The 54,112-nt window shown below is 66.5% G+C and carries 60 protein-coding genes and 2 tRNA genes (2 of these 62 only partly in view); 33 read left to right on the forward strand and 29 right to left on the reverse strand.

Annotated features, from left to right (window positions below; genetic code table 11):
• The 6 genes from Q0316_RS05870 to Q0316_RS05895 all read left to right on the forward strand — a co-directional run.
• On the forward strand, positions 1–1,044 hold the 3' portion of the coding sequence (locus Q0316_RS05870; RefSeq protein WP_298670609.1) for a CocE/NonD family hydrolase. It extends 774 nt beyond the left edge of the window; 1,044 of the gene's 1,818 nt are visible here — the last part of the coding sequence; its start codon lies beyond the left edge, outside the window; its stop codon occupies positions 1,042–1,044.
• Positions 1,045–1,100: 56 nt separating this feature from the next.
• Positions 1,101–2,333 (forward strand): RidA family protein, encoded by a 1,233-nt coding sequence (locus Q0316_RS05875; protein WP_298670610.1) that lies wholly within the window; start codon positions 1,101–1,103, stop codon positions 2,331–2,333.
• Positions 2,334–2,355: 22 nt separating this feature from the next.
• Positions 2,356–2,661, forward strand: a complete 306-nt coding sequence (locus Q0316_RS05880) for a hypothetical protein (RefSeq protein ID WP_298670611.1) — start codon at positions 2,356–2,358, stop codon at positions 2,659–2,661.
• A gap of 6 nt (positions 2,662–2,667) precedes the next feature.
• A complete protein-coding gene (locus Q0316_RS05885; protein ID WP_298670612.1) occupies positions 2,668–3,201 on the forward strand; it encodes a 2,4'-dihydroxyacetophenone dioxygenase family protein in 534 nt (177 codons plus the stop codon).
• A gap of 203 nt (positions 3,202–3,404) precedes the next feature.
• Positions 3,405–3,491, forward strand: a tRNA-Leu gene (locus tag Q0316_RS05890).
• Positions 3,492–3,572: 81 nt separating this feature from the next.
• Positions 3,573–4,352 carry an SDR family oxidoreductase gene (locus tag Q0316_RS05895; protein ID WP_298670613.1) on the forward strand — a complete coding sequence of 260 codons (780 nt, stop codon included), beginning with the start codon at positions 3,573–3,575 and terminating at the stop codon, positions 4,350–4,352.
• 4 nt (positions 4,353–4,356) lie between these two features.
• Here Q0316_RS05895 and Q0316_RS05900 read toward each other — a convergent pair whose 3' ends face one another.
• From Q0316_RS05900 to Q0316_RS05910, 3 genes are read right to left on the reverse strand one after another with little or no spacing between them, the layout of a single operon-like run.
• Positions 4,357–4,818, reverse strand: a complete 462-nt coding sequence (locus Q0316_RS05900) for a cytidine deaminase (RefSeq protein WP_367179641.1) — start codon at positions 4,816–4,818, stop codon at positions 4,357–4,359.
• Positions 4,815–5,489, reverse strand: a complete 675-nt coding sequence (locus Q0316_RS05905) for a glycoside hydrolase family 25 protein (protein WP_367179642.1) — start codon at positions 5,487–5,489, stop codon at positions 4,815–4,817. Before Q0316_RS05905 ends, Q0316_RS05900 begins: the two co-directional genes overlap by 4 nt.
• Before the next feature lie 4 nt (positions 5,490–5,493).
• Entirely contained in the window at positions 5,494–5,976 is a 483-nt protein-coding gene (locus Q0316_RS05910; protein WP_298670615.1) for a UPF0262 family protein, read from the reverse strand.
• A 101-nt stretch (positions 5,977–6,077) separates the two neighbouring features.
• Between Q0316_RS05910 and Q0316_RS05915 the strand changes: the two genes are divergently transcribed.
• The 3 genes from Q0316_RS05915 to Q0316_RS05925 all read left to right on the forward strand — a co-directional run bounded on the left by Q0316_RS05915 (position 6,078) and on the right by Q0316_RS05925 (position 8,800).
• Positions 6,078–7,574, forward strand: coding sequence for a replicative DNA helicase (locus Q0316_RS05915; protein WP_298670616.1), 1,497 nt, complete (start codon positions 6,078–6,080; stop codon positions 7,572–7,574).
• 13 nt (positions 7,575–7,587) lie between these two features.
• Positions 7,588–8,034, forward strand: coding sequence for a cupin domain-containing protein (locus Q0316_RS05920; protein ID WP_298670617.1), 447 nt, complete (start codon positions 7,588–7,590; stop codon positions 8,032–8,034).
• Between the two features lie 121 nt (positions 8,035–8,155).
• Complete coding sequence (locus Q0316_RS05925) at positions 8,156–8,800, forward strand: hypothetical protein (RefSeq protein WP_298670618.1); 645 nt, start codon at positions 8,156–8,158, stop codon at positions 8,798–8,800.
• Between the two features lie 46 nt (positions 8,801–8,846).
• Here Q0316_RS05925 and Q0316_RS05930 read toward each other — a convergent pair whose 3' ends face one another.
• From Q0316_RS05930 to cobA, 6 genes are read right to left on the reverse strand one after another with little or no spacing between them, the layout of a single operon-like run.
• Positions 8,847–9,098, reverse strand: a complete 252-nt coding sequence (locus Q0316_RS05930) for a hypothetical protein (protein ID WP_298670619.1) — start codon at positions 9,096–9,098, stop codon at positions 8,847–8,849.
• 38 nt (positions 9,099–9,136) lie between these two features.
• Positions 9,137–9,895 carry a phosphoadenylyl-sulfate reductase gene (locus tag Q0316_RS05935; RefSeq protein ID WP_298670620.1) on the reverse strand — a complete coding sequence of 253 codons (759 nt, stop codon included), beginning with the start codon at positions 9,893–9,895 and terminating at the stop codon, positions 9,137–9,139.
• The gene (locus tag Q0316_RS05940) at positions 9,888–10,325 is read right to left on the reverse strand and encodes a DUF934 domain-containing protein (protein WP_298670621.1); all 438 of its coding nucleotides are present in this window, start codon (positions 10,323–10,325) and stop codon (positions 9,888–9,890) included. Before Q0316_RS05940 ends, Q0316_RS05935 begins: the two co-directional genes overlap by 8 nt.
• A complete protein-coding gene (locus Q0316_RS05945) occupies positions 10,318–11,952 on the reverse strand; it encodes a nitrite/sulfite reductase (protein ID WP_298670622.1) in 1,635 nt (544 codons plus the stop codon). Before Q0316_RS05945 ends, Q0316_RS05940 begins: the two co-directional genes overlap by 8 nt.
• Positions 11,952–12,248, reverse strand: a complete 297-nt coding sequence (locus Q0316_RS05950) for a DUF2849 domain-containing protein (protein ID WP_298670623.1) — start codon at positions 12,246–12,248, stop codon at positions 11,952–11,954. Before Q0316_RS05950 ends, Q0316_RS05945 begins: the two co-directional genes overlap by 1 nt.
• A complete protein-coding gene (cobA, locus tag Q0316_RS05955) occupies positions 12,245–13,159 on the reverse strand; it encodes a uroporphyrinogen-III C-methyltransferase (RefSeq protein ID WP_367179643.1) in 915 nt (304 codons plus the stop codon). The genes Q0316_RS05950 and cobA overlap by 4 nt, the downstream gene beginning before the upstream one ends.
• 117 nt (positions 13,160–13,276) lie before the next feature.
• Between cobA and Q0316_RS05960 the strand changes: the two genes are divergently transcribed.
• On the forward strand, positions 13,277–15,103 hold the full coding sequence (locus Q0316_RS05960) for a DUF885 family protein (protein WP_298670624.1): 1,827 nt from the start codon (positions 13,277–13,279) through the stop codon (positions 15,101–15,103).
• Between the two features lie 126 nt (positions 15,104–15,229).
• Here the strand turns inward: Q0316_RS05960 and astD are convergent, their stop codons facing one another.
• Both astD and Q0316_RS05970 read right to left on the reverse strand, forming a co-directional pair.
• The gene (gene astD / locus Q0316_RS05965) at positions 15,230–16,642 is read right to left on the reverse strand and encodes a succinylglutamate-semialdehyde dehydrogenase (RefSeq protein WP_298670625.1); all 1,413 of its coding nucleotides are present in this window, start codon (positions 16,640–16,642) and stop codon (positions 15,230–15,232) included.
• 57 nt (positions 16,643–16,699) lie between these two features.
• Positions 16,700–18,076 carry a protein adenylyltransferase SelO gene (locus Q0316_RS05970; RefSeq protein ID WP_298670626.1) on the reverse strand — a complete coding sequence of 459 codons (1,377 nt, stop codon included), beginning with the start codon at positions 18,074–18,076 and terminating at the stop codon, positions 16,700–16,702.
• A gap of 37 nt (positions 18,077–18,113) precedes the next feature.
• On the opposite strand from Q0316_RS05970, the gene Q0316_RS05975 reads away from it, so the two are divergent.
• From Q0316_RS05975 to Q0316_RS06000, 6 genes are all read left to right on the forward strand, one after another.
• Positions 18,114–18,989: an alpha/beta hydrolase gene (locus tag Q0316_RS05975; RefSeq protein WP_298670627.1), complete on the forward strand. Its 876-nt coding sequence runs from the start codon at positions 18,114–18,116 to the stop codon at positions 18,987–18,989.
• Positions 18,990–19,021: 32 nt separating this feature from the next.
• The gene (locus Q0316_RS05980; RefSeq protein ID WP_298670628.1) at positions 19,022–20,137 is read left to right on the forward strand and encodes a glycosidase; all 1,116 of its coding nucleotides are present in this window, start codon (positions 19,022–19,024) and stop codon (positions 20,135–20,137) included.
• Positions 20,138–20,303: 166 nt separating this feature from the next.
• Positions 20,304–21,443, forward strand: coding sequence for a glycosyltransferase family 4 protein (locus Q0316_RS05985; RefSeq protein ID WP_298670629.1), 1,140 nt, complete (start codon positions 20,304–20,306; stop codon positions 21,441–21,443).
• 79 nt (positions 21,444–21,522) lie between these two features.
• Entirely contained in the window at positions 21,523–22,926 is a 1,404-nt protein-coding gene (locus Q0316_RS05990) for a nitronate monooxygenase (RefSeq protein ID WP_298670630.1), read from the forward strand.
• 4 nt (positions 22,927–22,930) lie between these two features.
• Positions 22,931–23,623 (forward strand): glutamine amidotransferase, encoded by a 693-nt coding sequence (locus tag Q0316_RS05995; RefSeq protein WP_298670681.1) that lies wholly within the window; start codon positions 22,931–22,933, stop codon positions 23,621–23,623.
• A gap of 96 nt (positions 23,624–23,719) precedes the next feature.
• On the forward strand, positions 23,720–23,896 hold the full coding sequence (locus Q0316_RS06000) for a hypothetical protein (RefSeq protein WP_298670631.1): 177 nt from the start codon (positions 23,720–23,722) through the stop codon (positions 23,894–23,896).
• Between the two features lie 52 nt (positions 23,897–23,948).
• On the opposite strand, the gene Q0316_RS06005 is transcribed toward Q0316_RS06000, so the two are convergent.
• Positions 23,949–24,947, reverse strand: coding sequence for a D-glycerate dehydrogenase (locus tag Q0316_RS06005; protein WP_298670632.1), 999 nt, complete (start codon positions 24,945–24,947; stop codon positions 23,949–23,951).
• A 96-nt stretch (positions 24,948–25,043) separates the two neighbouring features.
• Between Q0316_RS06005 and Q0316_RS06010 the strand changes: the two genes are divergently transcribed.
• Genes Q0316_RS06010 through Q0316_RS06025 form a run of 4 tightly spaced genes read left to right on the forward strand, consistent with a single transcriptional unit; the run spans position 25,044 to position 27,602 of the window.
• On the forward strand, positions 25,044–25,562 hold the full coding sequence (locus Q0316_RS06010; RefSeq protein WP_298670633.1) for an SH3 domain-containing protein: 519 nt from the start codon (positions 25,044–25,046) through the stop codon (positions 25,560–25,562).
• Positions 25,562–26,404, forward strand: coding sequence for a carboxylating nicotinate-nucleotide diphosphorylase (gene nadC / locus Q0316_RS06015; protein ID WP_298670634.1), 843 nt, complete (start codon positions 25,562–25,564; stop codon positions 26,402–26,404). Before Q0316_RS06010 ends, nadC begins: the two co-directional genes overlap by 1 nt.
• Positions 26,405–26,460: 56 nt before the next feature.
• On the forward strand, positions 26,461–26,889 hold the full coding sequence (locus Q0316_RS06020; protein ID WP_298670635.1) for a hypothetical protein: 429 nt from the start codon (positions 26,461–26,463) through the stop codon (positions 26,887–26,889).
• Entirely contained in the window at positions 26,886–27,602 is a 717-nt protein-coding gene (locus Q0316_RS06025) for a ribonuclease T2 (protein ID WP_298670636.1), read from the forward strand. The genes Q0316_RS06020 and Q0316_RS06025 overlap by 4 nt, the downstream gene beginning before the upstream one ends.
• A 48-nt stretch (positions 27,603–27,650) precedes the next feature.
• Here the strand turns inward: Q0316_RS06025 and Q0316_RS06030 are convergent, their stop codons facing one another.
• The 8 genes from Q0316_RS06030 to Q0316_RS06065 all read right to left on the reverse strand — a co-directional run bounded on the left by Q0316_RS06030 (position 27,651) and on the right by Q0316_RS06065 (position 36,269).
• Complete coding sequence (locus Q0316_RS06030; protein WP_298670637.1) at positions 27,651–29,780, reverse strand: TonB-dependent receptor; 2,130 nt, start codon at positions 29,778–29,780, stop codon at positions 27,651–27,653.
• An 80-nt stretch (positions 29,781–29,860) separates the two neighbouring features.
• On the reverse strand, positions 29,861–30,073 hold the full coding sequence (locus tag Q0316_RS06035) for a hypothetical protein (RefSeq protein ID WP_298670638.1): 213 nt from the start codon (positions 30,071–30,073) through the stop codon (positions 29,861–29,863).
• Between the two features lie 66 nt (positions 30,074–30,139).
• Positions 30,140–31,390, reverse strand: a complete 1,251-nt coding sequence (locus Q0316_RS06040; RefSeq protein ID WP_298670639.1) for an N-succinylarginine dihydrolase — start codon at positions 31,388–31,390, stop codon at positions 30,140–30,142.
• Entirely contained in the window at positions 31,390–32,406 is a 1,017-nt protein-coding gene (locus tag Q0316_RS06045) for an arginine N-succinyltransferase (RefSeq protein WP_298670640.1), read from the reverse strand. Before Q0316_RS06045 ends, Q0316_RS06040 begins: the two co-directional genes overlap by 1 nt.
• A complete protein-coding gene (locus Q0316_RS06050; RefSeq protein WP_298670641.1) occupies positions 32,403–33,602 on the reverse strand; it encodes a hydrolase in 1,200 nt (399 codons plus the stop codon). Before Q0316_RS06050 ends, Q0316_RS06045 begins: the two co-directional genes overlap by 4 nt.
• Positions 33,603–33,691: 89 nt before the next feature.
• Positions 33,692–34,627: a YdiY family protein gene (locus tag Q0316_RS06055; protein ID WP_298670642.1), complete on the reverse strand. Its 936-nt coding sequence runs from the start codon at positions 34,625–34,627 to the stop codon at positions 33,692–33,694.
• A gap of 70 nt (positions 34,628–34,697) precedes the next feature.
• Positions 34,698–35,177, reverse strand: coding sequence for an RNA pyrophosphohydrolase (locus tag Q0316_RS06060; RefSeq protein WP_298670643.1), 480 nt, complete (start codon positions 35,175–35,177; stop codon positions 34,698–34,700).
• Positions 35,178–35,258: 81 nt separating this feature from the next.
• The gene (locus tag Q0316_RS06065) at positions 35,259–36,269 is read right to left on the reverse strand and encodes an alpha/beta hydrolase (protein ID WP_298670644.1); all 1,011 of its coding nucleotides are present in this window, start codon (positions 36,267–36,269) and stop codon (positions 35,259–35,261) included.
• 179 nt (positions 36,270–36,448) lie between these two features.
• Here Q0316_RS06065 and Q0316_RS06070 point away from each other — a divergent pair, with 179 nt between their 5' ends.
• The 5 genes from Q0316_RS06070 to Q0316_RS06090 all read left to right on the forward strand — a co-directional run bounded on the left by Q0316_RS06070 (position 36,449) and on the right by Q0316_RS06090 (position 42,645).
• Complete coding sequence (locus tag Q0316_RS06070; protein ID WP_298670645.1) at positions 36,449–38,317, forward strand: 2-oxoacid:acceptor oxidoreductase subunit alpha; 1,869 nt, start codon at positions 36,449–36,451, stop codon at positions 38,315–38,317.
• Between the two features lie 28 nt (positions 38,318–38,345).
• Positions 38,346–39,380: a 2-oxoacid:ferredoxin oxidoreductase subunit beta gene (locus Q0316_RS06075; RefSeq protein WP_298670646.1), complete on the forward strand. Its 1,035-nt coding sequence runs from the start codon at positions 38,346–38,348 to the stop codon at positions 39,378–39,380.
• Entirely contained in the window at positions 39,377–39,817 is a 441-nt protein-coding gene (locus Q0316_RS06080; RefSeq protein WP_298670647.1) for a hypothetical protein, read from the forward strand. The genes Q0316_RS06075 and Q0316_RS06080 overlap by 4 nt, the downstream gene beginning before the upstream one ends.
• Before the next feature lie 393 nt (positions 39,818–40,210).
• On the forward strand, positions 40,211–41,431 hold the full coding sequence (locus Q0316_RS06085; protein WP_298670682.1) for a cyclopropane-fatty-acyl-phospholipid synthase family protein: 1,221 nt from the start codon (positions 40,211–40,213) through the stop codon (positions 41,429–41,431).
• The gene (locus Q0316_RS06090) at positions 41,428–42,645 is read left to right on the forward strand and encodes a serine hydrolase (RefSeq protein ID WP_298670648.1); all 1,218 of its coding nucleotides are present in this window, start codon (positions 41,428–41,430) and stop codon (positions 42,643–42,645) included. The genes Q0316_RS06085 and Q0316_RS06090 overlap by 4 nt, the downstream gene beginning before the upstream one ends.
• 154 nt (positions 42,646–42,799) lie before the next feature.
• Here Q0316_RS06090 and obgE read toward each other — a convergent pair whose 3' ends face one another.
• The 6 genes from obgE to hspQ all read right to left on the reverse strand — a co-directional run bounded on the left by obgE (position 42,800) and on the right by hspQ (position 46,379).
• Positions 42,800–43,852 carry a GTPase ObgE gene (gene obgE / locus Q0316_RS06095; RefSeq protein ID WP_298670649.1) on the reverse strand — a complete coding sequence of 351 codons (1,053 nt, stop codon included), beginning with the start codon at positions 43,850–43,852 and terminating at the stop codon, positions 42,800–42,802.
• A gap of 1 nt (position 43,853) precedes the next feature.
• Positions 43,854–44,444, reverse strand: coding sequence for a TetR family transcriptional regulator (locus tag Q0316_RS06100; protein WP_298670650.1), 591 nt, complete (start codon positions 44,442–44,444; stop codon positions 43,854–43,856).
• A gap of 71 nt (positions 44,445–44,515) precedes the next feature.
• Positions 44,516–45,061, reverse strand: coding sequence for a GNAT family N-acetyltransferase (locus Q0316_RS06105; protein ID WP_298670651.1), 546 nt, complete (start codon positions 45,059–45,061; stop codon positions 44,516–44,518).
• 177 nt (positions 45,062–45,238) lie between these two features.
• Positions 45,239–45,508 carry a 50S ribosomal protein L27 gene (gene rpmA, locus Q0316_RS06110; protein ID WP_137787904.1) on the reverse strand — a complete coding sequence of 90 codons (270 nt, stop codon included), beginning with the start codon at positions 45,506–45,508 and terminating at the stop codon, positions 45,239–45,241.
• A gap of 13 nt (positions 45,509–45,521) precedes the next feature.
• The gene (gene rplU / locus Q0316_RS06115) at positions 45,522–45,890 is read right to left on the reverse strand and encodes a 50S ribosomal protein L21 (protein ID WP_298670652.1); all 369 of its coding nucleotides are present in this window, start codon (positions 45,888–45,890) and stop codon (positions 45,522–45,524) included.
• Between the two features lie 102 nt (positions 45,891–45,992).
• Positions 45,993–46,379: a heat shock protein HspQ gene (hspQ, locus tag Q0316_RS06120; protein ID WP_298670653.1), complete on the reverse strand. Its 387-nt coding sequence runs from the start codon at positions 46,377–46,379 to the stop codon at positions 45,993–45,995.
• A 131-nt stretch (positions 46,380–46,510) separates the two neighbouring features.
• On the opposite strand from hspQ, the gene Q0316_RS06125 reads away from it, so the two are divergent.
• A tRNA-Ser gene (locus Q0316_RS06125) sits at positions 46,511–46,600 on the forward strand.
• A gap of 61 nt (positions 46,601–46,661) precedes the next feature.
• Here the strand turns inward: Q0316_RS06125 and Q0316_RS06130 are convergent.
• Positions 46,662–47,357, reverse strand: a complete 696-nt coding sequence (locus Q0316_RS06130; RefSeq protein ID WP_298670654.1) for a 2OG-Fe(II) oxygenase — start codon at positions 47,355–47,357, stop codon at positions 46,662–46,664.
• A gap of 324 nt (positions 47,358–47,681) precedes the next feature.
• Between Q0316_RS06130 and Q0316_RS06135 the strand changes: the two genes are divergently transcribed.
• Positions 47,682–47,942: a hypothetical protein gene (locus tag Q0316_RS06135; RefSeq protein ID WP_298670655.1), complete on the forward strand. Its 261-nt coding sequence runs from the start codon at positions 47,682–47,684 to the stop codon at positions 47,940–47,942.
• 31 nt (positions 47,943–47,973) lie between these two features.
• Here the strand turns inward: Q0316_RS06135 and Q0316_RS06140 are convergent, their stop codons facing one another.
• Positions 47,974–48,441, reverse strand: coding sequence for a YaiI/YqxD family protein (locus Q0316_RS06140; protein WP_298670656.1), 468 nt, complete (start codon positions 48,439–48,441; stop codon positions 47,974–47,976).
• A 205-nt stretch (positions 48,442–48,646) separates the two neighbouring features.
• On the opposite strand from Q0316_RS06140, the gene Q0316_RS06145 reads away from it, so the two are divergent.
• The 6 genes from Q0316_RS06145 to Q0316_RS06170 all read left to right on the forward strand — a co-directional run bounded on the left by Q0316_RS06145 (position 48,647) and on the right by Q0316_RS06170 (position 54,018).
• Positions 48,647–49,357, forward strand: coding sequence for a response regulator transcription factor (locus Q0316_RS06145; RefSeq protein WP_298670657.1), 711 nt, complete (start codon positions 48,647–48,649; stop codon positions 49,355–49,357).
• Positions 49,354–50,667, forward strand: coding sequence for an ATP-binding protein (locus tag Q0316_RS06150; RefSeq protein ID WP_298670658.1), 1,314 nt, complete (start codon positions 49,354–49,356; stop codon positions 50,665–50,667). Before Q0316_RS06145 ends, Q0316_RS06150 begins: the two co-directional genes overlap by 4 nt.
• Positions 50,668–50,766: 99 nt before the next feature.
• Positions 50,767–51,462 (forward strand): carbonic anhydrase, encoded by a 696-nt coding sequence (locus tag Q0316_RS06155; protein WP_298670659.1) that lies wholly within the window; start codon positions 50,767–50,769, stop codon positions 51,460–51,462.
• Positions 51,462–52,979: a SulP family inorganic anion transporter gene (locus Q0316_RS06160; RefSeq protein ID WP_298670660.1), complete on the forward strand. Its 1,518-nt coding sequence runs from the start codon at positions 51,462–51,464 to the stop codon at positions 52,977–52,979. Before Q0316_RS06155 ends, Q0316_RS06160 begins: the two co-directional genes overlap by 1 nt.
• A gap of 131 nt (positions 52,980–53,110) precedes the next feature.
• On the forward strand, positions 53,111–53,653 hold the full coding sequence (locus Q0316_RS06165; RefSeq protein WP_298670661.1) for a pseudouridine synthase: 543 nt from the start codon (positions 53,111–53,113) through the stop codon (positions 53,651–53,653).
• Entirely contained in the window at positions 53,650–54,018 is a 369-nt protein-coding gene (locus Q0316_RS06170) for a reverse transcriptase-like protein (RefSeq protein WP_367179644.1), read from the forward strand. Before Q0316_RS06165 ends, Q0316_RS06170 begins: the two co-directional genes overlap by 4 nt.
• A gap of 6 nt (positions 54,019–54,024) precedes the next feature.
• Here Q0316_RS06170 and Q0316_RS06175 read toward each other — a convergent pair whose 3' ends face one another.
• Positions 54,025–54,112, reverse strand: partial view of an RNA methyltransferase gene (locus Q0316_RS06175; RefSeq protein WP_298670663.1) — the end only. 722 nt of this gene lie beyond the right edge of the window; the window shows 88 of its 810 coding nt (coding positions 723–810); its start codon lies beyond the right edge, outside the window — the gene reads right to left on this strand; the stop codon is at positions 54,025–54,027.

Raw genomic sequence — 54,112 nt, forward strand, 5'->3', positions numbered from 1 at the left:
GAAAAGGATGCCGCGAAGATCGGCATCCCGACGCTGGTGGTCAGCGGCTGGTACGACATCTTCCTGCGCGGTGCGCTTGGCGATCATGCCGCGATCAAGAATGGCGGCAGCACCGCGCTCGCCCGCACGCAGAAGCGGATCGTGATCGGCCCGTGGACGCATTTCAAGACGGTCGCGCCGCGCAAGGGCGGCTTCGGCGGCATGGCGACAGCCGATGACGTGGATTATGGCGCCGATGCCGATCTCAACGGCAATCTGCTTTATCTGCGCTGGCACGATCACTGGCTGAAAGGCGTGGATAACGGCGCCGACAAGGATCCGCCGGTGCGCATCTTCGTGATGGGCGAGAACAAGTGGCGCGCCGAAAACGAATGGCCGCTCAAGCGCACCCGCTACACGCCATATTATCTGGCGAGCGGCGGCAAGGCGAATACGGCGGACGGCGACGGAACGCTCTCCACCGTCAAGCCGACCGGCGCCGATGATGATCGTTATGACTATGATCCCGCCAATCCGGTGCCAACGCTGGGGGGCAACATCTGTTGCTCGTCGGTGCCGTCGGGCGCGCACGATCATCGCTCGATCGAGAAGCGGGGAGACGTGCTGGTGTTCACCGGGCCGGTGCTGGACAAGACCGTGGAGGTCAGCGGGCCGATCCGCGCGAAGCTTTACGCGGCAAGCTCCGCGCCGGACACCGATTGGGTGGTGCGGCTGATTGATGTCGATCCCGGCGGCTACGCGCGCAACATCCAGGATGGCATCATCCGCGCGCGTTATCGCAAGGGCAGGGAAACCCCCGCGTCGCCGATCGAGGCGGGCAAGGTTTATGAATATGATATCGACATGTGGGCGTCGAGCAACGCCTTCCTGCCGGGACACCGCATCCGCATCGAGGTGACGAGCAGCAATTTCCCGCGCTTCGATCGCAATCTCAACACCGGGGAAGACCCGGCGACCGGAACGCGGATGGCGATCGCGCACCAGCAGGTGCTCCATTCCGCGCGCTACCCAAGCCATGTGCTGCTGCCGATCATTCCACGCTGACGATGGCGCCGGAAATTATTTGACCTGGAACAATATCTGCAAGGGAACGAAGGACAATGCGCAAGACTTTCGCGTTCGGTATGCTGCTGGCCTGTGTCGCCGCCCCCGCGCTCGCCGCCCCCAAGCCGGCCAAGGCGCCCGCCGCCGTTGCGGCCCCCGATGTGGTCGCTGCCGGGGGGCTCGTCTTCCCGTCGGCGGCGGTCGGCACGCACGGCAGCGCGCTCGATCAGGTCGATGAGATCGTGAAGACGATGGACGCCCGGCTACGCAAGGCGGGGGCCGGCGGCATCGGCAATATGATGCAGCACACCATCTATTTGAAGGATGGCGCGGCCTCGCCGATGGACGTGCTTGGCCGTTTCCATGCCGATGCGCGCAAGCTCGCGCCAAGCCTGGTCGGGCTGCCCAGCGTGGGCACGATCGTCCGCGTGCCCGAATTCGCTGACAAGAACACGCTGGTCGCGGTCGATCTGTTCGCCGGGCCGGGCAAGACCGCCGATTTCAAGCGTATCCCCTTCACCTTCGGGCCGAAGGAAATTGTCGAGACGATCGGCACCGGGCCGGTGGTATTCACCGCCGGGCTGGAAGCGATGGATTTCCAGAACGGCAAGCTTGTTCCCGGCATCGACGAGCAGATCGACGTGATCGTCGCCAAGCTGGATGGCGCGATGAAGAAGGCCGGCCTTTCGGTCGGCAACATGATTTCACACAATCTCTACGTCACGCGCGGCACCGATCCGATCAACGTGATCGAGAAGTTTCACGCCGCCACGCGCAAATATTCGCCGGGGCTGAAGGAGCAGCCGAGCGTCGGCACGCTGGTGGTGGTTGATGGCATGGCGGTGCCGGGCTTCCTGCTGGAAATCGACGCCATCGCCAGCAAGGATGATCCCGCCACGCTGAAGCGCGTGCCGTTCACCGAAATGCCGATGGATATCGCCAAGACGGTGCAGGCCGGCTCGCTGGTGTTCGTCGCCGGCATGGAGGGCGTGGATTTCGACAAGGGCGGCAAGGTTTCGCCCGACGTGATGGAACAGGTGGACGCCTCCGCGCGCAAGATCGACGCTTCGTTGCGCGCAGCGGGCCTTTCCACCGCCGATCTCGTCAAATACAAGATGTACGTGAAGAAGGGCAACGATGCCAATGCGGTGCGCGCGCACTTCCGCAAGGCGCTGGCTAAGCTCGCCGGCGGCAAGCAGCCTCGCGCCGCCGAGACGCTGGTGGTGGTCGAAGGACTTGCCGGGCCGTCGCTGCAATTCGAGGTGACGGCTGTTGCCGCGCATCGCTGATTTTCAGAGGAGGAGAGGGTAGATGAAGAAGATTGTTGCACTGGCGTTGATGATGGCGTTCGCCGCGCCGGCGGTTGCCCAGACCGCTCCCGCCGCCGCGCCGGCGGCACAGGCCGGCTTCACGGTTGACGGCAGCTCGATCGAGACACTCGCGGGCGATCCGCGTAGCAAGGCGGTGATCGACAAGCTGATGCCGCAATTGCTCGGCCATCCGGCCTATGACCAGTTCAAGACGATGACGCTGAGCCAGCTCGCGCCGATGAGCCAGGGCAGCATCACCGATGATCTGCTCAAGCAGGTTCAGGCCGAACTGGCGAAGATAAAGTAACGCGTCATGTCCAGGGCCGCGACCAGCGAATTCTGGAAGGATATCCCGCCGATCGCGAGGGTATTCCGCACGGATGCGATGCCGGAAACCTATATTCCTGACGCGGCCACGGATGACGAGCGTTACTATTTTCCACTCAGCCCGACGGTCTTTTCCCGTCCGCTGTGGATATCGCCGCAGCGGAACATGTGGGCCGACATATTGATGGCGAAGGAGGCCGGCCTCGTGAACCGGCATTATCATCCGCATCAGGTGTTCGCTTATACGATCCAGGGCCAATGGGGCTATCTGGAGCATGACTGGACCGCCAGCGCCGGGGATTTCGTTTACGAGAGCCCCGGCGAGGGCCACACGCTCGTCGCATATGACACCGGCGTGCCGACCAAGATCATGTTCATCGTTACCGGGCCGCTGATCTGGCTCGATGAAAATGGCGAGAGCGTCGGCCATTATGACGTTCACGATTATATCGCCGATGCCCGCGCGCATTACGATCGCGTGGGGATCGGCGCCCAATATATCGACGGTTTGTTCCGCTGACCGGCGAACAGGGGAAACGCGATTTTCTTGGGGGCGGAATGCCAGTCGCGGCGACGGCGCGGGGACGAGCCGCGTTCCCGCCCGGCGCGAAATTATCGTTGATCGCGCCATGGCCGGGCATCACTTCTTGTCTGGAAATACCGGAAAAGCTCTCTTATAGGCTCGCCTCGTTCGATTGCAGGCGGCTGAACGCTGATCGACATGCGGGTGTGGCGGAACTGGTAGACGCAGCGGACTCAAAATCCGCCTCTGGCAACAGATTGTCGGTTCGAGTCCGACCACCCGTACCAACAGGCGCGACGCCGCCGGCTTGAAATCCCGCTCTCCTTTGTCCATCGGCGATCGCGAAAAGATCGTAGAGAGGATTAGGCATGACAAAGCGGTTCGCGGGCAAGCACGTATTCGTGGCGGGTGCCTCCAGCGGGATCAATCTCGGGATCGCGCACGGGTTCGCGGCGGAAGGCGCGAAGCTCACCGTGCTGAGCCGCAGCGAGGAGAAAATTCAGGCAGCGGCGCAGGAGTTGCGCGATGCGGGCGCCGAGGCGCTGGGGATCGCGTGCGACGTGCGCGATTATCCGGGGCTGGAGGCCGCCTATGCGCAGGCGGTGGCGGCGCACGGGCCGATCGACGTGCTGATCTCCGGCGCGGCGGGCAATTTCCTCGCGCCCGCGACGAAGCTGAGCGCCAATGCCTTCAAAACGGTGGTTGATATCGACCTGCTCGGCACGTTCAACGTGTTCCGCGCGAGTTGGGACCATATCGTGAAGCCGGGCGCGTCGCTGATCGCGATCACCGCCGGGCAGGCGATTCATCCGATGAGCTTCCAGATCCATGCCTGCGCGGCCAAGGCGGGCGTCAACATGGTGACCAAATGCCTCGCGCTCGAATGGGGGCCGGCGGGCGTGCGGGTCAACGCGATCTCGCCGGGGCCGATCGGCGATACCGAGGGGATGCGCCGGCTCGCCGATCCGGCGCGCGAGCAGCAGATCAAGGGGCGGCTGGCGCTGCGCGATTATGGCGCGAAGAAGGATATCGCCGATGCGGCGATCTTCCTCGCCAGCGCGGAGGCGAAATATATCACCGGCACGATCCTGAACGTCGATGGCGGCTCCGATCTGGGTGACGCCAGCGCCAACGCTCTGCCGGAATGACGGCTTAGCCGGCCGGTCGCGGCGCGATGCCGAGATCGGCCGGGCCGAACGCATCGGGGAGCAGTTCGGAGAGGCGGTAGGTGACCACCGCATCGCCCTCCGCCGCGCCGCAATGGACCATCAGGTCACGGCCGCCCATTTGCGCGGCCTCGTTGAGCACCTGACGACAGCGGCCGCACGGATTGACCGTGCCGGTGCCGGTTGGCGTGCCATGCGCGTCCATCATCCCGCCGATCACCGCGACTTCGACGATATCGTTCAGCCGGCCCGCAGCGCTGGCGCTCGCCACCGCGACCGTCTCGGCGCAGAGCGACAGGCCGTAGCTCGCATTCTCGAAGTTCGCGCCGGTCACCAACGATCCGTCGCGCATCAGCAGCGCGGCGCCGACCGCGAAGCGCGAATAGGGGGCGTGGGCGTGAAGTGCTGCGGCGCGGGCGGCGGCGATCAGCGCGTTGCGGTCAGTCATGGAGCGGCGACGTCCCAATTGGCGGGGCCGTCGATCCCGTCGACCCGGCGCATGTCGTTGGCGCGCCACATCCGCCACGGCCTGGCCGTATAGGAGGGCGCGATGAAATTGCCGCTCGCCCACAGATTGCGGGGCAAAGCGGCGCTGATATCATAATCCGATTCCACCGCGCGCGCGATGCGCAGCAGCACGGGCTTGCGCATATGCGCTTCGATCGTGGCGGCGAGCAGCCGCAAATCCGCGAGCAGAGCGTCGCGCTCGGGGCGGATCGCGCAGCCGGGATCGTAGCCGATGTCGATCGCCACCGGCAGCGCGCCCGCATCGGCGGGCACGAAGGTGTTGAACGCATTGGCCTGTTCGCGCGCCGGCTGGCAGAACGAATAGACGTGGATCGCGCCGCGCCGCATCCCTGCCGCCTCCACGCTGCGCCAGTTCGTTTCGAATGCCTGATCGCGCTCATTCGCGCCGCGCGTCGCCACCAGATAGGCGAAATCGGCACCCGCCGCGGATACCGCGTTCCACTCGATCTCCCCGTCGCTGGCGCTGACATCGACGCCCTGCACCGGATAGCGTTCCGTCGACGGATGCCAGTGCGTCGCATATTGCCACGCGGCGGCCCCCGCCAGCGCAAGCGCCGCCACGATCAGCACGAAACGCCCCAACCCCCACATTATATCAACCCTTGATGTGCAGCACGCAGATGAGCGTGAACAGGCGACGCGCCGTATCGAAATCGACCTCGATCTTGTCCGTCAGCCGCTCTTTCAGCAGCTCCGCCGCGTCATTATGAATCGCCCGGCGGGCCATATCGACCGTCTCGATCTGTTGCGGGGTCGATTGGCGGATCGCCTGAAAATAGCTGTCGCAGATCGCGAAATAATCACGGATCGGGCGGCGGAAACGCCCCATCGCGATGATATGCGTTTCCAGCGGTGTGCCGTTCTCGCGCCGGATCGCCATCGCCAGTCGGCCTTCTTCCACCGACAGCGCGAGGCGATAGGGGCCGGCATAACCATCGGGGTGAGCGCGTTGCGGCGCGAAATGATTGCCCTCGATCAGATCGAAGATCGCGATCCGCCGTTCCTGCTCGATATCGGCGGAGCGCCACAGGATCGTGCGCTCGTCCAGCTCGACATCAATGATCCGCGGATCGGCCATTGTCGTTGCGATAGAGGCGAACGGGCCGCGCGACAATCTATCCACATCATTCGTCGCAATCCGGTTTGAGCGCGGTGCGGCGGGAAGGTAGAAGCTGCCCGATGGCCACTCTCGCGTTTCAGAACCCGGCGGCGAACCCCGCCGAGCCGATCCATTTGCCGCGCAACGTGGAGGCGGAGGCGGCGTTGCTTGGCGCGATGATGATCGACAATCGCCTGGCGGACGACATCGCCGACCGGCTCGATCCCGCCCATTTCTACGAGCCGCTGCACGGTCGCATCTTCGCCGCGATCAAGACGCTGCGTGGCAACGACATGCTCGCCACCCCGGTGACGTTGCGCCCGATGTTCGAGGCGGACGAGGGGATGAAGGAACTGGGCGGCCCGGCCTATCTCGCCAGCCTCACCGGATCGGGCGCGGGCCTGATCGGCGCGCGGCAGTTCGCGCAGCAGATCTACGATCTTGCGATGCTCCGCGCGCTGGTGTCGGTCGGGCGTACATTGGTCGATCGTGCGATGGACACGTCGGAGGAGGTCAATCCGCGCGCGCAGATCGAGGCGGCGGAGGAGGAATTATTCAAGGTCGCCGGCGATGGCGGGGCGGAAAACAGCGTCAAGACGTTCGTTCAGGCCACCACCATGGCGGTGAAGATGGCGGAGCGCGCGCTCAATTCGGGCGGCAACCTGTCGGGCGTCACCACGGGTCTCGATTCGGTCAATTCCAAGATCGGCGGTATGCACCATTCGGATCTGATGATCCTCGCCGGGCGCCCCGGCATGGGCAAGACCTCGCTCGCCACCAATATCGCCTTCAATGCGGCGCGTCGCTGGATGCGCGACATGGAGGACGGCATTCCGCCATCGCAGTCGGTTGGCGCGAAGGTCGCTTTCTTCAGCCTCGAAATGTCCGCCGATCAGCTTGCGACGCGCATTCTCGCCGAACAATCGGGGATCAGTTCGGAAGCGCTGCGCATGGGCAAGATCAGCCGCGCGGAGTTTGAAAAGCTCGCGACGGCGGCGGCGGAACTCGAAAACCTGCCCTTGTTCATCGACGATACCGGCGGGCTTTCGATCAGTGCCCTGCACACCCGCGTGCGCCGGCTCCAGCGGCGGCACAATAATGAGCTGGGGCTGGTGGTGGTCGATTACCTCCAGTTGCTGACCGGAAGCGGCAAGACCGGCGACGGCAATCGCGTGCAGGAAATCTCGGAGATTTCGCGCGGGCTGAAGACGCTGGCGAAGGAAATGAACGTGCCGGTGCTGGCGCTTTCCCAGCTCAGCCGCGCGGTCGAGCAGCGCGAGGACAAGCGCCCGCAGCTTTCCGATCTTCGCGAATCCGGCTCGATCGAGCAGGATGCCGATATGGTGTGGTTCGTGTTCCGCGAGGATTATTACGTCGGGCAGAAGGAGCCGAAGCGCCCGATGGAGGGCGACGACACCCGCGTGTTCGAGGATCACGCCAAATGGGCAAGCGACATGGAGCGCGTGTTCGGTCTTGCCGAACTGATCGTCGCCAAGCAGCGCCACGGCTCCACTGGCAAGGTGGTGTTGCGTTTCGATCCGACGATCACCCGCTTCAGCGACTATGCCGGCTATTGAAGGGAGGGGCTGGATGCCACGGATCAATCTCGCAGCGATTCCAAGGGAGACCGGCAGCGGCTATCCGGCACCCTTCGATCGGGCCGCCGACGGGCGCGTCTATCGCCGGCTGGATGGCGCGGGCGGGATCACCGATTTCCACGTCAGCCATGTCGAGCTGGCGGAGGGGGCATGGTCCAGCCAGCGCCACTGGCATGAGGGGGAGGATGAGTTCCTCGTCATGCTGAGCGGCGCGGCGACACTGATCGACGATGCCGGTGAAACCGCGCTCGCGGCGGGCGATTGCGTTGCCTTTCCCAAGGGCGACGGCAATGGCCATCATCTGATCGGCGGCGCCGGCGGCTGCGTTTTCGTGGTGTGGAGCCGGCCCGAAACCACGACATGTCATTATCCGGATATTGATCTCGTGCTCGATGGCGCCAGCGGGCGATATATGCGCAAGGACGGGACGGCGTATTGATCGCGCACGCGCGGGGCTTTGCCCTTGCCACATGGGCGGCGGCGGGTGATCTTACGGCGGGTCAGGCAAAGGCATACAACGAGTCGCGTCGCCGGTTTGTGTCGAGCGTGGGAGGTGTCTGGTGAGCGTCAGTTATGATCGGCGGTCGCAATTGCCCCATGACGTGCCGGTCGTGCATGTCCTCCGCCGAACCACGATCAGTTTCGGCGCATTCCATATCGTCCGCGAGGAGCATCGCTATGGCGGGCAAGGGGGCGGCAAGCCGCTCGCGCGTCGCCGTCGCTTCGGGAACTGGTATCCGACTGGCCTGGCCGCACTGCTCTGCGTGGGGGCGGGCGGGATCGCGCTTGCCGCGACCGGGGTGCCGGTGAAGGGCGATTATGTCGTCAGCCTCCCCGTGCCCGATCGCGCGCCGATGACGACGATTCATCGCGCGAACAAGGCGCCCGCCCGACATGCGCATCGCGCAGCGCCCGCGCCCGAACCGGCGGCAACCGCGATCGCGGATAAGGCCGAGATCGCCGCCACGCCCGATCAGGGCGCGGCAAGGCTCAGCCGCGCGACCGCGATCGAGGCGGCGCTGCGTTCGGGCGAGATGCAGGAATGGAGCGCCGGAACGTCGGGCGAGGGCGGTTTCGTGGTTGCGGGGCCATCCGATCGCGTCGGCGCGCGGGCCTGCCGCGATCTGTCGATCCTCACGCGCGCGCCGGGCTTGCCCGACCGGGTCGATCAGCGCCGCGAGTGTCGCACGCATATTCCGGGTTGATGGCGGCGAGACACCGGCAACGGTTATCGAGCGGGAAGGGTGGGAATCAGCGCCGTTTCCGGTCGCGCGCGTCGCGCTGCCGCAGATATGCCACCAGCGTCGCGACGCTGAGGTTCAGGGCCAGCGCGGCGGCGATGATCCACAGCAATGTCGTCATGCGCTCGTCCCCGGTGGGGCAGGCGTCGCCCGACGCCGGGAGGCAGCCGCCGACGAACGTGCTCAGCACCATCAGCCCGGCGAGCAGCCAGATCGTGGCGGTAAGCGCCCATCCCAGGCCCGTGATGCTTTCGCGTGGCATTGTGCCTTCCCCTGAAATTGGGCCGCAACCCGCGTTCGTCAGAACACCGGCTCCTCGCCGGGCTTGGTCGGCAGATGGATGCCGCATTCCACCTTGTCCCAACCGCGCCAGCGGCCCGCGCGCGGGTCTTCGCCGGGCAGCACTTTCGAGGTGCATGGCTTGCACCCGATCGAGGGATAGCCGTCCGCCTCCAGCGGATGATGCGGCAGATCATATTGTTCGAAATAGGCCTCGATCCGCGCGCGATCCCAATCCGCGAGCGGATTGAGCTTGAGCCGCCCTTCGTCGATCTCGAACCGGGGGATTCCGGCGCGCGTTTTCGACTGGAAGCCCTTGCGCCCCGAAATCCACGCGTCGAACGGCACGAGCGCGCGGCGCAGCGGCTCCACCTTGCGGATCTCGCAGCAGCCATCGGGATCATAGGACCAGCGCAGACCGTTGGCATCCTTCGCCGCGAGCAGGCGCGGATCGGGACGATAGACGCGCAGATCGGTGAGGCCGAGCCGCTCGGAAAGCTCGTCGCGATACTCCAGCGTTTCGCCGAACATCTTCTGCGTATTGGTGAAGATCACCGGCACATCGCGATCGACCTGCGCGATCATGTGCAGCAGCACCGCGGATTCGGTGCCGAACGAGGATACCGCCGCGATCCGCCCCTTCAGTTCGCCCGCCAGCAGCTCCGCCAGCATGTCCTGCGTCGACACGCCCGCGAACCGCGCCTCATAGGCCGTCGCGTCGGCGGCGGCGAAGGGGGGCGTTACGTCGATCGTGTCGAGCACGCGGGCGGCTTCACCCATGGCGCAGCTTCCACACCGGCACCGCGGCATCGGCGGCGGACTGGTAGCGGAAGGCATAACGATCGAGCGTCGCCTGCAACACCTCCGGGTCGATCGGCGCGTTGGGGGCGAAGCTGTCGAACCCGCAGCGGCGCATGTGATCCATCTGATCGACCAGCACGTCGCCCGCCGCGCGCAGCTCGCCCTTATAGCCCGCCTCGCGCAGGATGCGCGCCGAGGAATAGCCACGCCCGTCGCGGAAGCGCGGGAAATCCACCTCGATCAGCGAGATGTGGTGGAGATGCGGCAGCAGCGCGCGCGCATCCTCCCCCGCCTCCAGCCGGACAGCCGAGGAATCGGCCTGATCGAGGAACGCGTCGAGCGTCACCGCCGGTTCCTCGGTCGGCTCGTCGTCGCGGAAGCGCAGATCGGCGGGGAAGGGATCAGCCATAGATTGCTTCCTTGAACGGTTCGAAGCCGACGCGGCGATAGGTGTCGAGGAAGCGTTCGCCTTCCTCGCGCATGGCGAGATATTTGTCGGTGACGCGCTCGACCGCGTCGACGATCCCGTCCTCGTTGAAGCCAGGGCCGGTGATCTTGCCGAGGCTGGCGTCCTCCGCGCCCGATCCGCCGAGCAGGAGCTGGTAATTCTCCGTGCCTTTGCGATCGACGCCGAGGATGCCGATGTGCCCGGCGTGATGATGGCCGCAGGCGTTGATGCAGCCCGATATCTTGAGCTTCAGCTCGCCCAGTTCGCGCTGGCGACCCAGATCGGCGAAACGCGTCGCGATCTTCTGCGCCACGGGAATCGAGCGGGCGTTGGCGAGGCTGCAATAATCAAGGCCGGGGCAGGCGATAATGTCGCTGATGAGATCGAGGTTGGCGGTTGCCAGCCCGGCGGCGTCGAGCGTCCGCCACAAAGCATGGAGATCGGCCTTGCGGACGTGCGGCAGGACGATGTTCTGCCCGTGGGTGACGCGCAACTCGTCGAACGAATAAAGCTCGGCGAGATCGGCCATCAGGTCGATCTGCTCCGCCGAGGCATCGCCAGGGATGCCGCCAACCGGCTTCAGGCTGATGTTGACGATGGCATAGCCCGGCGCCTTGTGCGGCTTCACATTCTGATCGACCCACAGCGCGAAATCGGGATCGCTGCGATCCAGTTCGTCCGAAAGCCCGGTTTCGAACGGCGGCGGGGTGAAATGGGCCGCGATGCGATCGAATTCGGCCAGCGGCACATCCGATCCGTTGTTCAGGATATGCTGCCACTCCGCCTCGACGCGGCGGGTGAATTCCTCATGGCCGAGATCGTGGACGAGGATCTTGATCCGCTGCTTGTGGATATTGTCGCGGCGCCCGCCGCTGTTCCACACGCGCAGCGCCGCCTCCAGATAGGAGAACAGGTGGCGGGCGGGGAGGAACGGGCGGACCAGCGGGGCGACGAACGGCGTGCGCCCCATGCCGCCGCCGATATAGACCTCGAAGCCAAGCTCGCCGGCCTCGTTCCGCACCAGCTTCAGCCCGATATCGTGCAGCCGGATCGCGGCGCGATCCTCGTCCGCCGCCGTCACCGCGATCTTGAACTTGCGCGGCAGATAGCTGAATTCGGGGTGGAAGGTGGTCGCCTGCCGCAGCAACTCGGCCCAGGGGCGCGGATCGGCGATCTCGTCCGCCGCCGCACCGGCATATTGATCCGATGAGAGGTTGCGGATGCTCTCGCCCGAGGTCTGGATCGCGTGCATCTCCACCGTCGCCAGTTCGGCGAGGATGTCGGGCGCGTCCTCCAGCTTGATCCAGTTATACTGGATGTTCTGGCGCGTGGTGAAATGCCCGTAGCCGCGATCGTATTTGCGCGCGATATGCCCCAGCATCCGCATCTGCCGGCTGTTGAGCGTGCCATAGGGAATGGCGACGCGCAGCATATAGGCGTGGAGCTGGAGATAGAGGCCGTTCTTCAGCCGGAGCGGCTTGAACTGATCCTCGGTGATCTGCCCCGCGAGGCGGCGGCGGACCTGATCGCGAAACTCATCGACGCGGGCATCGACGATCGCCTGGTCATATTGATCGTACTTGTACATCAGATCACCCAGTTGCCGACATCGGGATCGGCGGGTTTGAGCGTGAGATCGGGGCGCACCGTGGGGCCGAGCGCGCGGATGCGATCCTTGATATGCGCCGGGCGCGGGCCTTCCGGCGTTGCGGTGGCGTCGATCAGATAGGGGCCGTTGACGTGGCGCGCGCCTTCCTCCGCCTGGAGGATCGCTTCGCCCTGATCGCCGACATCGGCGGCGTCCTCGACGTGGCGCGACCATTCGCTGCCGGTCCACCAGATCACATCGCCGGTGGGCAGGTCGTTTCCGGTCAGTAACTTCACGCAAATGTCTCCGCACTTTTCTGATCGCGGCGCCGGCCCGCTCCCCCACCCGACCGCCCATCAAGGATACTTTCGTGGGTGGCCGGGTGGGGGAGCGGGCCGGCGCCGTCCGATGCGCCTTCCGGCGCGTCGGCAAACGAAAACCGCGCCCAGCGGGCGAGCTTGTCTTGGGCGTCGCTCAGCTCGACCACCTCGCCGACGACGATGATCGCGGGGCTTTCGACCTCCTCGCGCGCCATCATCGGGCCGAGATCGGCGAGCAACGTCTTGAGCGCGCGACTGCCGGGGAGCGTGCCCTTCACCAGCACCGCGACTGGCATGTCCGGCGCGACGCCATCGGCCATCAATTTGTCCGCGATCTGCTCGGCGGTGGCGACGCCCATGTAGATGACGAGTGTGCGGCCCTGGCCGGCAAGGCCGGACCAGTCCTGTTTGGTCAGCCCCTTGCACTGGCCCGCGACGAAGCTGACCGCGCTGGAATGATCGCGATGGGTGAGCGGCAGCATCGCTTCCGCCGCGCAGCCGAGCGCCGCCGACACGCCGGGAATCACCTCCACCGGCAGGCCCGCGGCGCGCACCGCCTCGACTTCTTCGCCGCCGCGGCCGAAGATGAAGGGATCGCCGCCCTTCAGCCGCACGACGACGCTGCCCGCCTTCACATGCGCGACGATCAGCGCATTGATCCCCTCCTGCGGCACGGTGTGGCGCGCGCGGCGCTTGGCGACCGAGATGCGCTGCGCACTCGGCGGCGCGAGATCGAGCACGCGCGGGTCAATCAGGCCGTCGTGGACCACAACGTCCGCCTGCCGCAACGCATCGGCGGCGCGCAGCGTCAACAGCCCCGGATCGCCGGGGCCGGCGCCGACAAGGATGACGCGACCGCGCGCGTCCGGATCGAGAAGGCTTGCCATGATGGCACGGCAGATGGCGCGCGGCGGCGGCCACCGCAAAGCAGCGATGCTTGGCCCCGGCCTAGACCAGCTTTTCTCTACCGAAGAAGTGTTATATTCGGCTGGCACACTTCGAGGATGAGGATCACGCTTTTGCGCCTATTGCTTGCCGCCCTGCTTCTCGCGGGCTCCGTTCCGGCGATCGCCGCCGCCCAGACCGTCCCGCCGCCCGCGCCGCTGCCGGGGGACGGGCCGGAGGACGCCGCGCTCAAGAAGCTGTTCCACGACAGCGACGAGGCGAGCCTCAGGCGCAATCCGGTCAACGGCATCTTTCGTGGCGACCTGCGCTATGCCGCGCATCTCGGCAATTATCTGACCGATGCCTATTACGATGCCGAGAAGAAGGCGGATGAAGACGATCTTGCCGCGCTGAAGCGGATCGACCGGGCGAAGCTAACGCATGTCGACCAGATCGCCTATGACGTGTTCGAGAACCAGACCGACGTGGTCTTGCGCGGCTATGCGCCCGATATCCTGCGATTGCAGAAGCTGCGCCCGCTCGATCATTTCTACGGCTTTCAGACCTTCTATCCCGATTTCGCTTCCGGGCAGGGCGCCGCCCCGTTCAAGACGCTGGCCGATTACGAGAACAACCTGACGCGCAACCGCGAATATGCCCAGGTGCTCGATCGCGCGATCGGGCTGTTCAGGGAAGGCGAGAAGGCGAATATCGTTCAGCCCAAGCTGGTCGTGCGCAACATGATCGAGCAGTTCGACAATCTCATCAATCAGGGGGTCGAGGGATCGGTGTTCTACGCGCCGGTAAAGAAATTCCCCGATACGATCCCCGCCGCCGATCAGGCGCGGCTGCGCACAGCCTATGCGGCACAAATCCGCGACGTGCTGATCCCGGCGCACAAAAGGATGCGCGATTTCCTCGCCAACGAATATCTTGCCCATGCGCGCGACAGCGTTGGCCTGTCGGCGATGCCCGGCGGCGCGAAGCTCTACAGCTATCTGATCGAAGCGAATACCACGCTGCCGCTGAAGGCGGAGGATGTTCACAATCTCGGCCTGAGGGAAGTCGCGCGGATTCGCGCCGAGATGGAGGCGCAGAAGGACAAGGTGGGCTTCAAGGGCACGCTGGCCGACTTCTTCACCTTTCTACGCACCGACAAGCAATTCCAGCCGACCTCCGCCGCGCAGCTTCGCGACGGTTATGAGGCGATCGGCAAGCGCGTCGATCAGCGCGTGCGCGAGCAATTCTCGCTGATCCCGAAAACCCCGCTCGAAATCCGCCCCGTGCCCGCGTACAAGGAGAAGACCGAGGCGGGCGGCTCGTACAATCCCGGCACGCCGGACGGATCGCGGCCCGGCATCTTCTATTACAACACCTATGATCTCCCCTCGCGCTACATGTGGGAGATGGAGACGCTATATCTGCACGAGGCGGTGCCGGGGCACCATTTCCAGATCAGCATCGCGCAGGAAAATACCGCGCTGCCCGCCTTCATGCGGTTTGGCGGGAATACGGCTTATGCGGAAGGCTGGGGGCTTTATGCCGAAAGCCTGTGGCACGATCTGGGCATGGAAACCGATCCCTATCAGCGGATGGGCGGGCTGAACGACGAGATGCTGCGCGCGATGCGGCTGGTGGTGGATACCGGCATCCACGCCAAGGGTTGGACGCGCGATCAGTCAATCCGCTATATGCTCGACAATTCCCCGATGGCGAAGATCGACGCGACCGCCGAGGTGGAGCGCTATATCGCGATTCCGGGGCAGGCGCTGGCATACAAGATCGGCCAGCTCACCATTTCAGGGGCGAAGGCCAAGGCGAGAGCCGCGCTGGGCGACAAATTCGATCCGCGCGCCTTCCATGCGCAGGTGCTGGATACCGGCGCGCTGACGATGCCGGTGCTTGAGCAGAAGATCGACGCCTGGGTGAAGGCGGGCGGCAGGTAAACGCCGCGTTCAAACCTTTCCCCTCCCCTTCAGGGGAGGGGCAGGGGGTGGGGGTTGTCTCACCGAGACCGGCGCTCGTGATTGCCTCACCCCAACCCCTTCCCTTCAAGGGGGGCTTGTTTGTGCTCAGCCGTCGCGCAGGCCGATCCCGATCGCTGCGCGCGCGGCGTCTGCCTCGTTGCTCACCACCGGATAGGCGCAATAATCCGCCGCGTAGAAGGCGCTCGGGCGGTGATTGCCCGACCAGCCGATGCCGCCGAACGGCGCGGAGGAGGAGGCGCCGTTGGTCGGCTTGTTCCAGTTGACTATCCCAGCGCGCGCGCGTGCCCAGAAACGATCGAACAATTGCGGCGTCTGGCTAATCAGCGCGGCGGACAGGCCGTAGCGCGTGTCATTCGCCTCGTTGATCGCCGCGTCGAAATCGGCGCAGCGCGATACCTGAAGGACCGGGCCGAACAATTCCGTGTCCGGGCGGCCCTGCACGCCGGTCACGTCGATCAGGCCCGGCAGCAGGAACGGGCGCCCCTCCACCGGGCGTTCGAGGTGGCGGATCGGGCGACCGCCCTTCATCAGCAGCGCGAGGAAGCTTTCGCTCAACTGATCGGCGGCATCATTGTCGATCACCGGCCCCATGAACGGCGCGGGGCTGGCGAACGGCTCATCGACGATCAGCCGCGCGATCAGCGTGTTCAGCTCCGCGATCAGCGGCTCATACAGTTTTTCGTCGACGATCAGCCGCCGCGCCGCGGTGCAACGCTGGCCGGCGGTGGTGAAGGCGGACTGGACGATGAGCACCGCCGCCTGCCACAGATCGGGCGTATCCCACACCACGATCGGGTTGTTGCCGCCCATTTCGAGCGCGAGGATCTTCTCCGGCTTCTCGGCATAGGCGCGATTGAGCGCGAGGCCGGTGCGGGCGGAGCCGGTGAACAACAGGCCGTCGATCCCGTCGTGCATCGCCAGCGCCTTGCCCTCCTCAGGCCCGCCGATCACGACGCGGATGCACGCTTCGGGCACCCCCGCCTCGCGCAGGCATTCGGCGAGGAACAGGCCGGTGGCGGGCGTTTTCTCCGATGGCTTGAACACCACCGCATTGCCCGCGAGCAGCGCCGGGACGATATGCCCGTTGGGCAGATGCGCGGGGAAATTATACGGACCCAGCACCGCCAGCACGCCATGCGGCTTGTGGCGCAGCGCCATGCGGCTGCCCATCGGCGAATCGAGCCGCCGCTGCGCGGTGCGCTCGGCATAGGCGCTGACCGAGATATCGACCTTGGCGATCACCGAATCCACCTCGGTCCGCGCTTCCCACAAGGGCTTGCCGGTTTCGCGCGCGATCAGATCGGCGAAGGCATCGCTGCGCGCGCGCACGACATTGGCGAAACGGCGCAGCGTTTCGATGCGATAGGTGAGCGCGCGCGCCGCCCAGCTCGCCCAGCCGCCGCGCGCCGCGGCGACTTCGGCATCGACATCGCTGAGCGCGCCGCGCCACAGTTCCGCGCCGGTCGCTGGCTCGAAGGAGACGAGTTCGGTGGTCATCGGCTAAACATCCCCCCGCGTGATCGCACGCGATCCGCCCGCCATGTGTAGAGAAGATCACCGGGGTTCGACAAGCTGGCCCAGCGCGTCGCCCATTTCCCGGATGTGTGCCACCTTGGCGTCAAGCGCGGACCAGTCATCCGCATCGGCGATGCGCGACCAGATCGCCTCCACCTCGTCGATCAGCATCGCGCACGGGGCGCCGTGCCAATAAGCATGATCGCGCGCCGCGCGGGGGGCATGGCGATCGAGCAAAGCGCGGGCTTCGTCCCATTCCGGGCCATATTCCGCCGGCAGCGGCTGCGCGAAGGCATCGAAGAAGAAACGGTCGATGCCCGTGCCGCTCGCCCGCAAGGCACGCTCGATCGCCTGCACCAGCGCGCGATCGCTCGCCGGGTCGATCGGCTTGCGCCCCAGCCGCCACAGCAATGCGTCGGTGATCGCGGGCTGATAACGATCGCCGAACGTATCGAGCAGCGCGATCATCGGCTCCGCCTCCGCCAGCACGCGCAGCGATACCGCGAGTTGCATCGCATCCCAGTGGATCGCCTCCGGCTGACGGCCGAAGGCGTAGAGCCCGGCATGGTCGAAATAGGCGGCGGTGAACCCCGGCTCCCACGTCGGCGCGAACCGCCACGGGCCGTAATCGAAGCTCTCGCCGGTGATGTTGATATTGTCCGAATTGAGCACGCCATGGACGAACCCCGCCGCCATATAGCGCGCGGCGAGCGTGGCGGTGCGCGCGATGACATGATCGAGCAGCCGCAAGGGATCGTCGCCATCCTCGCCATAGAGTTCGCGCAGCACATAGCCGACCAGCCGGCGCATCGCCTCCGCGTCGCGCAGATAGGCGAGCCGCTGGAACGTGCCGATGCGGATATGGCCGTGGCTCAATCGCACCAACACCGCCGCGCGTGTGGGCGATGGCTCGTCGTTGCGTTGCAGGGCCTCGCCGGTTTCGATCAGAGAGAAGCTGCGCGAGGTGGGGACGCCCAGCGCCTCCAGCATCTCGCTTGCCAGTATCTCGCGCACGCCGCCCTTCAGCGTCAGCCGCCCGTCGCCGAAGCGGCTCCACGGCGTCTGCCCCGATCCCTTGGTGCCAAGATCCATCAGCCGACCGTCGCGGTTGCGGAGCTGCGCGAAGGTGAAGCCGCGCCCGTCGCCGATATCGGGATTGTACACGCGGAACTGATGGCCGTGATAACGCAGCGCCAGCGGCTGCGGCAGCGTGCCGGGAAGCGGCGTGAACCGCCCGAAATGCGCGATCCATTCGCTGTCGCTCAGCCTATCCAGCCCCACTTCGCGCGCGGCGCGATCGTTGCGGAAACGCAGCCGGGTTTCGGGGAAATCCGCCGCCGTGACCGGATCGTAGAATGGCTCCCCCAGCGAAAGGAGCGTTTGTTCCGGTCGATACGCTTGCGGGTCGAAGGGCATCCGGCGATATGGGGCGGATCGCAACGAAGGTTCAAGCATGGCCGCCTATCAGGATCTCTTTTGGTGGTCGAAGGACGAGCTGAAGCTCCATGCGCGCGATTATCCGGGCGACGCGGGCGCGCTGCCGGTGCTGTGCCTGCCGGGGCTGACCCGCAACGCGCGCGATTACGAGGTGCTGGCCGGGCGGCTTTCGGGCGCGCGGCGGGTGATCGCGATTGATTTTCGCGGGCGCGGCGAGAGCGCCTATGCCAAAGACCCGATGAGCTATGGCCCGCTCACTTACGCGCAGGATGTGATCGCGCTGCTCGACGCGGCGGGGATTGATCGTTTCGTGTCGATCGGCACTTCGCTGGGCGGGATCGTGACGATGCTGCTCGCGGCGCTGGTGCCGGGGCGGATCGCCGGCGCGCTGCTCAACGATGTCGGGCCGGAGATAGACCCCGCCGGCGCGGCGCGGATCGCGGGCTATGTCGGCAAGTCGAGCGTGTGGCCGACCTGGGTGCACGCCGCGCACGCGCTGGCGGAAAGCAATGCCGATGTTTATCCCGCGTGGCGGATCGAGGACTGGCTGGCGATGGCCAAGCGCCTCTATCGCTTGAACAGCGCGGGCCGCATCGTGCTCGATTACGATCTCAAGATCGCCGAGCCATTTCATGTGCCGCCAGCGGAGGCCGGGCCGGACATGTGGCGTGCGCTCGCGGCGCTCGGCAATGCACCGGTGCTGATCGTGCGCGGCGGCAATTCCGACATTCTTTCCGCCACGATCGCGGATCGCATGGTGGCGGCGCTGCCCGATGCGGAACTGCTGACGGTGGCGGGGATCGGCCATGCCCCGACGCTGGACGAGCCGGGGGTGGATGAAGCGATCGTCCGGCTGCTGGCGCGCGCCGAGCGGGAACCCGCGGGCGTGTGAGGCGTCGTTCGGGGTGAACCCCGAAAGCCGCCATGACCTTCCCGATCGACCATCTGATTTTCACTCCCGACGATGTCGATCTCGCGCGATCGCCGCTTGCCGGGAAGGTGGAGGCGGCAACTCATGTGCTCGGCGCGTTCAATCCGGGGATGACGCGGCTCGCCAACGGCAACCTCCTGCTGATGGTGCGCGTGGCGGAGGCGCTGACCGAGCCGATCGTCGACGGCCATGTCCGCTCGATGCGGTGGGACGGCGAACGATGCCGGCTCGATCCGTGGCCGTTGCAACTCGTCGATACCGCCGATCCCCGCGCCTTTGCGATGCGCGGCGGCGGGTGGCGGGTGATCGCGCTCACCTCGCTCTCATGGCTGCTGCCGGTCGAGCTGGATGCGGACGGGCGGCGGGTGGAGGCGGTGCATTATGATCGCGCGATCGGCCCGCGCGCATCGTGGCAATGCTATGGCGTGGAGGATGCGCGGATCAGCCGTGTCGGCGATCGTTTCCTGATGACCGCCTGTTCGGTCAGCCCCGAACGGCTGGCGACCGCGCTTTATACCAGCGCGGACGCGCTGGACTGGAAGCTGGAGGGCATCGTCCTCGATCATCAGAACAAGGACATGCTGATTTTCGAAGGGCTGATCGGCGGGCATTACTGGGCGCAGACCCGGCCGCTGGGCGAGCTTTACTTCGCCTATCCCCCCGGCAGCGAATGGCGCGCGGGGCCGTCGATCAACCTCGCCAGTTCGCCCGATGCGCTGCACTGGAAGCCGTGCGACCATCCCGGCATCCGCCCGCACGCCGCGACCATCGCGAGCGCGCGGATGGGCGGCGGCGCGCCGCCGGTGCGGACTGACGCGGGGTGGCTCAGCCTGTGGCATGGGGTGGAGCCGCACGGCATGGTCGGCATCTATCGCACTTACTGGACGCTGCTCGATCGGGACGAGCCGTGGCGCGTCATCGCGAGCGGGGAGGGGCCGCTGATCGAGCCGAACCCGGCGCTGACCGAGCCGCATCGCGATCGGATGTATCTCGACAATATCGTCTTCACGACGGGCATGGTCGATGCCGGCGATCACTGGATCGTGGCGAGCGGCGAGGCGGACCTCGCGTGCCGGATCACGCATGTGCCGAAGGGGGCGGTTGGTTAGCAGCACCCCGTCCGTTTCCCGCGACGGCGGAAATCCATTCGTGCTTACCTCACGCCTCTTTCCCCGATCTGTGCGAATGGATTCCCGCCTTCGCGGGAATGACGGCGTTGGCATTCGCGCGCGCGGCGGGCTTGGCGAAATGGCGTCCGCCACTTACGGCTGTCTCATGGCCCAGCCCATCCGCATCCTCCACCTCCACTCGACCTTCGATCTCGGCGGGAAGGAGGCGCGCGCGGTGCGGCTGATGAACGCGTTCGGCGATCGCGCGCGGCATGTGATCGTGTCGTCGATGGAGGGGCGCTACGGCGCGCAGGCGCGGATCGAAAAAGGCGTTCGCTACGAGATCGCGCAGAATCCGCCGCCGCTCGCGGGGCGGCCTTCGGTGGCGCGCTATGAGGCGATCGCGCGCTACATGCGCGGGTTCGATCTGGTGCTGACGTATAATTGGGGCGCGATCGACGGGGCGATGGCGCGGCGCGCGTTCGGAAGGCAGGTGCCGCCGCTCGTCCACCATGAGGATGGCTTCAACGAGGATGAAGCCGGCGGGCTGAAGCGCGAGCGCAACCTCTATCGCCGGCTCGCGCTGGGCGCGGCATATGCGCTGGCGGTGCCCTCGGAAACGCTCGAGCGGATCGCGCTGGAGACATGGAAGCAGCCGCGCGGCAAGGTCCATCGCATCGTCAACGGCATCGCCACCATGGCTTATGCCGGCGATCCCGAGCCGAAGGCGATCCCCGGCTTCGTCCGCAAGCCGAAGGAGGTGGTGATCGGCACCGTCGCCGGCCTGCGCGCGGTGAAGGATCTGCCCGCGCTGGTGCGCGCGGTCGGCGGGCTGGCGGGCAAATACCGGCTGGTTATCGTCGGCGAAGGGCCGGAACGCGCGGCGATCGAGCGCGCGGCGATGGCGATGGGGATCGACGACAGGCTGGTGATGCCGGGCTTCCTCGATCGCCCCTATCGCTACATGCGGCATTTCGATCTGCTCGCTTTGTCTTCGCGCTCGGAGCAATTCCCGATCTCGGTGGTGGAGGCGATGGCCGCCGGGCTGCCGATCGTCGCGCCGCCGGTGGGCGACGTGCCGCGCATGATCGCGCCGGAGAACTTCCCCTTCATCGCCGGGCAGGCGAACGAGGTGATGCTGCGCGATGCGATCCAGCCGCTGATGGATGACGCGGCGCTCCGCGCGCGGGTCGGCGCCGCCAATCAGGCGAAGGCGCGCGCGGAATTCGACGAAGCGGTGATGATCGCGCGCTACGCGGCATTATATGAAGGCGCGATGGGAAGGCCGGGCGCATTGAGTGCCTGAAGCACGATTCAATTTGCTCGCTTCCGCCCGGCCATTCGCTATAGCGGGCGAAATTACGTCCGAAAGGTGACCAACTACCGTGTTCAAGGGTCTGAAGCCGATCGTCTATAACGGCCGCGAAGTGTGGCCGCTCGTCGAGGGCGGGAAAGGCGTGGCGGCGACCAATCATGCGTCGGCGGGCGCCTGGGCGGCGGCTGGCGGTATCGGCACGGTTTCGGCGGTGAACGCCGACAGCTATGATCCCGAGGGCAAGATCATTCCCCAGATCTACAAGGCGCTGACGCGGCGGGAGCGGCACGAGGAACTGATCGCCTATGCGATCGAGGGCGCGGTGCAGCAGGTTCGCCGCGCGTTCGAGATCGCCGGCGGTAAGGGCGCGATCAACATCAACGTGCTGTGGGAAATGGGCGGCGCGCAGCGCGTGCTGAACGGCGTGCTGGAACGGACGCGCGGCATGGTGGCGGGCGTCACCTGCGGCGCGGGGATGCCGTACAAGCTCTCTGAAATCGCGGCGTCCTACGATGTTCATTATCTGCCGATCGTTTCGTCGGCGCGCGCCTTCCGCGCATTGTGGAAGCGGGCCTATTCCAAGGTGGCGCATCTGCTCGGTGCGGTGGTGTATGAAGACCCGTGGCTCGCCGGTGGGCACAACGGCCTGTCGAACGCCGAAGACCCGCTGAAGCCGGAAGACCCCTATCCCCGCGTCAAGGCGCTGCGCGAAACGATGCGCGAGGGCGGCATCCCGGATTCCACCCCGATCGTGATGGCCGGCGGCGTCTGGTATCTGCGGGACTGGAATGACTGGATCGACAATCCCGAACTCGGCCAGATCGCCTTCCAATATGGCACGCGCCCGCTGCTGACCAGGGAAAGCCCGATCCCTGAAGGCTGGAAAGAGCGGCTGATGACGATCGAGGAGGGCGATGTCCTCCTCCACAAATTCTCGCCGACCGGCTTCTATTCCTCCGCCGTGCGCAACCCGTTCCTGCGCAGCCTTGAGGCGCGCTCGGACCGGCAGATCGCTTTTTCGACGCAGGAGGCCGGCGATCACGTCTTCCAGCTCGACGTGGGGGTGAAGGGCAAGAATTTCTGGGTGACGCGCAATGATTTGCTGCGCGCGCGCGAATGGTTCGGCGCTGGCTTCACCGATGCGCTGAAGACGCCTGACAATACGCTCGTCTTCGTGACGCCGACCGAAAAGACCGAAATCCGCAAGGATCAGGCCGATTGCATGGGCTGCCTCAGCCAGTGTCTGTTCTCAAGCTGGGCGGATACCGAAACCAATTCGACCGGGCGGCTCGCCGATCCGCGCAGCTTCTGCATCCAGAAGACGTTGCAGGAAATCGCGCATGGCGGCGATACCGATCAGAATCTGATGTTCGCCGGGCACGCCGCGTTCAACTTCAAGCGCGATCCATTCTATTCGAACGGCTTCGTGCCCACGGTGAAGCAGCTCGTCGACCGCATCCTGACCGGGGATTGAGCCGCTGAAACGCGCACTCGTCGTCCGTCACGTCGCCTATGAGGGGCTTGCCGGCTATCGCGCGCCGATCGAGGCGGCGGGCTATGTGATCGAGCGGGTGCCCGCCTGCACCGCCGATTTCGCGGCGCTGGACATGATCGCGCCCGATCTGCTGGTGGTGATGGGCGGCCCGATGGGGGTGTATGACACGCCCGAGCATCCGTGGATCGCGCCGGAGATTGCGGGGATCGCCGCGCGGATCGAGGCGGGGCGACCGACGTTGGGGGTGTGCCTCGGCAGCCAGATGATCGCCGCCGCGCTGGGCGCGCGCGTCTATCCGGGAAGCGGGCCGGAACTGGGATTCGCGCCGCTGGCCGATCTCGACATGGAGTCGCCGCTCGCGCATCTTGCCGGGGTGGCGATGCTGCACTGGCATGGTGATACGTTTGATCTGCCGGCGGGCGCGCGGCGGCTGGCCTCCACGGCGCGCTACGCCAATCAGGCCTTCGCGCTTGGCGATCACGTGCTCGCGCTGCAATTCCACGCCGAGATGGGCGAAGACCCGCGCTTCGAGACTTGGGTGGATGAGGGCGGGACGATGATCGCTGCGGCGGGGCTGACCGCGGCCGGATTGCGCGGCGATCATGCGACGCTCGGCCCGCTCGCGGTGAACGCCGGGCGGCGGATGCTGGCCGACTGGCTCGATCGGCTGCGCTGAGCCGCGCGACAATATTTCCGTGGCGTAACCGCGCTGACATGGCGGTGACGCATTCGCGGCCTATATGCCTGAGCACCGCCCGAAAGGAGACGTGCGATGAGCCTGGCCCGAGACCGCCTCTATCACACCCGCCGCGCCTATCAGGAGGCGGTTCGCGCGATTCGCACGCTGAGTGACGATGCCGCCGCCAGCCATGACGAGCTTTGCCTGCTCCACTGCCGCCGCTTCGTGGCCGCGATGGGGGCGGGGGGCAGGGAGCCGGTGGCCGCCTGAACATGCGCGCCGGCGCCGCCGGGCGCCAAGGGCGGGTATTCGCCGATCCGCCTTATGCCCAGCCTTCGAGCACCTGATCCGGCGGGCGGTGACCATCCGCCCACATGCGGATGTTGGTGATTACCTTCTCGCCGGTGGCGAAACGCCCCTCATAGGTCGCTGAGCCCATGTGCGGGGTCATCACGACATTTGAAAGCGCGAGCAGGCGCGGGTCGATCTCCGGCTCGTGCCGCCACACGTCCAGCCCAGCGCCGGCCAGCCGCCCTTCCGCAAGGGCCGCCACCATCGCATCCTCATCCACCACGCCGCCACGGCTGGTGTTGATGAGATAGACGTGGGCACGCATCAGCGCGATGCGCCGCGCGTCGAGCAGGTCGCGGCTGTCGTCGTTCAGCGGCGTGTGGATCGTCAGGATGTCGATCGCGCCCAGCATCTCATCGAGATTGGGGTGCCATTGCGCGCCGCACTCGGCCTCCACCACCTTGGGCAGGCGATGGCGGTTGTGATAATGGATCGACAGGCCGAAGGCGCGCGCGCGCCGTGCCACCGCCTGCCCGATGCGCCCCATGCCGATGATGCCCAGCGCCTTGCCGCCGATGCGATGGCCGAGCATCCCGCCGGGGCTCCAGCCGGTCCACTGGCCCGATCGCACCAGCTTCTCGCCCTCGGCCAGCCGCCGGGGGACGGAAAGGATCAGCGCCAGCGTCATATCGGCGGTGTCTTCGGTCAGCACGCCGGGCGTGTTGGTGACGATGATGCCGCGCGCGCGCGCCGCCTTCAGATCAATATGGTTCACCCCCGCGCCGAAATTGGCGATCAGCCGCAGCCGTTCGCCCGCGCCTTCGATCAGCGCGGCGTCGATCGTATCGGTCATCGTCGGCACGAAAACGTCGCATGACTGCATCGCCGCCGCCAGCTCGTCGCGGGTCATCGCGCGATCGGTGCGGTTGTTGGTGGCGTCGAACAGCGCCTCCAGCCGATCCATCACCGCGTCGGGAAGTTCGCGGGTGACGATCACCTTCGGATTGGCGCAGCGACGCGTTTCGACCATGAATGGGGCTTGGCGAACGGCTTGGCCGGCGTCAACGGCATTGATCTGTCGGGCGAAGCGTGAAAGGTCGATATCGTCTGCCAACAGGGGAATAAGATGCGACGGGTGCCGGTGTTGATGGCCATGGCGGCGGCGGGCGCGCTGATCGCGGGCGATGCGATGGTGGGCGGGCTGACCGTGCACAGCGCGATCGCTGCCGATCAGCCGAAGAAGGCGCCGTATTTCGCCTCGATCGCGCCGTCGCGCGCGCGGATGCGCAGCGGGCCGGGGCGGAGCTATCCGGCGACCTGGCTGTATGTCCGCGCCGATCTGCCGGTGCGCGTGGTCGATGCTTTCAAGGATTGGCGCAAGGTTGAAGACCCGGCGGGCGTGCAGGGCTGGATGCAGGGCAAGATGGTCAGCCAGCGCCGCACCGCGCTGGTGCTGGGAGAGATCGTGGAACTGCGTGAGAAGCCGTCGGCGGGCGGCAAGGTGACGTGGCGAGCCGAGCCGGGCGTGGTCGGGCGGGTGAGCCAATGCGGTGGCGGCTGGTGCCGGTTCGATGTCAACGGGCGCGCCGGCTTCGTCGAGACCGATCATTTGTGGGGCGTCGCGCCCGAGGAGACATTGCCGTAATGTTCGTGCTTGATGGGTTCGATACCGACGCCTTCGTCCGTACCACGCTTGCCGAGGATCTGGGGGACAAGGGGGATGTCACCTCGAACGCGGTGATCCCGGTGGAGGCGCGATTCCGCGCGGTGATGGGCACGCGCGATGCGATCACGGTGGCTGGGCTGGAAATCGCCGCCGCCTTCTTTCGCGCGCTCGATCCCGATGTGGCGATCGAATTGCTGGTGGCGGACGGCGCGACCGTGCCGCGCGGCACCGAATTGATGCGGCTGGAGGGCAGCGCGCGGGCGATGCTGACGGCGGAGCGATCCGCGCTCAACACCGCGCAGCATCTGTCGGGCATCGCGACGCTGACGCGCGCTTATGTCGATCGCATCGCCGGCACCGGCGCGACCCTGCTCGATACGCGCAAGACTATTCCCGGCCTGAGGCGGCTGGAGAAATACGCCACGCGGATGGGCGGCGCGAAGAACCATCGCATGGGGTTGTGGGATGCGGCGATGATAAAGGACAATCACGTCGCGATCGCGGGCGGCGTGGGCGAGGCGGTGCGGCGCGCGAAGGCGGCGGCGATCCCCGAGATCATCGTCGAGGTCGATCGGATCGATCAGATCGAACCGGCGCTGGTGGCGGGCGCGACCTATCTGCTGCTCGACAATATGACCGGGGCGACGCTGCGCGGCGCGGTGACGCTGATCGGCGGGCGCGTGCCGGTGGAGGCATCGGGCGGCGTGACGTTGGAAACGATCCGCGCGATCGCCGAAACCGGGGTCACCTATGTCAGCGTGGGGCGGATCACCCAATCCGCGCCCGCCGCCGATATCGGGCTGGATTTCGCGCCCGCGTGACGGCCTTGCGCGGGCGTGGCGCGACGATATCTTGCGAAGATAAAAGGGGGAATCACATGCAGCGTCCACCGTCGATCGTTCGCTACGAACAGCTTTACATCGCGTCGTTCATCCTCGGCCTTATCGTCTCGGCGCTGACGTGGCAGGTGCAGCGCGCGGCGCTGAGCGCCAATCCGCTGGCGGCGGGCGCGCAATGGCTGGTGCCGGCGGCCATGGTGACCGGCATCGTGATCGCGGTGACGCTGTGGTATTTCACCGCGCGTAGGCCCAGCACGGCGGCGAAATGGGTGGTTGTCGTATTGGCCGCATTTTCGGTGCTGAGAATCGCCGGCAACCTCGTCATGCTGATGAAGGGGGCGTTCGCGCTGCCGGTGTTGCTCGCGATCGTGGCGCCCGCGCTTTACGTCGCTGCGGCGGTGCTGTTGTTCAGGCCTGACGCCAGGCGGTGGTTCGGCGAAAAGATTGATGGAGAAGACGTAGCATGATCCGTAATCGCGTGCTGCTGGTTGCGGCCGCCGCCGTCGCGCTGCCGGGCATGGCGGGGGCGCAGGCCAATCGGTGCGTCGTGCCGGGCGATATCGCGCCGCCGCTGCCGGACCTGCCGAGCGAGCGCGAGCCGCAACGCGTGCTGCCGATCGGCAGCTATACGCTGGCGATAAGCTGGTCCCCGCAATATTGCCGCACGCGGATGCATGATCCCAAGGCGCGGATGCAATGCGGCGCGAACCGCTTCGGCTTCGTGTTGCACGGCCTGTGGCCCGATGGCGAGGGCAAGGACTGGCCGCAATATTGCACCGTCACCAATATCGTGCCCCGCGCGGTGCTCGCCGCCAACCTCTGCTCCACCCCGTCCGCGCAATTGCTTCAGCACGAATGGGCCAAGCACGGCACCTGTATGCCGGGCGAGACGCCCGCGAGCTATTTCCGCCGCTCGACCGGCATGTACGCCAAATTGCGCTATCCCGATATGAACGCGCTGTCGCGCCGCCCGCTCACCGCGGGGCAGTTCGCCGCGGCGATGGCGCGCGCCAATCCGGGCATCCGCGCCGACATGATGCGCGTGACCGCCAACCGCGAGGGCTGGCTGGACGAAGTGTGGCTGTGCCTCGACAAGAAGTTCGCCTACGCCACCTGCCCGGCGCATCAGGGCGGGCTTGAGCCCGATGCGCGGCTGAAGATCTGGCGCGGCCCGCGCTGAAGGCAACCGGCTCCTCCCGGCGAATGGGGGAGGAGCCGGGCCGTCCGATCAGAGCCCGACGCGCAGCGTGGCGCGGATATCGCGCCCAGCGAGCGGGGCGAAATCCTTGAGCACGCTTGCCGCGCGGCGCGCATCGACATCGAAGATATTGTTCGCCGCGATGGTGATGCTCGTCCGCTTGCTATCCGCGAACGGCTTGAACGAGAGTGAGGCGTTGACCATCGTATAAGCGGCGGTGGGCGTTTCGAAAGCGGCGATCCGGTTCTGCCGGAACACATGCTCCACCTCGACGCGCGCGCTTGAGCGATCGCTTTGCGCCTCAAGCCCGCCGAGCACGCGCAGCGGAGGAATGCGCGGCACCGGGCTTACGTCCACCACCGTCGCGCGGACGTAATCGCCGAGGATATCGGCGTTGATCGCGTGCTCGCCGATCGTCGCCAGCCGTTTCGATGCGTCGATCTCGAAGCCGTAATAGCGCGCCTTGGCCTGGGCATATTGGAAGCACGGGAAATCAACGCTCCGCCCCGATGGCGCTGCGGCGGCGGCGCACACCGCCTGCGCCGTCTGGTTCTCGTAGATGTAGTCGTCGAACCAATTGTAATAAGCGGAGGCATCAAGGCTGAAGCCCTCGCCGTGCGCGTGGAGCGTCGCCTCCAGCCCCCATGATTTCTCGGTGCGGAAATTCGGGTTGCCGAATTCATAGGCCTGGGTGCCGGCATGGGCGCCGTTCGAGAACAATTCCTCATCCGATGGCGCGCGCTCCGTGCGGGAGCCGTTCAGCCCGATGCGCACGCCGCTCGCGATGCCATAAGATGCGCCGATCGAGCCGGAGAGGGTGTTGAAGCTGCGCGTGCCATGGAAGAAGCGCGGATCGTCCAGCGGGTTTTGCGCGGCAAGCCCGGTATGCTCGAAGCGCAGGCCGCCTTCGGCCTTGAACGGGCCGCTTTCATATTGCTGGAGCGTGAAAAGCCCGACCTGTTCGGTATTGTTGCGCGGCAAAAACGCCTCGTCGCCGACGACGTTGAACTGGCGGCTGAAATATTGCGCGCCGCTCGCGCCGCTCCAGCCGCCGCGATTGGCCTGGAGAAATTCGATCCGCCCTTCGAGCCCCTTGTTGTAGAAAGCGGTGCCGATCGCGCCATCCTCGCTCAGTTCGTAGTGGCGATAATTGGCATAAGCGACGCGCGTGCGGATGGAATCGAGGAAGCCGCCGCCGGTCTGCACCTCGCCGCGCAGATCGAAACGGTTCTGGACGACGGAGAGGCGCGGCGCCTCCTGTTCCTGCCCCGGCTCGGTCGCATAGCGGATCGGCACGCCATAAAGGCTGTCGTAATGGCTGTAAGACACGCCGAGCGAGCCGGTATCGGTAATCAGCGCGGCGCCCACGCCTGCCGTCCAGGTTTCCGCCGCGGTGTTCGGCAACCGGCCCTTGAGCCGGGCGGAGGCGGCGAAATCGACCGGATCGGTGGGATCGGCCTCGGCCGCCGCCAGCGCCGCCGCGCGCGCGGGCGGGGACAGGACATGGCCGCCGATGCGCAGATCGTCTGCCTTCAGATACGAGCCATCGGCGTGGAGCACGAGGTTCTTCGTCACAGCCACATCGCCCGCCGCGCCCAGCGAGCGTTCGCTCGCCGCGCTCGCATAGCTGCCGATCGCGTTCAGGCGATAGCCGTTCTCGGGCATCACGCGCGGGATACGCGAATCAATCACGTTGACCACGCCGCCGACCGCCGACGAGCCATAGAGCAACGCGGAGGGGCCGCGCAGTACCTCTACCCGCTCGGCAAGCAGTGGATCTATCACCACCGCGTGATCGACCGAGGTGTTCGATACGTCGACCGAGCCGATCCCGTCGGTCAGCACGCGGATGCGATCGCCCTGGAAGCCGCGCAGGATCGGGCGCGAGGCGCTGGGGCCGAACGAGGTCGCCGATACGCCCGGCAGGCGCGCCAGCGTCTCGCCGATCGTCGGGCGGAGTTCGCGGTTGAGAGTGTCGCCCGAAAGGACCGACGTGCCCTGCAATACATCCATCTCGTTGCGCGCGACGGGCGCGGAGACGATCACGTCCTCCGGCGCAACGTCCTTGGCGGGCGCCTCGTCGGCGAAAGCGGGGGAGGCGATCAGGATGGCGAGAATGCCGGCGACCGAGCGGGCGTGAATGCTGCATGAGTGGATCATGAGCGTCGGCTAGACGGAATGTTACATCATATCAACAGCGATTCGTCGCTGTGCCGGATCGGTTCGTCGCGCAACCCCGTTCAGCGATTGCGTTCGACCGATTCCAGGATGCGCGCGCCGGCCATGAACACCGCCACCGGCGAGGCGGCGAACAGCAGCCAGCCGCCATAGCCGGGAAAATCGTGCAGATAATGGGTGCCGCGCTCGATCGCGCCGGTGCCGAGCGTATAGATAATCAGGAACGCTTCGAACTTGGTCTTGATGACGAACAGGCGGGCGATGCGGGACCACATGCCAGTCTTCCCAGCAAACATCGCGCCAGTGGCGGATTTCCGCGGTTTCCGGCGGGCGGGTTATGGTTAACTGTCAATTAATCCGACAAGATCGAGTGTTTCCAGCAGCGCGCGCCGGGCGTTTTCGATCCGCGCGATCAGCGCCGGATCGCCGATCGCTTCCACTGCGATCGTCTCCGGCCAATATGCCTCGATCGTCGTGGCGATCGCGGTGAGCTTCGCGTCGTCGACCAGAAAGCGCGGGTCGATCGTCGTGGGATCGGCGACGACGCGCAGCCGCAGGCAGGCCGGGCCGCCGCCATTCGCCATGGATTCGCGCACATCGACCACCTTCACCGCGCGGATCGGGCCATTGCCGGCGATATGCTCCTGCAACCATTCCCACACGCGCGGATTGCCCTGTGCCTCGCCGGGGACGATCAGCGTCTGCTGCCCGGATTGCGGCGAGACGAGCTGCGCGTTGAACAGATAGGATTGGATCGCATCCTCCAGGCTGACGCGATCGGCGGGCACCTCTACGATTTCTACCTCGGGCATCAGCGCGCGCAATTGCGCGTAAAAGCCGGCCTTGTCGGCGAAGGCCTGTTCATGCGCGAACAGGGTGCGTTCATTGGCGACCGCGACCACATCATTGTGGAACGCGCCCGCCGCGATCGCCGCCGGCGATTGCTCGACGAACAGGGTGCGCGCCGGATCGAGCCCGTGCGCGCGCGCGATCGCCTCGCTCGCCTCGCGGTGCTGGCGCGCGGGGAAGCGGCCGCCCGGCTCGCCATAGACGAAAATCTCTATGCCCGGCGCGCCATGGCCGGCGCACAGCCGCATATGGTTCGCCGCGCCCTCATCGCCGAACGGCGCGGGAACGGGGCCGTGGACGACGAAGGCGGGATGGGCGAAGGCGGTGCGCAGTTGCGCCAGCGTCGCGGGCCATTCGTGGCTGCGATGCGGCATCGTCATCAGATTGGCGACCGTGAGATGGCAGCGCCCGTCGCGCGTGTCCGCGGCGGGGGAGACCGTCGCGGCATTGGCCGCCCACATCGCCGAAGCGGAAAGCGCGCGCGCCTGAAGATGCGGCGCGGCATCGGCGAAATCGGTGGCGAGCGCCGCGAGCCAGCGGTGATCGGGGCGCGGATGCGGCAGGAGGATGCCCTGCGCCAGCCCGAGCGCGAGGTTCGCGCGCATCTTGGCGATACCCTGCAACGCGGCGGCGCGCGGGCGGGCGACATTGCCGGCGTTGCGCGTCGCGGCGAGATTGCCGGGGCTGAGCCCGGCATAATTATGGCTCGGCCCGACGATCCCGTCGAAATTGATTTCCCGCATCACGCCCTCGTCGTGTAGGTGATGACGCCATCTTCCTGCACGCCGATCGCCCTGGCGCTGAGCGGATCAATCACCACCGCATCGGCCACATCGCGCGCGGTGCCGAGCGCGCAGCGGAAATCGGCCAGCGAACCGTGCGCGACCAGCGCCTGCGCGCCGCCTTCATTGTCGATCGCGACGATCGGCGCGGTGCGCGCATCGCGGACCGAGCGGACATTGTCGGTGCGCGCGGTCATCGTCGGGCCGCCATCGAAGATGTCGACATAATTCTCGAACGCGAAGCCTTCATTCTCCAGCATCCGCATCGCGGCGCGCCCCGACGGATGGGGCAGCCCGATCGCGGCGCGCGCGGTTTCGGAAAGCATCGCAGTGTAGATCGGATGCTTGGGCATCAGATCGGCGATGAACTGGTTGCCATGGGTGGCGTTATACTGATCCGCATCCTGGAAATTCATGCCGAAGAAGCGCCCGGCCAGCCCGTCCCAGAAGGGCGATCCGCCCGCCTCGTCGATGATCCCGCGCAATTCCGCGAGGATGCGGTCGGCGAACCGCGCGCGGTGCATACGGATGAACAGATAACGGCTGCGCGCGAGCAGCATCCCGAGGCCGCCGGCGCGCTCGCCGGGGTGGAGGAACAGCCCGCCGACCTCGCTCGATCCTTCGAGATCGGTGGTGAGCGACAGCATTTCGGCGCGGAAGGTGCGACCGAGTTTCTCGCTGTGCTGGGTGAGCGTGCTCAGGCGATAGCTGTAGAACGGATGGCGCTGCCCGACCTGGGTGAACAATTGGCAGGTGCCGCGCACCTCCCCGGTTTCGAGGTTTTCGAGGATCAGCACGAACAATTCGTCGCCCAGCTCTCCACCCTCGCGTGCGAAGGCGGCGTGGCTGCGATCGAGCTTGGCCTTCAGCGCGGGGCGATCGGCGGGCAGATTGGTGAAGCCTCCGCCGGTCAGCTTCGCCATTTCATATAGATGCGCGAGATCCGCCTCACGCGCGGCGCGGACCACGAAGGTCACAGGCGCCCCGCCGCGATGCGCAGGATGGTGACGGCGGAGAGCGCCGCGCGCTCGGCCAGGCTGTCCACGATCAGAAACTCCTCCCCCGAATGGATCGCGCCACCGCGCACGCCCATCGTATCCACCACCGGCACCCCACATGCCGCGATATTGTTGCCGTCGCACACGCCCCCGGTGGCGCGCCAGCCGATTGCCAGGCCAAGATCGCCGCCGGCATCGCGCACCAGATCGAACAATCGCGCCGCGCCCGCGTCGATCGGCTTGGGCGGGCGATTGAACCCGCCATGCACCTCGACATGCACGTCATGCGCCGCCGCCACCTCGGCGACGGTCGCGTCGATATGCGCGCGGGCGCGGGTGATCTCCTCCGCGTCGGCGGGGCGGAAGTTGACGCGCAGCACCGCGAGATCGGGGACGACATTGTTCGGCCCGCCGCCCTCGATCCGCGCCGGATTGACCGCAAGGCGCGGCCCGCGCGCGGCGGCGAGGCGCAGCGCGATATCCGCCGCCGCGACAATCGCGTTGCGCCCTTCGTCCGGGTTGCGCCCGGCATGGGCGGCGCGGCCACGCACGACGATCGAAAAATTGCCCGTGCCGCCGCGCGCGCCGGCGAGCGTGCCATCGGGCAACGCCGGCTCATAAGTGAGCGCCGCGGTTTTCCCGCGCGCCAGTTCGGCGATCAGCGCGGCGGAGGAGAAGGAGCCGGTTTCCTCATCCGAATTTATCAGCACGTCATAGCCGATCGCGCTGCCCGCCGCCTCGACCGCTTCGAGCGCGGCGAGCATCACCGCCAGCCCGCCCTTCATGTCCGCCACGCCGGGGCCGTTGATCGTGCCGTCCGCCCGGTCAGTGAGCGTCTGGAACGGGTGATCGGCGGGATAAACGGTATCCATATGCCCGGTGAGCAGCAACCGCGCCGCCGCGTCGGGCCGTACCGAAAGATGCAGATGGCGGCCATGCGCGATCGGCTCGACCATGCCGGTGGGGGTTACGCGTTCAGCCGCGCCCGCGTCGATCAGTCGTATTTCGCCGGGCAGCGCGGCAAAGGCATCCGCGAGCATTCCGGCGACCGTCGCCAGCCCGGCGAGATTTCCCGTTCCGCTGTTGACGGCGGACCATTGTCGCACCCGTGCCAGCATCGGCGAGCCAGCCGCCCGCTCGATCGCCATCCTCTCATCGGCCGATATCCCCGCCATCCGCCAGTGGTAGCGCGGGGAGGCCGGTTTGGGAAATGCCCTTTGCGCGCCTTTTCGTGGAAGGGTGGCGTGGCGCGGCGCGCTTCCGTTCAGAAGGTATAGACCAGCGACGCCCGGCTTGTCGTGTCGGTCGTGCGCCGCCCCACCGGGGGCAGGCTTTCATATTGCACGACATAGGAAACCTGCGCCGATAGCGGCCCCAGCACCTTCGCGGCGATCGCGGTCGTGCCGCTCACGGTTGAATTGTAATGCTGGAGATAGGCCGAGGCGACCTGGGTGAGCGTCAGCCCCGGCGCGAGTTTCCACCCGAAATCCACGCTGCCGCGCGCCGCGATGCTGCTCTGCGTGGTGGCATCGGTGAAGGCGGTGTAGCGATAGGCTGGCCCCAGTTCCAGATCGAGCTTCATCGACGGGGTCTGGATCGCGCTATAGCCCGCGCCGACCGAGCTGGAATAACGCTGAGTATAGCCGAGGAAGCGATCGGATTCGAACTGGCTTGCGCCATAGATGTAGCGGCGCGAGTCGATCTTGAAATTGGGTTCGTAGCTGGCGAGATAATGTTCGCGCGTGGTGATCCCCAGGCTGCGCTGGTAATCGGCCTGCAACCGCACCTTGTGGCGCCATTGCAGCCCCTCGCGCGTCAGATCGAGCACGCCCGCCGCGCCCATCGTCTCGCTGTTGCCGGTGGTGAGATAGCCGCCCAGTTCGGCACGGCCCCGCCACAGATCGAACACGCCCGCCTCGCGGACGCGCGAATCATGCGCGCGCTTGCGTTCGTCGCGCCAGTCCGCCGCGAACTTCGCCACCGCGTCGCCGCTCGCCGGATCGGCGGTGCGGGCATATTTGACGATCGTGGTCACCTCCGCGTCGTTGCCGGCGGCGATCGCGGCCTCCAGCATCGCGCGGATCGGCGCGGGGATCGCCACTTCCTCCGCCTGATGGCGTGCATCCTCGCCCGGATGCTCGCCGCTCGCGACGGTGGCGTTGGCTAGCAGCAGCGGAAAAGTGAGAAGAAGCGCGCGCATCCCGCTGACCATTAACGGCGTTTGTGGCGATTTTGGAGCATCGTGGTGGCGGGGCTCGACGGGGTGTGGCTCAGCCGAGATGATCGGAGAAAGCCGTCAGCACCTGCTCATAGAGCGGGCGTTTGAACGGCACGATGATCTCCGGCAGATCGCGCGGATCGGCCCAGCGCCATGCGCGGAACTCCGGGTGCGTGGTCTGGATGTCGATATCGCGATCCGCCCCGGTGAAGCGGAACAGGAACCAGCGCTGGCGCTGGCCGCGATACCGGCCCTGCCACACCTTGCCGATCAGTTCGGGCGGCAGATCGTAGGTCAGTTCCTCCGGCGCCTCGGCGATGAATTCGAGAAAGCCGGGCGCGACGCCGGTTTCCTCGCCCAGCTCGCGGATCGCGGCGGCGCGCGCGTCCTCGCCGGGGTCGATCCCGCCCTGCGGCATCTGCCACGCCTCAAGCGTGGTATCGAGCCGCTGCCCGACGAACACCTGCCGGGCATGATTAATCATCATCGCGCCGGCGCAGGGGCGATAGGGGAGGGAGGCGGGGTCGATCATGTCCGTCCGATCGTGTTGCGGGATCGCCCAGCACTGCACCCGCCGGGCGGGCGATGACAAGCCCGCAAAGCGAGCCGGGCGTCAGCCCGCCGCGGCCCCTGCGCGTGCGCCTTCGGCTTCCGCGATCACCGCCTTTAGCGCCGCGAGATAACCGGCGACATCGACCGCGCTCGACGGGACGGCCTGGCGCAGATTGACGAAGCCGTGGATATTGCCCTTCGCCTCGCGGAATGAAACCGGCACCCCGGCCTGCGCCAGCGCGGCGGCATAGGCGCGGCCCTGATCGCGGATCGGATCGAGGCTGGCGGTGATTATCACCGCCGGCGGCAGCCCGGCGAGATCGCCGACCATCGGCGAGCCCTTCACATGCGTCGGCTCCGCCGCATAATGATCCGCGAACCAGATCATCCCGTCGCGGGTGAGCAGGAAGCCTTCGGCGAACTGGTTGAACGAGGGATAATCCTTCGTCATGTCGGCGGCGGGATAGATCGGCCCTTGCGCGATCACCGGCAGCGCGGCGGGATTGTCGCGCAGTTGCATCGCCACCACGATCGTCAGATTGCCGCCCGCGCTGTCGCCTGAGAGAACGAGGCTGGTCGCGACGCGGCCAAGCTCCGCCGGGTTGCCCGCGATCCAGCGCGCGGCGGCCTCGCAATCGTCGGGCGCCGCCGGCCAGGGAGCTTCCGGGGCGAGGCGATAGTCGATCGAGACGACCGGGAGATCGAGCTGGCGCGCCATCTCCGCGGTGAAGCTGCCATGCGTTTCGACATCGCCGATGACGAATCCGCCGCCGTGAAAGAAGATCACCACCGGCCCCGGCGCGCGCGTGGCGCGGGCATCGTACAGCCGGGCCGGAATCGTGCCCGCCGGGCCGGGGATCGCGATATCCCTGATTGCCGCAAGGTCGCCCACCGGCGGATCGGCGATATCCTTCATCGCGCGATAGACGGCGCGTGCCTCCGCCGGCTGCTGATCCTGCATCTTCGGGCCAGGGATGTTGTTGATATAATCGAGGAAAGCGCGAACGTCGGGGCGGACATAGGGCGCCGCGTCTGCGGTGGCGGCGGGGCGGTCCATCAGCGTGTCGGTCATCGCGTCAACTCTCCTCGTCAGGTTCTCTTTTGCAACTAAGCTTGCCGTATTAGATTGGCCGCGTCCACCGCTGACGATAGCCCCGCTTGCCACGCGGCCATATCATTCTACGTTGGAACACGCAGAATTGAGGGCGTAAGGCCCTAACACGATAACCGAGTGCCACAGGAAACTGCCGCATGGCGACCGCCGCCCACCAAGTGCCCCCCACGGAAGCATCCGCCACCCCGCCAGCCGAATCCGTCGTCGTCCGTTTCGCGGGCGACTCGGGCGATGGTATGCAGCTCACCGGGGGGCAGTTCACCCTGTCCACCGCGCTTGCCGGGAACGATCTGGCGACCTTCCCCGATTTCCCCGCGGAAATCCGCGCGCCGCAGGGCACGTTGTTCGGCGTTTCCGCCTTCCAGATCAATTTCGGCTCGACCGAGATCGAAACCGCCGGGGACGAGCCGGACGTGCTGGTGGCGATGAACCCGGCCGCGCTCAAGACCAACGTGTCGTCGCTCAAGCGCGGCGGGCTGATTATCGCGGACGAGGGCGAGTTCAACGACCGCAATCTCGCCAAGGCGAAATATGATGCCAACCCGTTGGAGGACGGCAGCCTCGCGCCCTGGCAGTTGATGAAGCTCAACATATCCCAGTTGACGCTCGACGCGGTGAAGCCGTTCGGCCTTGGCAACAAGGAGGCGCTGCGCTGCAAGAACATGTGGACGCTGGGGCTGGCGCTCTGGATGTTCGATCGCGATCGCGCACCGCTGATCGACTGGCTGAAGGTGAAATTCGCCAAGGCGCCGACGCTGGCGGATGCCAATATCGCCGCGCTGAACGCCGGCCATGCCTATGGCGAAACGGCGGAACTCGCCGGGCCGATGAAGCAGCATCATGTGGCGGCGGCGGCGGTGGAGCCGGGGCTGTACCGCACGATCACCGGCGCCGAGGCGATCTCGCTCGGGCTGGTCGCGGGGACGCGGCTTGCCCGCCTGCCGATGTTCTTCGGCGGCTATCCGATCACCCCGGCCTCGGCGATCCTGCATCACCTGAGCCGGCTGAAGGAATTCGGCGTCACCACCTTCCAGGCGGAGGATGAGATCGCCGCGATCGCCAGCGCGATCGGCGCTTCTTACGCCGGGCAGTTGGGCGTCACCTCCTCCTCCGGCCCCGGCATCGCGCTCAAGACCGAGGCGATCGGGCTGGCGATCATGACCGAGCTGCCGCTCGTCATCGTCAATTCGCAGCGCGGCGGCCCATCGACGGGCCTGCCGACCAAGACCGAGCAATCCGATCTCTATCAGGCGGTCTATGGCCGCAACGGCGATGCGCCGATGCCTGTGATCGCCGCGCGCTCCGCCGCCGATTGCTTCGATGCCGCGATCGAGGCGGTGCGCATCGCCACGCAATATATGACCCCGGTGATGCTGCTGACCGACGGCTATATCGCCAATGCCGCAGAGCCGTGGAAGGTGCCCGACACCAGCGCGATCGAGCCGTTCCCGGTGACCTTCCTCGAAGAAGCGCCCGCGGGCGGCTTTCTTGCCTATGCGCGCGACGAAAAGGGCGCGCGGCCATGGGTGAAGCCCGGCACGCCCGGCCTGCTCCACCGCATCGGCGGGATCGAGAAACAGGCCGGCACCGGCAACATCGAATATTCGCCGGCCAACCACCAGTTGATGACCGACGCGCGCCGCGACAAGGTGGCGGGGATCAAGGTGCCCGATCAGCAGGTCGAAGTGGGCGGGACGAGCGGCAGGCTCGCGGTGGTCGGCTGGGGCTCCACCTATGGCCCGATCCTCCAGGCGGTGCGCCGCGCCCACGCGCGCGGGCTGGACGTGAGCCATATCCACCTGCGCCACATCTGGCCGATGCCGGCGAACCTTGGGCCGCTGCTCAAGGGCTTTGACAAGGTGCTCGTGCCGGAAATGAACACCGGGCAATTGAAGACGGTGCTGCGCGATCAGTTCCTTGTCGATGCGCAGCCGCTCAACAAGGTTTCCGGCCAACCCTTCCGCATCGCCGAGATCGAGGCGGCGATCGAACGGGCGCTGGCCTGAGCGCGGGCGGGATCAAGGGATCAAGACAATGAACGAGATGACCACCATCGCCAAATCGACCCCCAAGGACTGGGAGTCCGATCAGGAAGTCCGCTGGTGCCCCGGGTGCGGCGATTATGCGATCCTGAAGGCGGTGCAGCGCACCATGCCCGAAATCGGCGCGCGGCCCGAAAACACCGTGTTCGTCAGCGGCATCGGCTGTTCCTCGCGCTTTCCCTATTACATGGAAACCTATGGCTTCCACACGATCCATGGCCGCGCGCCGGCGATCGCGACGGGGGTGAAGCTCGCCAATCCGGCGCTCGACGTATGGATCATCACCGGCGATGGCGACGCGCTGTCGATCGGCGGCAACCATACGATGCACCTCATTCGCCGCAATCTCGATTGCCAGGTGCTGTTGTTCAACAACGAGATCTACGGCCTCACCAAGGGGCAATATTCGCCCACCAGCCGGGTGGGGACGCAATCGCCCTCCACCCCGTTCGGCTCGGTCGATCGCCCGGCCAATCCGTGCGCCTTCGCGCTCGGCTCGGGCGCGCGGTTCGTCGCGCGCGGGATCGACGTGCACAAGAACCTGCCCTCAGTGCTCAAGGCGGCTTATGCGCACAAGGGCACCGGCTTTGTCGAAATCTTCCAGAACTGCATCGTCTATAACGACGATGTGTTCGCGCCCTTCACCGCCAAGCCGAACGCCGCCGCAAACCAGCTCTGGGTGGAGCATGGCAAGCCGCTGTTGTTCGAAAACGGCACGAAAGGGCTGGCGATGGACACCGACCGGCTTGTGCTCAAGGTGGTCGATGTGACTGACGGAGACTGGCAGGGCGCGGGCGTCATCGTCCACGATCAGACCAACCGTGGGCTGGCGCACATGCTGGTCGAGATGCCGGGCGGCGCTTTCCCGGTTGCGCTCGGCGTGATCTTCGACGATCCGGCGCCGACGTTCGAAAGCGCGGTCGTCGCGCAGAACGCGAAGGCGAGCGAGGGCAAGGCGCCCGACCTCCAGAAGCTGCTTTCCAAGGGCCAGACCTGGATGGTCGAAAAGGAGCCGAAACCCGCATGATGCTGACGTTCATTGTCGCCGCCGCGCTTCAGGCCGCGGCTCCCGCCGTGCCCGCCGCCACGCAGGCGACGCCCGAGCAGCGCACGCGCCTCGCGCTGGCCTCGCGCGGCATGTCTCAGGCCGGCATCGACACGATGATGGCGGCGGAGAAGAAGCGCGCCACGACGTTGCGGGATATCGCGCAGCGCGGGCAGGCCGCGCAGGTCAACATTCGCGCGGCGCTGGAGAAGCGCCCGGTCGATGTCGAGGGCTTCGTCGCGGCCAATAATGCGCGGGCCGAGGCCGCCAGCGCGCTCCAGCGCGAGGCGGTGGCGGTGGCGAATGACCAGATGCGCGCGCTGTCGCCGGCGGATCGGATCGTGCTGGCGCAACTCGCGGTAACGCAGCCGCAACCGGCCCCGCCGCCGCGCACGCCCGCCGCCAAGCCGAAACGCTGAGGGTCGATCGACGTTCAGCCTATGCCGGCTTGGAAATGGTGGTTTCCCGCGCTTTCCGGTGTTTACGCACCTTTGGCGCGCTGCACTTGCGGGTCATGAGAAACCACCAATTCCGGCTCGATCTCACCTGAATGTCGCGTCGGCCCCAGGCGGCACGCGAGGTTGGGGTCGGTCAGTCGTGTCAACCGACGCAATATTCCGCCGTCCGCCGTCCGCCGGCGGCGCCGGGCAGCGCGAAGCGGTGCGTGGCGGCGGTGTGATCCGGCGGGTATGCGTGCGCGACCGCGCGGCGGATCGCGGCATCCGGTGTAGCGCGCCCTGGCCGCGCCGGACACGTTTTCCCGCTTTCGTTCGCGCCGCCGCACGTGCAAATGCGCTGACGTGAATCGCGCGATAGCAAGCGAAACGCGGCGCGCCGGCGACCGCCTGGCACGTGCCGTCGCGCCGCTGTTTCATCGCATCCTCGATCGGATCGACGCCGGGCTTGCCGAGGGCGCGATCGAGGCCGGGCTGCCGGACGGCACCCGCCGATTGCTCGGCGGGCGCGGCGATGGCCCGGTCGCGATCGTCGACATCCATCGCTGGCGCGCGCTTACGCGGCTGATCGTGTCTGGCTCGGTCGGCTGGTATGAAGGCTGGGCGGCGGGCGACTGGTCCAGCCCCGATCCGGTTCCGATCTTCGATCTGTTCATGCGCAATCGCGCGACATTGGGCAGGGTGGCGCGGGCCAAGAGCGGGGCGCGGTTCGCGGGGCAAATCTTCCATGCGCTCCGCCGCAACGATCGCGCGGGGGCGAAGCGCAATATCGCCGCGCATTACGATCTGGGGAACGATTTCTACGCGCAATGGCTCGATCCCACGCTGACCTATTCCAGCGCGATCTTCGCCCCCGGCGACACGCTGGAGCAGGCGCAGCGCCGCAAGCTCGGTGCGATCCTTGAGCGCACCGGCGCGGGGCCGGGGGACCGGATATTGGAGATCGGCTGCGGCTGGGGCTCGTTTGCGCTTGCCGCCGCGCGCGCGGGCGTCGCCGTCGATGCGATCACGCTGTCGGCGGAGCAGAAGGCGGTGGTCGAGCAGCGCACGGCCGGGCTTACCGTCACCGTTTCGCTCACCGATTATCGCGATGTGACCGGAATCTACGACGGTGTAGCGAGCATCGAGATGGTCGAGGCGGTGGGCGAGCGATACTGGCGCGACTATCTCGCCACGATCGCGCGCGTGCTGAAGCCGGGCGGGCGCGCCGCGATCCAGCTTATCTCGATCGCGGACGATGTGTGGGATGCCTATGCCCGCAATCTGGATTTCATCCAGCGCTATATCTTCCCCGGCGGGATGCTGATTTCCGAAAGCCGCTTTCGTGCGCTGGCCGAGGCGAGCGGGCTGGCGTGGCGCGATCGCACGGGCTTCGGCGCGGATTATGCCGAAACCCTGCGGCTGTGGCGTGCGGCGTTTGACGCGGCGGTCGCCGAAGCGCGATTGCCCGCGCGCTTCGATCAGAAATTCATCGACTTGTGGCGTTATTATCTGATGTATTGCGAAGGGGGTTTCCGCGGTGGCGGAATCGACGTTGCCCAGATAACCTTGGTGAGGGAGCACGAACTATGCGCGTGACGGGATTGATTGCCGCGATGTTGCTCGGTGGCACCGCGATGGCGCAATCCGCGCCCCTGCCCGCGCCGACCGCCGCGGCGAACGGCGGCGTCACCCTTACCGAGCAGAATCGCGCGAAGCTGCAACAGGCCGGCGCCGAGGTGCTGTTCTGGACGCAGGAGCAGCGCGACCGGAATTTCCCGCATATGGAGGATATTTTCCCCGGCCATGTCGTGGCGGCGGGGAAGAAGGTGCTGGCATTGCCGCCTGGCCCGGCGCTGCCGATCCCGGCGGCGGATGTCGATGCGTTCATGCGCGCGCAGAACGTCGCCGGGCTGATCGTCGTCCAGCAAGGCGCGATCCGGCTGGAGCGTTATGCGCGCGGCCTGACCCGCGAGGGCCGATGGACGAGCTTCTCGGTCGCCAAATCCTTCACCTCCACCCTCGTCGGCGCGGCGATTCGCGATGGCTTCATCAAGTCGGTCGATGAGCCGGTGACCAAATATATCCCCGAACTGGCGGGCAGCGCCTATGACGGGGTGACGATCGCGCAACTCCTGACCATGACCTCGGGCGTGAAATGGAATGAGGATTATACCGATCCCAATTCCGATGTGGCGCGGATCATCTCCTATCCCGCGCCGCCGGGGATGGACGTTACCGTCGCCTATATGCGCACGCTGCCGCGAGAGGCGGCGCCCGGCACCAAATGGGTTTACAAGACGGGTGAGACCAACCTGATCGGCGTGCTGGTGAACAAGGCGGTGAAGATGCCGCTCGCCACCTATCTCAGCGAACGCGTGTGGAAGCCGTTCGGGATGGAGCGCGACGCTTTCTGGATGACCGATCCGGCGGGGCTGGAAGTGGGCGGGTGCTGCCTGTCGATATCGCTGCGCGATTATGCGCGGATGGGGATGATGGCGATGGAAGGCGGGCCGGGCATCGTCGCGCCGGGCTGGTTTGCGCAGGCCACCCGCACCCATGCCGACACGGGGCGCGGTGCGGGCTATGGCTATGGCTATCAATGGTGGACCTATCCGCAGCACCGCTTCGGCGCGGTGGGCGTGTTCGGGCAGAGCGTCACCGTCGATCCGGCGACCAAAACGGTCGTCGCGATCGTCAGCGCCTGGCCGAAGGCGACCGATCAGGAACTGTCGCGGCAGCGGCTGGCATTCCTCGACCGGCTGTTCGCGGCGGCGAAAGCGCCACTGGCGCGCACGCCGCGCCGGCGCTGACGGGGAAGGAGGCGCGCGCCGTGGATCGCCGCGCGGTGTGCTCATATCGGGCGGGGCGGCAATTTCGCCGCCCGCGCCTGAATTGCTGAAATGATGCGCGGCGAAAGGCTGACCGCTCAGCGCGAGCGATAACGAAACGGCGCCGTAGCGCGCGTCAGAGCGGGGACCATTCGAGCGTGTCTTCGCCCTCGTCGTCCGCGCTTACGGCGGCGCCCGGTCCGGGGCCGATCGCCTCCAGCAGCCGATCGAGCGCCCAATCGACGCCGACGCCGCTCGCGCCCGAAATCGGGATCACCGGCGCGCCGCTCGCTTCCTCAAGCTCCGCCGAAAGCGCGGCGATCAACTCGTCGTCGAGCGTGTCGATCTTGTTGAGCGCGATCACCACCGGCTTGTCGTCCAGCCCGGCGCCATAAGCGCAAAGCTCGTCGCGCACGATGCGGTAGCTTTCCGCCACATCCGGATCGTTCGCGTCGACCAGATGCAGCAGCACGCGGCAGCGCTCGATATGGCCGAGGAAGCGATCGCCGATCCCCGCGCCATCCGCCGCGCCCTCGATCAGGCCGGGAATGTCGGCGACGACGAATTCGCTGCCCTTGTGCCGCACCACGCCAAGCTGCGGGCGCGTGGTGGTGAAGGCATAAGCGCCGACCTTCGCCTGTGCGTTGGTGACCGCGTTGATGAAGGTGGATTTGCCCGCATTGGGCAGCCCGACCAGCCCGGCATCGGCGAGCAGCTTCAGCCGCAGCCACACCCATGATTCCTCGTGCGGCCAGCCGGTGCCGTGCTGGCGTGGCGCGCGATTGGTGGAGGTCTTGTAGCTGGCATTGCCGCGCCCGCCATCGCCGCCGCGCAGGAATACCTCGCGCTGGCCGATCTTCACCATATCGAGCAGCAGCGTGCGATCCTCATCATCGGCGAGGATCTGCGTGCCGACGGGCACCTTGATGACGAGATCGTCGCCGCCCGCGCCGGTGCGGTTCGAGCCCGATCCGCCTTGCCCGCGCGGCGCCCGGAAATGTTGCGTGTAGCGGAAGTCGATCAGCGTGTTGAGGCCGGCGACCGCCTCGAAGATGATGTCGCCGCCCTTGCCGCCGTTGCCGCCGTCCGGCCCGCCGAATTCGATGAACTTCTCGCGCCGGAAGCTGACCGCGCCGGGGCCGCCGGCGCCCGAGCGGACGAAAATCTTGGCCTGATCGAGGAAATGCACGTCAAATATTCCGGTCGTGGATAAGCATCTCGCGGGCGAGATGCCGCGCGCGATTGCGGGGCAATCCCAGCGCGCGGGTGAGTGGGGCGCCGAACAGGGCATCGCCCAATGCCATCAGCACGAGTTGCAGCGTTTCGTCCTGAAGCGGGCGTTCGCCTTTCGAATGACCGGCGGCGAGATCGTCGACGAGATCGTGGATCGCCTCGAAGATCGGATCGAGCGCATCCTCGTTGCCGTTGAGGATCATCCAGCTTGCCAATGCGCCCGCGCCGCCGGTGTCGAACGAATCGAACGCGAGATCGACCACCTCCGCCGGCTCCTGATCGGTTTCGCGCTGGCGCAGCACGGCTTCGCGGATCGTGCTGGTGATATAACCCGCCATCCGCCCGATCAGCGCCTTTTGCAGGCCGTCGGCGGAGCCGAAATGGTGGAGCAGATTGGCATGGGTGCGCCCGATCCGCGCCGCCACCGCCTTCAGGGTCACCGCCTGCGGGCCTACCTCTACCAGCAACGCGCGCGCGGCCTCCAGCGCCGCCTCACGCGATTCTTCCGGGCTGAGCCGCCGGCGGGTGGGAAGGGGGGTAACGGACATTCCTCGGCTGTCGGCGCTTTATCGCGGAAATACAATCCTCCCGGCGCGCAAAGCGGTGCCGGGAGGAATGCTCAGGCGGCGATCGGGAACGATGCCATATCCTCGCCATCGTCGAGATCGAGCGCGAGCACCGCGCAATCGACATCGCCGCCGCGCGCGAGCGAATAATGCGGCTCGCGGCGCACTTCGCGAAAGCCGAGCTTGGTCAGCACCTTGCGCGATGCGGCATTGTCGAGGTGATGGCTCGCCTCGATCCGCTTCACCGCCAGCGCGTGGCGCGCGATCTCCACGATCATCCGCCCGGCTTCCGTGGCATAGCCGTGGCCCCAGGCGCCGGGCGTGAGCCAATAGCCCAGTTCATGCACGCCACCTTCGCGGCGCAGCCCGATGCTGCCGATCAGCCGCGGATAATCGCCGTCATGCGCCAGGATCGCGAAGCGCGGTTCCGCCGCGCCGCGCGGCAGCGACAGGAACGCTTCCGCGTCCGTTCTCGCATAGGGCCACGGCATACGGGCGAGCTTCATCGCGATCGCTTCATGCGCGATCGTGCGCGTCAGCGTCTCGGCATCTTCCGGCCACCATGGCCGCAACGTCAATCTCTTTGTCCGCGCGAACATCCTCGCTCTCCTCGCCTGCTCGCGCCGCTAGCCCATCCGAATGACGGTCTGGCGACACAAGTGGTTCAGGGAGCAAGAAAAAAGGGAGCCGGGGCGGACCCGTCTCCCTCTGTCTGGCTGGTTCCTGTGATCGGAACCCGGGTCACCCTGGTGGGCAACCCGTCTGGTTACCCGATGTTATTCGGCCGCGGCCTGCATAATCTCGACCGAACAGAATTTGCGGCCAAGTTTGCCGTCGTGGAACACGACTCGGCCGTCGACGAGCGCGAACAAGGTGTGATCCTTGCCGATGCCCACGTTGCGGCCCGGATAGAATTTGGTCCCGCGCTGACGGACGAGAATGTTGCCGGCGACTGCTTCCTGGCCACCGAACTTCTTCACGCCAAGACGACGACCAGCCGAATCACGACCGTTACGCGACGAACCGCCTGCCTTCTTATGTGCCATTGCGAATTACTCCTTACGCTTCGGCGGCCGGGGCGGCGGCGCCCTCGGTCTTGGTGGCGGCCTTCTTCGCGGCCTTCTTCTCGGCAGCGCCGATCGACACGATCTTCAGGATCGTGTGCTGCTGGCGATGGCCGTTGCGGCGACGATAATTGTGGCGGCGACGCTTCTTGAAGACGATGACCTTCTCGCCCTTCGCCTGCGCGACGATTTCGGCGGCGACGGTGAGGCCGGCGGTCGGCGTCAGTTCAGCGCCTTCGCCGGCGAGCAGCACGTCGCCCAGCGTCACCGACGATCCGGCATCGCCCTCGATCTTTTCGACGACGATCTTGTCTCCGGCGGCGACGCGGTACTGCTTGCCGCCTGTGCGCACGACTGCGAACATGGCCCTTATCACTTTCCAAATGCTATGACCCGAGCAGGCACGCCCGTCGGGAGAAGCGGCGCGGTTAAGCCGGCTGAGCGATTCTGTCAACCGTCGCGCCGCTCAATGCCGGTGCTCGCGGCGCAGGTTGTAGCGGCCGTCGGCGAAGCCCGTGAACAGCCCGTCGATCGCCGGATGGTCGATCGGCTCGTCGCTTTCGTCCGTCACCAGATTCTGCTGGCTGACATAGGCCACATAGGTCGATTCGGCATTTTCCGCGAGCAGATGATAGAAGGGCTGATCCTTGCGCGGGCGAATCTTCTCGGGAATGGCCTCGTACCATTCGTCGCTGTTGTTGAAGACCGGATCGACATCGAAGATCACGCCGCGGAAATCGAACATGCGGTGACGCACGATCTCCCCGATCGCGAAGCGCGCGTGGGAGACCGGCGGCGCCACGGTGGCCGCGGCGGAAGCAGCGGAAGCGGGGGTGGCGGCGTTGTTCGTCATGTGCGGCTATCTAATGCGTCTTACGGCAGGAGCAATGGGCGGCTTGCACATACCGAACAATGCGGTTAGAGGCGCGCCCTCGATCGCCCCGCTGGCGCCTCCCCAGGCGCCCTTCAAGCGGACGACCTCGCGGAGAGGTGCCAGAGTGGTCGATTGGGACGGTCTCGAAAACCGTTGTGCCTTTACGGGTACCGTGGGTTCGAATCCCACCCTCTCCGCCATTTCTCGCAGCAATCACAATCATTCGGCGATCGCCCGGCAAGCGGGCGTCCGGCGCCTGCGTTATGCCGCGTCGTGAAAGATGATCCCGAGCGTGTGGCGGCGCCCGGTAAGGACCGTGCTGACGCCGTGGCGCATCGTGACGCGATAATCGCCGCGTGTGCCGTGATGCGGGCGGACGTTGACCGCGAACACCACCGCGTCGCCCTTGGCCAGCGGCACGACGGCCACGCGTGATTGCATCCGCGGGCGTTGTTCGGTCAGCACGAATTCCCCGCCGGTGAAGTCCTGGCGCGGTTCCGACAGCAATATCGCGACCTGCAGCGGGAAGACGTGCTCGCCATAGAGATCCTGATGCAGGCAGTTATAGTCCTGCGCATCATATCGCAGCAGCAGCGGGGTCGGTCGTGTTTGCCCCGCCGCATGGCAGCGATCGAGGAACGCCTGATGCGTATTCGGAAAGCGCGGGGCGATGCCCATCCGCTCATGCCAGCGGTTCGCGATCGGCATGAGATGGGGATAGAGCGCGCTCCGCAGGTTCTGGATGATCCTGGGCAGCGGATAGGAAAAATAGCGATATTCGCCGCGCCCGAAGCCGTGCCGCGCCATCACGACGCGGCTGCGAAAGCCTTCATCCCGATCGTAGAGCGCCGCGATCGCGTCGCAATCCGCGTCCGCGATCAGGCGTGGCAGGATCGCCCAGCCCTGATGGTCCAGATCGGTTGCGACATCGGCCCAGTCGAATGCTGTGATGCTCATGAGACCGCCTCGATCCGAGGCGGGCGACTTTTGCACGCGATGCCGTTCTTCGGCGCGCCGAGGCGGTGGTGCGACGGCTGGCTTGTTTGAGAGGGCATAGGGCAGATCCTTTCGTTTGAGCGGCGAACATCGCGCGAATGCTCGCTTCCCGCACTCCGGCTCTTGCGTTCAAAAACGGAAGTGTGGCGAGGCAAGGCGCGCGATTTTGCCCGGATTCCTCCGGCAGCATGGGGATCGGATCGGCACGCTGCGATGCGGACACTCGATATGGCTGCCGAAACGCCGATCATGCACGGTCGGCGAAATTCGGCTATCGCTCCCCGCATGGCGAAGAAGAAGCGTTACCTTACGGCCACGCTGGCGGACGGATATGTGAAGACGATCGGGCCGACCGCGATCGCCTATACGCATTATTGGCGCATCGTCGCTCAACTCGAAAATGGGCGCACCGAGGTATTCTGGGGGCACGCCAAGTCGCTGCGCGAGGCGACCGCGAAGAAGACCGCCACCGCCGACGCCGCGAGACAGCGCGGCTGGACGCATTATGATTTCGAGGTGGTCGCGCTGACCGAAGGGCGGCCCTGACGGCTCTCGTAATCCGAGGCTCGCGCCGTGGCTATGCCCCGTGCTGTCGCTTGAGCCGGGTCAGCGCGGCATCCAGCGCGGAGAGGAAGCGGGAGCGATCCTCCTTGCCGAACGGCGGCGGCCCGCCGATGCGATCGCCGCCGGCGCGAAGGTCGTTCATGATCGCGCGGACGGCGATCGCATTGCCGATCGAATTGCTGGTGAACGGCTTTCCGTTCGGCGCGACGACGGCTGCCCCCGCCTTGAGGCAACGATCGGCGAGCAGAATATCGGCGGTGACGACAATCGCGGCGGCATCGGCGCGCGCCGCAATCCAGTCATCGGCGGCGTCGAACCCGTCGCTCACCACGACGCGCGCGATCAGCGGATGTTGCGGCACGCGCAGATGGGCGTTGCTGACCAATGTTACGGGCACCTCCAGGCGGTAGGCGACGCGATAGATTTCCTCCTTCACCGGGCAGGCGTCTGCGTCGACAAGGATGCGGAACGTTGGAGTCATGGCGCGCTCCATGCCACGCAAGCGACGCGACGCGAAGCCGGCGCCCGCGACAAGGCGCGCGTTTGTAAAAAAGCATGTCTGCGCGGGCGTGCGGTTGGATGGTGGCAACCAGCCGCCTAACTTCAGCGTTCGGACGGACAGTCCAGACATCGCCGGGGCAAATAAGAGATTCCATGACCGTTCGACCTTCGATGAGCCGATCAGCATGACCGCGCCGGTGATCCTGCTGGTCGAGGACGATCCGGCGCTGCGAATGCTCACCACGCGGGCGTTGCAGGAGAACGGCTATGTCGTCCGCCCGTGCGCGACCGGCCCCGAAATGTGGCTGGCGCTGGAGGCGGGGCCGGTCGATCTCGTGCTGCTCGATATCATGTTGCCCGGCACCAGCGGGATCGACCTGTGCCGATCGCTGCGGATGAAAAGCGAGGTGCCGATCATCTTCATCAGCGCGCGCGACAGCGAAACCGATCGGGTCGTCGGGCTGGAGCTTGGCGCGGATGATTATCTCGCCAAGCCGTTCGGCACGCGGGAACTGATCGCGCGGGTGCGCGCGGTGCTGCGGCGCGGCGGGCTGGAGCGCCAGCAGGCCGATCGTGCGGAGGGCATCGCCGAGTTCGATGGCTGGCAGGTCAGCCTGCGCCGCCGCGAACTGACATCGCCGGATGGCGCCGTCGTCGCGCTGACCGGCGCGGAATTCGATCTGCTCGTCAGCCTGATCGACCACCCTCAGCGCATCATCGCGCGCGAGCGGCTGATCGAGCTTTCCCGCACGCGCATGGGTGACGCCTCCGATCGTTCGGTGGACGTGCTGGTCAGCCGGGTGCGGCGCAAATTGTCCAGCGCGGGGCGCGAGGCGCCGATCATCACCGTGCGCGGCATCGGCTATATGCTCAATACCGAGGTGACGCGCCGGTGAGCCGCGGTTCGCGGCGCTCGGTGGGGTTGCTTGGCCGGTTGCTGGGCATATTGCTGCTGACGGTGGTGATCGAGTTCGCGGCGAGCACGCTGCTTTATGAGCGATCGAGCCACGCGCTGATCCGCGATGACGAGGCCCGGCGGCTGGCCGAACATCTGGTGATCGCGCGCAAGCTGATATCCGAACAGCCATGGGCCGAGCGCCCCGCGATGGCCGGGCGGCTGTCGACCGATCGCTACGATGTCCATTGGTCCGGCTCCACCGAACGCTCGCAGCCGAGCGCGCCCGCGCTTGAGGCGATGCGCGCCAAGGTGGTGGATTGGGAGCCGGCGCTCGCCGGCACCAGTCTCAGCCTGCGGCTGGTGGCGGCGGGGCGCGAGCCATGGCTGATCGGCGATTTGCGGCTGCCGGACAACACCTGGATGCATTTCCGCGCCGCTGCCCCGGCAAGCCTTGGCGACCGCGCGCTCAACCGCATCATGCTGGCACTGCTGCCCGCGGCGGTGCTGCTGCTGTTCGGCGCGCTGATGTTCCGCCGCACGCTGCGCCCGATGGAGACGCTGGCGCGCGCCGCCGAGCGGATCGGGCGCGGTGGCGGCGTGACGCTGCCGGTCAGCGGCCCCGCCGAGGTGCGCCGGCTGATCCGCGCGTTCAATACGATGCAGATCCGCATCCGCCAGTTGATCGCCGATCGCACGCAGGCGCTCGCCGCGGTCAGCCACGATCTGCGCACCTTGCTCGCGCGGATGCAGCTTCGCACCGATGCGATCGCCGATCCCACGCTGCGCCACGCGTTCGAGGCTGATGTGGCGGAGATGGAAGCGATGGTGCAGTCCCTGCTCGCCTATCTTGGCGGCGAGCACGATCCGGAAGCCGCGGCGCGGATCGACGTGGCCGTGCTTGCCGCCACGGTCGTAGATTCCGCCGTCGATCGCGGCGCGGACGCGATTTACGAGGGCGACGATCATCTGAGCGCGCAGGTCCGCCCCGGCGGGCTGAAACGGGCGATCGACAATCTCGTCGAAAATGCGCTCCATTATGCCGGGCAGGCGCGCGTATCGGTGACGGCGGAGGGCGATGATCTCGTCATTCGTGTGGAGGATGACGGGCCGGGCATTCCCGATGGCCGGCTGGAGGATGTGGTGCGCCCGTTCATCCGGCTCGATCCGTCACGCGGGCGCAACACCACCGGGCTTGGCCTGGGGCTGGCGATCGTCGCGCGCGCGGCTGAAATGGAAGGCGGCGCGCTGCGGCTCGTCAACCGGCCCGAAGGCGGGCTTCGCGCCGAATTGCGGCTCCCGCGCCGCTGAAATATTTTCTCACAAAGGTGCGGCGGTGCAGCAAAACCCGCCCGTTATCTCCGCGCGATCGCCGCCCGCATCGGGCGCGGATTACGAGGAGTAACTGCGATGAACGAACTGATCGGCCGCGTCTTTCGGTTCGAGAAGGACGTCTATTCAACCCGAAGCGCACTTTATGAGCGGCTCGCCAGCGATGGGCAGGCTCCCAAGGCGTTGATGATCTCCTGCGCGGATTCGCGCGTCGTGCCCGAACATGTGATGCAGGCGGAGCCGGGTGACCTGTTCGTCTGCCGCAACGCGGGCAATATCGTGCCTCCCTTCGCGCAGGCGAACGGCGGCGTTTCGTCGACTGTCGAATATGCCGTGGCGGCGCTTGGCGTGCGTGACATTATCGTCTGCGGCCATTCGGATTGCGGCGCGATGAAGGCGCTGGCCGAGCCGGGCAGCCTCAGCGACATGCCCAACGTCGCCGCATGGCTGCGCCATTCGAGCGCGGCCTATCATGTCGCGCGCGATGCCTATCCCACGATGACCAAGGGCGAACTGGTACGCGCGATCAGCCTCGAAAACGTCGTGGCGCAGCTTGTCCACCTGCGCACCCACCCATCGGTTGCAGCGGGCATCGCGCGCGGCGAGATTTCGCTGCACGGCTGGTTCATTGATATCCACGCCGGGCAGGTGCTCGCGCTAGACGGCGATACCGGCCATTTCGCGCCGCTCAGCGATGACAGGCCGATGCCCGTGGCGCTGGCCGCCGGGCGCCGCATCGCGACCGGCCTCTCCGCGTTGGGCGCGGCCGCATAATGTTCGCCAATCTGCTCGCTCGCATCGGTGGCGGCCATGCGACGCGTGACTTCACCGCGTCGATCGTCGTTTTTCTGGTCGCCATGCCATTGTGCATGGGGATCGCGGTCGCCTCCGGCGTGCCGCCGGAAAAGGGGCTTGTCACCGGGATCATCGGCGGGATCGTCGTCGGCGCGCTGGCGGGATCGCCGTTGCAGGTGAGCGGGCCGGCGGCTGGCCTTGCGGTGATCGTCTATGAACTGGTGCGCGATCAGGGGCTGTCCGCGCTGGGGCCGATCCTGATGCTGGCCGGGCTGATCCAGGTGATCGCCGGGATTTTCCGGCTGGGCGGCTGGTTCCGCGCGATATCGCCGGCGGTGGTGCACGGGATGCTCGCGGGCATCGGCGTGCTGATCGTGATCGGCCAGTATCACGTGCTGTTCGATGCCAAGCCGCTGCCGAGCGGACTGGAGAATCTCGTGGCGATGCCGGGCCGCCTTTTCGAACTCAGCCCCGGTGACATGGCCGGGGCTGAGACGGCCTTTGCCATCGGCCTTCTCACCATCGTCGCGATGATCGGCTGGGAACGGCTGCGCCCCACCGCGCTGCGGCTCGTGCCGGGTGCGCTGGTCGGGGTCATGGCGGCAACGCTGGTCGCGTTCTTCGCCGGCCTGGAAGTGGCGCGCGTCGTGGTGCCGGGAAACATCCTCGCCGCGGTCGACGTGCCCGATGGCGGCACGCTCGCCCGGCTGCTCGATCCCGCGGTGATCGCGAGCGCGCTGGCGATCGCGTTCATCGCCAGCGCCGAAACGCTGCTTTCCGCCGCCGCGGTCGATCGGATGCACGATGGCGTCCGCACCGATTATGACAAGGAACTGCGCGCGCAGGGCGTGGGCAACCTGCTGTGCGGCGTGGCGGGCGCGCTGCCGATGACCGGGGTGATCGTGCGATCCTCCGCCAATGTTCAGGCGGGCGCGGTGACGCGGCGCTCGGCGATCCTGCATGGCGCCTGGATCCTGGGTTTCGTCGCGCTGCTGCCGTGGCTGCTGCGCGAGATACCGATGGCGGCGCTGGCCGGTATCCTTGTCGTCACCGGCTGGCGGCTGGTCAGCCTCGCCCATGTCCGCCACCTGTTCAGCCATTATGGCGCGCTGCCGGCGCTGATCTGGGCGGCGACGCTGATAACGGTGGTGGCGAAGGATTTGCTGACCGGGGTGCTTGTCGGGCTGGCGCTGTCGCTGCTGGAACTGGTGCCGCATATCCGCCGGCTGGGGTTGGCGGTCGAGCAGCGGGAGGACGACGCGGGCAACGAGATCGCGCTGAGCGGTGTCGCCAGCTTCGTCACCCTGCCCAAGCTGACGCGCGCGCTTGACGCGGTGCCGCATGGCCGCGCGGTGAAGCTCGATATCGCGCGCCTCTCCGCGCTCGATCATACCAGCGCGGAGCTGCTGCGCGACTGGCTGGATCGCCGCCGCGTCGCCGGCGCCCGCGTTGACATCACCGGCAATCCGGGCCGGCTGCGGGCGCTGATAGCCTGAGCATCCGTTCGCAAGCGCGCGGGCGTCTTCTCAAGCGGAGCATGATTGGCAAGGCGGGTCTTTGCGGGATAAAGCCCCGCCATGATCCGCCGTGCCGAGCCGAACCTTTCGCTTCACCATGCGGGCGCGGCGTGACGCGGCTGATCCTGTTCAACAAGCCATATGGCGTGTTGAGCCAGTTCACCGATCGCAAGGCCGAAACGGCGCGCCCCACCTTGTCCGCGTTCATCGACCTGCCCGGCGTTTACCCGGCGGGCAGGCTCGATCGGGACAGCGAAGGGCTGCTGCTGCTGACCGATGACGGCAGGTTGCAGGCGCGGATCGCCGATCCGAAATTCAAGCTGCCCAAAACCTATCTCGTCCAGATCGAGGGCGAGCCTGACGACGCCGCGCTCGATCGGCTGCGTAGTGGCGTTATGCTAAAAGATGGCCCGACCCGCCCCGCCGAGGTGGAGCGGATCGAGGCGCCCGCATTGTGGCCGCGCGATCCCCCGATCCGTTACCGCGCGAACATTCCCGATCGCTGGCTAAGGCTGGTCATCCGCGAAGGACGCAACCGGCAGGTGCGGCGGATGACGGCGGCGATCGGCCATCCCACGTTGCGGCTGGTGCGCTGGAGTATCGGGGGCTGGTCGGTGGCGGATGTGCCGCCGGGCGAATGGCGCGCGGGGTGAAGATATTTTTCGACGGTGGCTGTCGCCCCTTGCCGGTCGGTATGGAACTGGCAGTCGTGATCGGCGGCCAGAGCCATATCAGGCGCGATCTTGGCCCCGGCACCAGCATGGACGCCGAATGGCTCGCGCTGATCGAGGCGATGCGCCTCGCTTATGCGCGCGGGCTGGCCGATCCGGTGCTGCTTGGCGACGCGGCGGCGGTCATCGCGCAGGCGAATGGCGCGGTGCGCTGCCCCGCCGCCTGCATCCGCCATATGGAGGCGTTCCGCCTGCTCCCGCGACCGCCGGGGCGCATCCGGATACGCTATGTGAAGCGCACCCAGAACCTTGCCGGCATCGCGCTGGCGAAGTTGCACGATCGCTGACTGGCTTCAGCCGGTGGCAGCCGCCCGGAGATGATGCAGCACGATGCCGCTGGTGGTCGCGACATTCAGCGAATCGAAGTCCCCCGCCATCGAC

The organism is uncultured Sphingomonas sp., from assembly GCF_937871615.1.
Taxonomy (GTDB): Bacteria; Pseudomonadota; Alphaproteobacteria; order Sphingomonadales; family Sphingomonadaceae; genus Sphingomonas.

What these genes read in the sequence shown, in the direction of transcription:
- Q0316_RS06055 (WP_298670642.1), bottom strand. Translation starts at nt 34,627, where the DNA reads ATGCGCGCGCTTCTTCTCACTTTTCCGCTGCTGCTAGCCAACGCCACC.
- Q0316_RS06130 (WP_298670654.1), bottom strand. Translation starts at nt 47,357, where the DNA reads ATGAGCATCACAGCATTCGACTGGGCCGATGTCGCAACCGATCTGGAC.
- Q0316_RS06100 (WP_298670650.1), bottom strand. Translation starts at nt 44,444, where the DNA reads ATGTCCGTTACCCCCCTTCCCACCCGCCGGCGGCTCAGCCCGGAAGAA.
- astD (WP_298670625.1), bottom strand. Translation starts at nt 16,642, where the DNA reads ATGACCACCGAACTCGTCTCCTTCGAGCCAGCGACCGGCGCGGAACTG.
- Q0316_RS06075 (WP_298670646.1), top strand. Translation starts at nt 38,346, where the DNA reads ATGAACGAGATGACCACCATCGCCAAATCGACCCCCAAGGACTGGGAG.
- hspQ (WP_298670653.1), bottom strand. Translation starts at nt 46,379, where the DNA reads ATGACGAACAACGCCGCCACCCCCGCTTCCGCTGCTTCCGCCGCGGCC.
- Q0316_RS05985 (WP_298670629.1), top strand. Translation starts at nt 20,304, where the DNA reads ATGGCCCAGCCCATCCGCATCCTCCACCTCCACTCGACCTTCGATCTC.
- Q0316_RS06060 (WP_298670643.1), bottom strand. Translation starts at nt 35,177, where the DNA reads ATGATCGACCCCGCCTCCCTCCCCTATCGCCCCTGCGCCGGCGCGATG.
- Q0316_RS05960 (WP_298670624.1), top strand. Translation starts at nt 13,277, where the DNA reads ATGAGGATCACGCTTTTGCGCCTATTGCTTGCCGCCCTGCTTCTCGCG.
- Q0316_RS05905 (WP_367179642.1), bottom strand. Translation starts at nt 5,489, where the DNA reads ATGTGGGGGTTGGGGCGTTTCGTGCTGATCGTGGCGGCGCTTGCGCTG.
- Q0316_RS06020 (WP_298670635.1), top strand. Translation starts at nt 26,461, where the DNA reads ATGCAGCGTCCACCGTCGATCGTTCGCTACGAACAGCTTTACATCGCG.
- rplU (WP_298670652.1), bottom strand. Translation starts at nt 45,890, where the DNA reads ATGTTCGCAGTCGTGCGCACAGGCGGCAAGCAGTACCGCGTCGCCGCC.
- Q0316_RS05975 (WP_298670627.1), top strand. Translation starts at nt 18,114, where the DNA reads ATGGCCGCCTATCAGGATCTCTTTTGGTGGTCGAAGGACGAGCTGAAG.
- Q0316_RS06010 (WP_298670633.1), top strand. Translation starts at nt 25,044, where the DNA reads ATGCGACGGGTGCCGGTGTTGATGGCCATGGCGGCGGCGGGCGCGCTG.
- nadC (WP_298670634.1), top strand. Translation starts at nt 25,562, where the DNA reads ATGTTCGTGCTTGATGGGTTCGATACCGACGCCTTCGTCCGTACCACG.
- Q0316_RS05935 (WP_298670620.1), bottom strand. Translation starts at nt 9,895, where the DNA reads ATGGGTGAAGCCGCCCGCGTGCTCGACACGATCGACGTAACGCCCCCC.
- Q0316_RS05900 (WP_367179641.1), bottom strand. Translation starts at nt 4,818, where the DNA reads ATGACTGACCGCAACGCGCTGATCGCCGCCGCCCGCGCCGCAGCACTT.
- Q0316_RS05980 (WP_298670628.1), top strand. Translation starts at nt 19,022, where the DNA reads ATGACCTTCCCGATCGACCATCTGATTTTCACTCCCGACGATGTCGAT.
- Q0316_RS06080 (WP_298670647.1), top strand. Translation starts at nt 39,377, where the DNA reads ATGATGCTGACGTTCATTGTCGCCGCCGCGCTTCAGGCCGCGGCTCCC.
- Q0316_RS06070 (WP_298670645.1), top strand. Translation starts at nt 36,449, where the DNA reads ATGGCGACCGCCGCCCACCAAGTGCCCCCCACGGAAGCATCCGCCACC.
- Q0316_RS06160 (WP_298670660.1), top strand. Translation starts at nt 51,462, where the DNA reads ATGTTCGCCAATCTGCTCGCTCGCATCGGTGGCGGCCATGCGACGCGT.
- Q0316_RS06030 (WP_298670637.1), bottom strand. Translation starts at nt 29,780, where the DNA reads ATGATCCACTCATGCAGCATTCACGCCCGCTCGGTCGCCGGCATTCTC.
- Q0316_RS06040 (WP_298670639.1), bottom strand. Translation starts at nt 31,390, where the DNA reads ATGCGGGAAATCAATTTCGACGGGATCGTCGGGCCGAGCCATAATTAT.
- Q0316_RS06035 (WP_298670638.1), bottom strand. Translation starts at nt 30,073, where the DNA reads ATGTGGTCCCGCATCGCCCGCCTGTTCGTCATCAAGACCAAGTTCGAA.
- Q0316_RS05945 (WP_298670622.1), bottom strand. Translation starts at nt 11,952, where the DNA reads ATGTACAAGTACGATCAATATGACCAGGCGATCGTCGATGCCCGCGTC.
- Q0316_RS06065 (WP_298670644.1), bottom strand. Translation starts at nt 36,269, where the DNA reads ATGACCGACACGCTGATGGACCGCCCCGCCGCCACCGCAGACGCGGCG.
- Q0316_RS06145 (WP_298670657.1), top strand. Translation starts at nt 48,647, where the DNA reads ATGACCGCGCCGGTGATCCTGCTGGTCGAGGACGATCCGGCGCTGCGA.
- Q0316_RS05920 (WP_298670617.1), top strand. Translation starts at nt 7,588, where the DNA reads ATGCCACGGATCAATCTCGCAGCGATTCCAAGGGAGACCGGCAGCGGC.
- Q0316_RS05875 (WP_298670610.1), top strand. Translation starts at nt 1,101, where the DNA reads ATGCGCAAGACTTTCGCGTTCGGTATGCTGCTGGCCTGTGTCGCCGCC.
- Q0316_RS06005 (WP_298670632.1), bottom strand. Translation starts at nt 24,947, where the DNA reads ATGGTCGAAACGCGTCGCTGCGCCAATCCGAAGGTGATCGTCACCCGC.
- Q0316_RS05970 (WP_298670626.1), bottom strand. Translation starts at nt 18,076, where the DNA reads ATGCCCTTCGACCCGCAAGCGTATCGACCGGAACAAACGCTCCTTTCG.
- Q0316_RS06025 (WP_298670636.1), top strand. Translation starts at nt 26,886, where the DNA reads ATGATCCGTAATCGCGTGCTGCTGGTTGCGGCCGCCGCCGTCGCGCTG.
- Q0316_RS05940 (WP_298670621.1), bottom strand. Translation starts at nt 10,325, where the DNA reads ATGGCTGATCCCTTCCCCGCCGATCTGCGCTTCCGCGACGACGAGCCG.
- Q0316_RS06000 (WP_298670631.1), top strand. Translation starts at nt 23,720, where the DNA reads ATGAGCCTGGCCCGAGACCGCCTCTATCACACCCGCCGCGCCTATCAG.
- cobA (WP_367179643.1), bottom strand. Translation starts at nt 13,159, where the DNA reads ATGGCAAGCCTTCTCGATCCGGACGCGCGCGGTCGCGTCATCCTTGTC.
- Q0316_RS06135 (WP_298670655.1), top strand. Translation starts at nt 47,682, where the DNA reads ATGGCGAAGAAGAAGCGTTACCTTACGGCCACGCTGGCGGACGGATAT.
- rpmA (WP_137787904.1), bottom strand. Translation starts at nt 45,508, where the DNA reads ATGGCACATAAGAAGGCAGGCGGTTCGTCGCGTAACGGTCGTGATTCG.
- Q0316_RS06050 (WP_298670641.1), bottom strand. Translation starts at nt 33,602, where the DNA reads ATGGCGGGGATATCGGCCGATGAGAGGATGGCGATCGAGCGGGCGGCT.
- Q0316_RS06155 (WP_298670659.1), top strand. Translation starts at nt 50,767, where the DNA reads ATGAACGAACTGATCGGCCGCGTCTTTCGGTTCGAGAAGGACGTCTAT.
- Q0316_RS05930 (WP_298670619.1), bottom strand. Translation starts at nt 9,098, where the DNA reads ATGCCACGCGAAAGCATCACGGGCCTGGGATGGGCGCTTACCGCCACG.
- Q0316_RS06105 (WP_298670651.1), bottom strand. Translation starts at nt 45,061, where the DNA reads ATGTTCGCGCGGACAAAGAGATTGACGTTGCGGCCATGGTGGCCGGAA.
- Q0316_RS05915 (WP_298670616.1), top strand. Translation starts at nt 6,078, where the DNA reads ATGGCCACTCTCGCGTTTCAGAACCCGGCGGCGAACCCCGCCGAGCCG.
- Q0316_RS05910 (WP_298670615.1), bottom strand. Translation starts at nt 5,976, where the DNA reads ATGGCCGATCCGCGGATCATTGATGTCGAGCTGGACGAGCGCACGATC.
- Q0316_RS05885 (WP_298670612.1), top strand. Translation starts at nt 2,668, where the DNA reads ATGTCCAGGGCCGCGACCAGCGAATTCTGGAAGGATATCCCGCCGATC.
- Q0316_RS05880 (WP_298670611.1), top strand. Translation starts at nt 2,356, where the DNA reads ATGAAGAAGATTGTTGCACTGGCGTTGATGATGGCGTTCGCCGCGCCG.
- Q0316_RS05895 (WP_298670613.1), top strand. Translation starts at nt 3,573, where the DNA reads ATGACAAAGCGGTTCGCGGGCAAGCACGTATTCGTGGCGGGTGCCTCC.
- Q0316_RS06140 (WP_298670656.1), bottom strand. Translation starts at nt 48,441, where the DNA reads ATGACTCCAACGTTCCGCATCCTTGTCGACGCAGACGCCTGCCCGGTG.